Annotated in this window: 52 protein-coding genes (1 of these 52 running past the window's edge); 19 read left to right on the forward strand and 33 right to left on the reverse strand. The window is 50.7% G+C overall.

Annotation, left to right across the window (positions count from 1 at the left end; genetic code table 11):
* The 4 genes from HZB62_09195 to HZB62_09210 all read left to right on the forward strand — a co-directional run.
* The coding region (locus HZB62_09195) for an IS256 family transposase (GenBank protein ID MBI5075318.1) at nt 1-1,073 on the forward strand (1,073 nt) is incomplete at its 5' end.
* A gap of 100 nt (nt 1,074-1,173) precedes the next feature.
* Nucleotides 1,174-1,572, forward strand: coding sequence for a hypothetical protein (locus HZB62_09200; protein MBI5075319.1), 399 nt, complete (start codon nt 1,174-1,176; stop codon nt 1,570-1,572).
* Nucleotides 1,573-1,778: 206 nt separating this feature from the next.
* Complete coding sequence (locus HZB62_09205) at nt 1,779-2,210, forward strand: DUF4279 domain-containing protein (GenBank protein MBI5075320.1); 432 nt, start codon at nt 1,779-1,781, stop codon at nt 2,208-2,210.
* Nucleotides 2,211-2,389: 179 nt separating this feature from the next.
* Complete coding sequence (locus tag HZB62_09210; GenBank protein ID MBI5075321.1) at nt 2,390-2,728, forward strand: TraR/DksA family transcriptional regulator; 339 nt, start codon at nt 2,390-2,392, stop codon at nt 2,726-2,728.
* 144 nt (nt 2,729-2,872) lie between these two features.
* On the opposite strand, the gene HZB62_09215 is transcribed toward HZB62_09210, so the two are convergent.
* The 3 genes from HZB62_09215 to corA all read right to left on the reverse strand — a co-directional run bounded on the left by HZB62_09215 (nt 2,873) and on the right by corA (nt 6,104).
* Nucleotides 2,873-4,105, reverse strand: a complete 1,233-nt coding sequence (locus HZB62_09215; GenBank protein MBI5075322.1) for a hypothetical protein — start codon at nt 4,103-4,105, stop codon at nt 2,873-2,875.
* Between the two features lie 36 nt (nt 4,106-4,141).
* The gene (locus HZB62_09220; GenBank protein MBI5075323.1) at nt 4,142-4,801 is read right to left on the reverse strand and encodes a DedA family protein; all 660 of its coding nucleotides are present in this window, start codon (nt 4,799-4,801) and stop codon (nt 4,142-4,144) included.
* 223 nt (nt 4,802-5,024) lie between these two features.
* Nucleotides 5,025-6,104, reverse strand: a complete 1,080-nt coding sequence (gene corA, locus HZB62_09225) for a magnesium/cobalt transporter CorA (protein ID MBI5075324.1) — start codon at nt 6,102-6,104, stop codon at nt 5,025-5,027.
* A gap of 228 nt (nt 6,105-6,332) precedes the next feature.
* Here corA and HZB62_09230 point away from each other — a divergent pair, with 228 nt between their 5' ends.
* The 4 genes from HZB62_09230 to HZB62_09245 are packed head-to-tail and all read left to right on the forward strand — an operon-like array spanning nt 6,333 to nt 9,433.
* The gene (locus tag HZB62_09230; protein MBI5075325.1) at nt 6,333-6,908 is read left to right on the forward strand and encodes a LemA family protein; all 576 of its coding nucleotides are present in this window, start codon (nt 6,333-6,335) and stop codon (nt 6,906-6,908) included.
* Between the two features lie 7 nt (nt 6,909-6,915).
* Nucleotides 6,916-8,664 (forward strand): DUF2207 domain-containing protein, encoded by a 1,749-nt coding sequence (locus HZB62_09235; GenBank protein ID MBI5075326.1) that lies wholly within the window; start codon nt 6,916-6,918, stop codon nt 8,662-8,664.
* A gap of 50 nt (nt 8,665-8,714) precedes the next feature.
* Entirely contained in the window at nt 8,715-8,960 is a 246-nt protein-coding gene (locus HZB62_09240; GenBank protein MBI5075327.1) for a hypothetical protein, read from the forward strand.
* Between the two features lie 35 nt (nt 8,961-8,995).
* Nucleotides 8,996-9,433, forward strand: coding sequence for a hypothetical protein (locus HZB62_09245; protein MBI5075328.1), 438 nt, complete (start codon nt 8,996-8,998; stop codon nt 9,431-9,433).
* 123 nt (nt 9,434-9,556) lie between these two features.
* On the opposite strand, the gene HZB62_09250 is transcribed toward HZB62_09245, so the two are convergent.
* The 20 genes from HZB62_09250 to HZB62_09345 all read right to left on the reverse strand — a co-directional run bounded on the left by HZB62_09250 (nt 9,557) and on the right by HZB62_09345 (nt 32,419).
* Complete coding sequence (locus HZB62_09250) at nt 9,557-11,566, reverse strand: acetyl-CoA carboxylase biotin carboxylase subunit (protein MBI5075329.1); 2,010 nt, start codon at nt 11,564-11,566, stop codon at nt 9,557-9,559.
* A 57-nt stretch (nt 11,567-11,623) separates the two neighbouring features.
* Nucleotides 11,624-13,135, reverse strand: a complete 1,512-nt coding sequence (locus tag HZB62_09255; GenBank protein MBI5075330.1) for an acyl-CoA carboxylase subunit beta — start codon at nt 13,133-13,135, stop codon at nt 11,624-11,626.
* 66 nt (nt 13,136-13,201) lie between these two features.
* Nucleotides 13,202-13,597: a methylmalonyl-CoA epimerase gene (gene mce / locus HZB62_09260; protein MBI5075331.1), complete on the reverse strand. Its 396-nt coding sequence runs from the start codon at nt 13,595-13,597 to the stop codon at nt 13,202-13,204.
* A 61-nt stretch (nt 13,598-13,658) separates the two neighbouring features.
* On the reverse strand, nt 13,659-15,299 hold the full coding sequence (locus tag HZB62_09265) for a methylmalonyl-CoA mutase family protein (GenBank protein ID MBI5075332.1): 1,641 nt from the start codon (nt 15,297-15,299) through the stop codon (nt 13,659-13,661).
* 140 nt (nt 15,300-15,439) lie between these two features.
* Nucleotides 15,440-16,387: a methylmalonyl Co-A mutase-associated GTPase MeaB gene (meaB, locus tag HZB62_09270; protein ID MBI5075333.1), complete on the reverse strand. Its 948-nt coding sequence runs from the start codon at nt 16,385-16,387 to the stop codon at nt 15,440-15,442.
* Nucleotides 16,388-16,415: 28 nt separating this feature from the next.
* Complete coding sequence (locus tag HZB62_09275) at nt 16,416-16,838, reverse strand: cobalamin B12-binding domain-containing protein (GenBank protein ID MBI5075334.1); 423 nt, start codon at nt 16,836-16,838, stop codon at nt 16,416-16,418.
* Nucleotides 16,839-16,865: 27 nt separating this feature from the next.
* The gene (gene sucD / locus HZB62_09280; protein ID MBI5075335.1) at nt 16,866-17,735 is read right to left on the reverse strand and encodes a succinate--CoA ligase subunit alpha; all 870 of its coding nucleotides are present in this window, start codon (nt 17,733-17,735) and stop codon (nt 16,866-16,868) included.
* Between the two features lie 173 nt (nt 17,736-17,908).
* A complete protein-coding gene (sucC, locus tag HZB62_09285; GenBank protein ID MBI5075336.1) occupies nt 17,909-19,072 on the reverse strand; it encodes an ADP-forming succinate--CoA ligase subunit beta in 1,164 nt (387 codons plus the stop codon).
* 222 nt (nt 19,073-19,294) lie between these two features.
* Nucleotides 19,295-19,705 (reverse strand): PIN domain-containing protein, encoded by a 411-nt coding sequence (locus tag HZB62_09290; protein ID MBI5075337.1) that lies wholly within the window; start codon nt 19,703-19,705, stop codon nt 19,295-19,297.
* The gene (locus HZB62_09295) at nt 19,695-19,889 is read right to left on the reverse strand and encodes a type II toxin-antitoxin system VapB family antitoxin (protein MBI5075338.1); all 195 of its coding nucleotides are present in this window, start codon (nt 19,887-19,889) and stop codon (nt 19,695-19,697) included. The genes HZB62_09290 and HZB62_09295 overlap by 11 nt, the downstream gene beginning before the upstream one ends.
* A 158-nt stretch (nt 19,890-20,047) precedes the next feature.
* Entirely contained in the window at nt 20,048-20,875 is an 828-nt protein-coding gene (gene fabD, locus HZB62_09300; protein MBI5075339.1) for an ACP S-malonyltransferase, read from the reverse strand.
* 209 nt (nt 20,876-21,084) lie between these two features.
* A complete protein-coding gene (locus tag HZB62_09305; GenBank protein ID MBI5075340.1) occupies nt 21,085-22,269 on the reverse strand; it encodes a 4Fe-4S binding protein in 1,185 nt (394 codons plus the stop codon).
* On the reverse strand, nt 22,260-23,042 hold the full coding sequence (locus HZB62_09310; protein ID MBI5075341.1) for an electron transfer flavoprotein subunit beta/FixA family protein: 783 nt from the start codon (nt 23,040-23,042) through the stop codon (nt 22,260-22,262). The genes HZB62_09305 and HZB62_09310 overlap by 10 nt, the downstream gene beginning before the upstream one ends.
* A gap of 236 nt (nt 23,043-23,278) precedes the next feature.
* A complete protein-coding gene (locus HZB62_09315; protein ID MBI5075342.1) occupies nt 23,279-25,162 on the reverse strand; it encodes a response regulator in 1,884 nt (627 codons plus the stop codon).
* A complete protein-coding gene (locus HZB62_09320) occupies nt 25,159-25,614 on the reverse strand; it encodes a response regulator (GenBank protein MBI5075343.1) in 456 nt (151 codons plus the stop codon). The genes HZB62_09315 and HZB62_09320 overlap by 4 nt, the downstream gene beginning before the upstream one ends.
* An 18-nt stretch (nt 25,615-25,632) precedes the next feature.
* Entirely contained in the window at nt 25,633-26,739 is a 1,107-nt protein-coding gene (locus HZB62_09325; GenBank protein MBI5075344.1) for a PAS domain S-box protein, read from the reverse strand.
* Nucleotides 26,740-28,703: 1,964 nt separating this feature from the next.
* Entirely contained in the window at nt 28,704-29,966 is a 1,263-nt protein-coding gene (locus HZB62_09330; protein MBI5075345.1) for a cytochrome-c peroxidase, read from the reverse strand.
* A gap of 17 nt (nt 29,967-29,983) precedes the next feature.
* A complete protein-coding gene (locus tag HZB62_09335) occupies nt 29,984-30,841 on the reverse strand; it encodes a FixH family protein (GenBank protein MBI5075346.1) in 858 nt (285 codons plus the stop codon).
* Between the two features lie 121 nt (nt 30,842-30,962).
* A complete protein-coding gene (locus tag HZB62_09340) occupies nt 30,963-31,439 on the reverse strand; it encodes a hypothetical protein (protein MBI5075347.1) in 477 nt (158 codons plus the stop codon).
* A gap of 14 nt (nt 31,440-31,453) precedes the next feature.
* The gene (locus tag HZB62_09345) at nt 31,454-32,419 is read right to left on the reverse strand and encodes a transporter (GenBank protein MBI5075348.1); all 966 of its coding nucleotides are present in this window, start codon (nt 32,417-32,419) and stop codon (nt 31,454-31,456) included.
* A 121-nt stretch (nt 32,420-32,540) separates the two neighbouring features.
* Here HZB62_09345 and HZB62_09350 point away from each other — a divergent pair, with 121 nt between their 5' ends.
* From HZB62_09350 to HZB62_09375, 6 genes are all read left to right on the forward strand, one after another.
* Nucleotides 32,541-33,683 (forward strand): hypothetical protein, encoded by a 1,143-nt coding sequence (locus tag HZB62_09350; protein ID MBI5075349.1) that lies wholly within the window; start codon nt 32,541-32,543, stop codon nt 33,681-33,683.
* A gap of 64 nt (nt 33,684-33,747) precedes the next feature.
* A complete protein-coding gene (locus HZB62_09355; protein MBI5075350.1) occupies nt 33,748-34,338 on the forward strand; it encodes a sigma-70 family RNA polymerase sigma factor in 591 nt (196 codons plus the stop codon).
* On the forward strand, nt 34,339-35,349 hold the full coding sequence (locus HZB62_09360; GenBank protein ID MBI5075351.1) for a hypothetical protein: 1,011 nt from the start codon (nt 34,339-34,341) through the stop codon (nt 35,347-35,349).
* A gap of 205 nt (nt 35,350-35,554) precedes the next feature.
* Nucleotides 35,555-36,280: a 4Fe-4S binding protein gene (locus HZB62_09365; GenBank protein ID MBI5075352.1), complete on the forward strand. Its 726-nt coding sequence runs from the start codon at nt 35,555-35,557 to the stop codon at nt 36,278-36,280.
* Between the two features lie 274 nt (nt 36,281-36,554).
* Nucleotides 36,555-37,004 carry a hypothetical protein gene (locus HZB62_09370; protein MBI5075353.1) on the forward strand — a complete coding sequence of 150 codons (450 nt, stop codon included), beginning with the start codon at nt 36,555-36,557 and terminating at the stop codon, nt 37,002-37,004.
* A gap of 245 nt (nt 37,005-37,249) precedes the next feature.
* Nucleotides 37,250-38,698 (forward strand): DUF4139 domain-containing protein, encoded by a 1,449-nt coding sequence (locus HZB62_09375; GenBank protein ID MBI5075354.1) that lies wholly within the window; start codon nt 37,250-37,252, stop codon nt 38,696-38,698.
* Between the two features lie 105 nt (nt 38,699-38,803).
* On the opposite strand, the gene HZB62_09380 is transcribed toward HZB62_09375, so the two are convergent.
* Together HZB62_09380 and HZB62_09385 are read right to left on the reverse strand one after the other, a co-directional pair.
* Nucleotides 38,804-39,556, reverse strand: a complete 753-nt coding sequence (locus HZB62_09380) for a c-type cytochrome (protein ID MBI5075355.1) — start codon at nt 39,554-39,556, stop codon at nt 38,804-38,806.
* A 102-nt stretch (nt 39,557-39,658) separates the two neighbouring features.
* Nucleotides 39,659-40,009, reverse strand: coding sequence for a hypothetical protein (locus HZB62_09385; protein ID MBI5075356.1), 351 nt, complete (start codon nt 40,007-40,009; stop codon nt 39,659-39,661).
* A gap of 158 nt (nt 40,010-40,167) precedes the next feature.
* Between HZB62_09385 and HZB62_09390 the strand changes: the two genes are divergently transcribed.
* From HZB62_09390 to HZB62_09410, 5 genes are all read left to right on the forward strand, one after another.
* The gene (locus tag HZB62_09390; protein MBI5075357.1) at nt 40,168-40,659 is read left to right on the forward strand and encodes a ferritin family protein; all 492 of its coding nucleotides are present in this window, start codon (nt 40,168-40,170) and stop codon (nt 40,657-40,659) included.
* Nucleotides 40,660-40,771: 112 nt separating this feature from the next.
* Nucleotides 40,772-41,986: an FprA family A-type flavoprotein gene (locus HZB62_09395; protein MBI5075358.1), complete on the forward strand. Its 1,215-nt coding sequence runs from the start codon at nt 40,772-40,774 to the stop codon at nt 41,984-41,986.
* 20 nt (nt 41,987-42,006) lie between these two features.
* A complete protein-coding gene (locus tag HZB62_09400; protein MBI5075359.1) occupies nt 42,007-43,554 on the forward strand; it encodes a hydroxylamine oxidase in 1,548 nt (515 codons plus the stop codon).
* A gap of 10 nt (nt 43,555-43,564) precedes the next feature.
* Nucleotides 43,565-44,554, forward strand: coding sequence for a radical SAM protein (locus tag HZB62_09405; protein MBI5075360.1), 990 nt, complete (start codon nt 43,565-43,567; stop codon nt 44,552-44,554).
* A gap of 303 nt (nt 44,555-44,857) precedes the next feature.
* Nucleotides 44,858-48,388, forward strand: a complete 3,531-nt coding sequence (locus HZB62_09410; GenBank protein MBI5075361.1) for a CxxxxCH/CxxCH domain-containing protein — start codon at nt 44,858-44,860, stop codon at nt 48,386-48,388.
* A gap of 19 nt (nt 48,389-48,407) precedes the next feature.
* Here HZB62_09410 and HZB62_09415 read toward each other — a convergent pair whose 3' ends face one another.
* The 8 genes from HZB62_09415 to HZB62_09450 all read right to left on the reverse strand — a co-directional run.
* Nucleotides 48,408-49,295 carry a lysophospholipid acyltransferase family protein gene (locus tag HZB62_09415; protein ID MBI5075362.1) on the reverse strand — a complete coding sequence of 296 codons (888 nt, stop codon included), beginning with the start codon at nt 49,293-49,295 and terminating at the stop codon, nt 48,408-48,410.
* On the reverse strand, nt 49,292-51,721 hold the full coding sequence (locus HZB62_09420; GenBank protein MBI5075363.1) for an AAA family ATPase: 2,430 nt from the start codon (nt 51,719-51,721) through the stop codon (nt 49,292-49,294). Before HZB62_09420 ends, HZB62_09415 begins: the two co-directional genes overlap by 4 nt.
* A gap of 104 nt (nt 51,722-51,825) precedes the next feature.
* Entirely contained in the window at nt 51,826-53,328 is a 1,503-nt protein-coding gene (locus HZB62_09425; protein ID MBI5075364.1) for a 2-isopropylmalate synthase, read from the reverse strand.
* The gene (gene pssA / locus HZB62_09430) at nt 53,328-54,107 is read right to left on the reverse strand and encodes a CDP-diacylglycerol--serine O-phosphatidyltransferase (protein MBI5075365.1); all 780 of its coding nucleotides are present in this window, start codon (nt 54,105-54,107) and stop codon (nt 53,328-53,330) included. Before pssA ends, HZB62_09425 begins: the two co-directional genes overlap by 1 nt.
* Before the next feature lie 4 nt (nt 54,108-54,111).
* Nucleotides 54,112-54,744, reverse strand: a complete 633-nt coding sequence (locus HZB62_09435) for a phosphatidylserine decarboxylase family protein (GenBank protein ID MBI5075366.1) — start codon at nt 54,742-54,744, stop codon at nt 54,112-54,114.
* Between the two features lie 69 nt (nt 54,745-54,813).
* Nucleotides 54,814-55,827, reverse strand: a complete 1,014-nt coding sequence (gene ilvC, locus HZB62_09440) for a ketol-acid reductoisomerase (GenBank protein MBI5075367.1) — start codon at nt 55,825-55,827, stop codon at nt 54,814-54,816.
* A gap of 72 nt (nt 55,828-55,899) precedes the next feature.
* A complete protein-coding gene (gene folK, locus HZB62_09445) occupies nt 55,900-56,370 on the reverse strand; it encodes a 2-amino-4-hydroxy-6-hydroxymethyldihydropteridine diphosphokinase (GenBank protein MBI5075368.1) in 471 nt (156 codons plus the stop codon).
* A 215-nt stretch (nt 56,371-56,585) separates the two neighbouring features.
* A protein-coding gene (locus tag HZB62_09450; protein ID MBI5075369.1) for an LL-diaminopimelate aminotransferase crosses the window boundary here: on the reverse strand, nt 56,586-57,671 show its 3' portion. 78 nt of this gene lie beyond the right edge of the window; 1,086 of the gene's 1,164 nt are visible here — the last part of the coding sequence; its start codon lies beyond the right edge, outside the window; the stop codon is at nt 56,586-56,588.

The raw sequence follows: 57,671 nt of genomic DNA on the forward strand, positions 1-57,671 counted from the left end.
GTTATCGCAACGGCTACGGGAAACCAAAGAACATTGCACTTATGAGCGGAACCATCAGCGTGCAGCGGCCTCGTGTTCGAGGCACAGAAGAGCGGTTTGAAAGCAAGGTGATACCATTTTTCAAGCGCAGGTCGAAAGAGTTGGGGGATATGCTTCCAGAGCTGTATCTTCACGGATTGTCCAAGGGAGACTTTGAACTTGCACTTCGGGGATTGCTGGGAGATGGGGCGCCGCTATCGGCCTCGTCCATCGAACGGCTAAAGGCGAAATGGCAGATTGAATATGAGCAGTGGAAGCAGCAGGACCTTTCGTCTATGGAAGTAGTCTATCAGTGGGCAGACGGGATATATGTCAAGGCAGGGCTTGAGAAGGACAAGGCAGCACTGTTGATCATCATCGGAGCCCTTACCAACGGAAGGAAAGTCTTCCTTGCCTGCGAAAGCGGCTACAGGGAAAGCAAAGAGTCCTGGGCAGCAGTGCTGAGGGATCTGAGAGCCCGAGGACTCAGACTTGGCACATTGACGATTGCTGATGGTCATTTGGGAATCTGGTCGGCACTGGCAGAGTTACATCCAACGGGCAGGGAGCAGCGGTGCTGGAACCATAAGATCAGAAACGTCCTCGACTGTTTCCCTAAGAGGATACGCTTTGAGGCTGCCCAACAGCTCAAGCAACTGCCATATGCCAAGACACTGAAGGAGTGCACGAATCTCAGAGATGCTTTTGTGAACCGGTATCAGAAAGAGTATCTCAAGGCAACGCAGAAGCTGACAACTGACTGGGAGCGCATGACGACGTTCTACTCGTTTCCCAAGGAACACTGGACGCATCTCAGGACAACAAATGTCGTAGAGTCTCCTTTTAGCTCGGTTAGGCTGAGGACCGATGCTGCAAGACGGTTCAAAAAAGTCCAGAATGCAACGGCCATGATCTGGAAACTGCTGCAAGTTGCAGAGAAGAGCTTCCGAGCATTGAAGGGTTATGGGTTATTGCAGAATGTTTACGAAGAAAAACAGTTTGTCGACGGGATTATGAAATGCGAATCGAAGGTGCTTGAAAGGATGGCCGCCTGATGGCTTTTTACACACCTATTGACAAGACCTCCTGGCCGACTTCGACAAAGCGGTAGCACTTAAAGAGAAGGATGCAACTAATTTGTCGTGGAGAGGTGAGATGCATAGACGGCTATGTAATTACGACAACGCTATGAAGGATCTATCCGCTGCAATTCAATTAGCGGAAGCGAACGATAATTTTGCTCTGTCAAGGCGAGCGGCAGTATATATTGCTATCGGCGATATTGTTGCAGCAAGAGCTGATTTGGCCCGTGTCAAAGAAGTTAGGTCAGAGAACGTTGCCGTCCTTTACAACCAGGCAGTCGCTTTCTCTCTGGAGGATCAACCATCTGAGGCAATTGATCTACTGAGGCGAGCAATTAAGATAAGCGCAGAAGCACGACATTATGCTGTTAATGATGATCTTTTCGACCCGCTAAGGAATATGCCAGAATTTCACGAATTAATAAACGTGCATAGACAAGCTGAGATAGACGACATTGGTGGACGCCCTTGACATTGGACACTGATGACTTGTCCCAACCATACATTCAACCGGTCAAGCCGATTAATTCTGTGTTCTCCGCTCGCTTCGCGAGCGCAGAATGCGGCAGTTGAGCGGACGAACTTCTGGTTCCCGCTCGCTAACGCTCGGGAGAACCAGGAGTTCGAGCCAGACCCCCTTCGGGGCCGCTCAACTGCCGCATTACACATAATGAGTAAATGAAATACGACGATAAATATACATCTTGCAAACGCACCTATGCCAGCCTGTGTATCTATCCTGGTGAAATCCTGCCCGAAGAAATAACAAAACGGCTAAAGACCGAACCAACGGAAATTGTCCACAAAGGCGATCTTGATTACAAAGGCAGAAAGAGAAAGCTTCACGGCTGGTTTTTAAGGACTCAGGGCGTTATTAAATCTCGCGACTCTCGACGCCATATTGATTGGATAATCGAAAGAATTAAGAACAGGAAAACTGAAATCAAAAAGCTCCAATCCCAGGGGGCAGAAATGTATATCACATGCTTATGGCTTCCTCGGGGGTACGGAGGTGGTCCAACTATCAGTCCCCCTCAGATGGCAGAGCTATCAAAACTAAACATTGAGGTCTGGTGGGATATCTATTGCGCCTTGGAAAACAATGAATAATAAAAAACGTGTAAAACCAGCATCAACACCGACCGGGATGAAACGTGGTTTGGTTTTATGAAAATGCTGGTTGCCCCGGCGGGTCAGCCATGTCGTTATGCTCCCAATATATATTGATAAATAATACGCAAATTGGCTTGCTTTGGCGGCAAGTCTATCCGAAAGAGATATTATGACAAATGAACAAAACAGAGATTGAACAATTCAAACACAAGCTGCTCAGTCTTCGATCCGAACTCCAGGACCTTGAAAAAGCTTCGATAGAAGCGGCAAAGCCGGTGGAATTGGATCAAGCCGGCATGGGCCGCCTTTCCCTCATGAGTGCCATGATAGCGCAGCGAAGGTCAGAGGAAGGCTCAAGGCTTCCGCAGCGTCAACTCCTGAAAATTGAAGGAGCTTTGCGTCGCATCGAATCCGGTGAATACGGTAAATGCTTTATGTGCGAGGAAGACATTGAGGCCCAGAGGCTTTCCGTAGATCCGACAGACACACGCTGCATGAAATGTATCGAGGAATAGTTTATCCGTTACAGAATATGTATTATCATAAAAGAGGTCCGGAATAATCCGGACCTCTTTCTGTCTTTCGATTAGCTATCGCTCAAACGATCTCACTTACGCTGCATACGCCATAGCTGCCGTTACCAGACTGCCGGGACTGGATCAGAAACCGAGGATACCCCTCATAAGTCCGCCCTTGCCTTTGCGCGGTCTCTCATCGTTTCTTTCCGTATCAGCAGGCTGTTCGTCCTGCTCCTGCTGCCTGCCTCTTGTGCGGCGTTCTTCCCTGCCGCCCTCCATTCCAAGCGGCAGCATTCCGGTCGATTTGTTCCGCAATTTCATGGACCATATATACTCATGAGGGACTTTCGGGTCTTTCGGCTTTGGCGGCCAGGCTATATTTAACTCATCACCATAGCCGATGAACTGCACTGCAGCACCCTTTGCCTCTTTAAATATTCCCTGCGGAATTGAACAGCTCGTCACTTCAGGCCCCATCACTGCCTTCTCCTTGATAAACCTGTTCACATCAGCAGGGGAAAGATAGTTCATCAGCCCATATCCCGGATCCTGAGGTTCGCTCGATGACCATATGACCATCTCTCCGGTCTTCTCATTATGAGCCATTGCCATGGCAAAATAACCAAGGGCCGTCGGTATCTTCTTCCACTGAAATTTAATGCTGTCTGCAAGTCCGCCCTTCACTGATGAAAACTCGACCGGAGCCATGAAGTCATGTTTTTCATCAACAGAGAACTTGATGTCAGGAGAATAATTGCCATGCACAAAGTGCTGTCCTTCCAGAGAGCTTCCTTTCGGAATTTCCTTCCGGTCAATCCTGTTCGGCCATTCAGCATATGCCCAGCCTGTTCTCTGCGATGGCGGATACTGGGCAGACCCTCGCTTGCCTGACATTGCCTTGCCAAAGTCGATCATGCTCATCTTCTCCGTATCCAGGACCTTTGGCTGGCCCGGCCGAACAGTCTCGCTGCATCCCCAGTACATGAGCATGCGCATCTTCGGTTTTTCGTATTTTGTCTCCTCGCCCTCTTCCTCTTTCACCGATTTTGTCCTCTCCGGAATGATCAGCGGAAGCGTGCTGCCCATCTTCTGGCCCGGAGGTATGTCATGGGTCGCCTCAGGAGCGGCAGGTACTGCTTTGGGCGAATTGAGCTGGAGCATAAGGCTTCGCCCTGGACCCATGCCTGCGGACCTGCCCATCATCATGCCTTCGAGTCCGCCCATCTCCTCAGATGACATGCCCGGAATGGTCATATTCTGCGTTGATACGTTCATCCAGTATTGGGTGATCGGGGGCTTCTTTTCTTCTGCCGTTGCAAGGCAAGAAAAGCTGAGCAACAGTGCTGCGGTCAGGATGCAACCTGTTTTTTTCATACATCGTATCTTCATAGTGTCCTCCAGATTATTTTTTTAAACAGCATCATCTTCACAAACCTTGCGATAACGGTGACGGAGATACTCGATGACCCCGGGCAGGATCGAGAGAATGATTATCGCCATGATCACCAGCGTAAAGTTCTTCTTCACGACAGGAATATTGCCGAAGTAATAGCCGCCAAAAATAAAGGCCGCTATCCAGGCAATGCCTCCAACAACGTTGAAGCCAATAAAATGCAGATAGGTCATCCTGCCGATACCGGCCACGAAGGGTGCAAAGGTACGGATGATCGGCATGAACCGCGCAATAATGATCGTTTTGCCTCCATGCTTTTCATAGAACCGGTGCGTCCTGTCCAGATATTCGCGGTTCAGAAACCGAACCTTCTCCTTATGAAAGATCTTCGGACCCACATAACTGCCGACCCAGTAATTGACCGTATCTCCGGCTATAGCAGCAACGGTAAGCAGCACAAAAAGCCAGATCACGTCAAAGGCACCGAGCGCTGCAAAGGCGCCGGCAGCAAACAGCAGCGAGTCACCGGGGAGGATCGGTGTGATCACAAGCCCTGTTTCGCAGAAGATGATCAGGAAAAGGACGAGATAGGTCCAGAGCCCGTATGCCTGGATCAAAGAACCGAGATGTTTATCCAGATGCATGAAAATATCTATAAAGGTCTTTATCAGCTCCATTTATTTTCCTTGGTCATTTATTTTTAACTGTTACGAACGCCATCACTTATTGAGGCATTACTATAAGTGCATAGGTTCTTATCACTCACAAAAAATCTCCCCTCACCCCTCTTTGCCAAAGAGGGGCTTGATACCTCCCTTTAGCAAAGGGAGGATAGGAGGGATTTAATAATTGAATGTCTTCATACTTATGAACTTCTTAATCATGTATCTTCGCATATCCCTACAGCCACTTCTTCTTCCTGAAAAAGATCAGCATCCAGACGGCAATCGCGATCATGATACCCCAGATCATGTAATACCCGTAGGGCCATTCAAGCTCCGGCATATGTTTGAAATTCATGCCGTACACACCTGCTATAAAGGTGAGCGGCATAAAGATCGTGGCGATGATCGTCAGTACCTTCATCACGGCATTCAGCCTGTTGGATACGCTCGAAAGGTAGATATCAAGCATGCCGGAAACCATGTCGCGGTATGACTCGACCGTGTCGATCACCTGTATGGTGTGATCATAGACATCCCGCAGATAAAGCCGTGTCGATTCCTGCACGATATCAGAATCGGTCCGGCTGAAAATACTTATCACCTCACGCAATGGCCAGACCGCTTTTCTGAGATAGATCATCTCGCGCTTCAGGTAATGAATATCATGCAGCGTAGTCGTTGTCGGATTCGAAACAAGTCTTTCCTCAAGCAGTTCTATCTTTTCACCCAGTTTCTCAAGGATGGAGAAATAGTTATCTACAATAGCATCGATGAGCGAGTACGCAAGATAATCAGCGCCGAACTTGCGCGCCCGTCCCTTCTCATTTCTGAGCCGCTCGCGCAGATGACCAAAGACATCGCCCTCAAGACCCTCCTGGAACGAAATGACATAATTTTGGCCTATGATAAGGCTGACCTGTTCTGTCGAAACCGCGTTTGCCGCTTCATCGAAATAGAGCATCTTCAGAACAATGTAAAGGTAATCCGTGTAGCTCTCGATCTTGGGACGCTGCTCGGAGTTCTGAATGTCCTCAAGTACCAGGGGGTGAAGATTATAACATGCACCGATCTTCTCGATGATCTCTGCCTGGTGAATGCCGTCAATATTGATCCAGGTAACGGTCGGTTTGTCCCTGAAAGCAAAGCAGGCCTCTATGGCGTCAAAACTCTGCTCGATAAACTGCGCTTCATCGTAATCAATGACTGTTATCTTTGCCTTCTCGGCACGCTGTCTGCCGATATGAACGAGCGAGCCGGGCGGAAGTCCCGCCTTCTGTGATCGCTTTCGTAGAGTTCTTTTCGTATGATCGGGCATGGAATAAGAGAATAATACCATGAAAAAGCCGCAGAAATCAGGCTGCTGCGATCCGGGTCTGCATGAGGCAAGACCTGCAGATCTGCGCAGGAAGTGATCGAGGGAAAGATATTACGGTACAGGCCATATTCTCATGCCGACATGTTCCGGGAATGCAAATTATTTTTTTGTTGGTAACACCATAAAACTTCTGCTATAGTCTAATAAAATCACCTTTCCGGAGGGACTATGGTCGCGATTGCTGGATTATTATTAATGCTGTTCCTTGGTATTGCCGTGCTGATCGTCGTTGCCGTGATCGTCATCTACAACAGGCTTGTACGTCTCAGGACAACCGTGAAGTCTTCCTGGTCTGATATCGATGTAAACCTGAAGAAGCGCTATGATCTTGTGCCGAATCTTGTCGAAACGGTCAAGGGTTACGCCGGTCATGAAAGAGCGGTCTTCGAAAATGTAGCTCTGGCGCGTTCAGCAGCCATGAAGGCAACATCCCCGGGTGACAAGGCAAAATCGGAGAACATGTTCACCGAAACCCTGAAGAGCCTTTTTGCCGTTGTTGAGGCCTATCCTCAGCTTCAGGCAAACACAAACTTCTTGCAGCTTCAGCAGCAGTTAAAGGAGCTTGAGGACAATATTGAATATTCCCGCCGCTATTTCAACGCTGTGGTCCGGGACTATAACATCATGACCGAGACCTTCCCGTCCAATATCATCGCCGGCCAGTTCAAGTTTGAGAAGTCCGAGTTCTTCGAACTGGAAGAGGCAGCAATAGAGAGAAAACCGACAAAAGTAAGTTTTTCCTGAGGTATAGGTGAAGAGGCCGGGTAGTCTTCCCCTTCTCTTTTTCTGTCTTGTTCTCTGTCTGGGCCTCTTTCTTTCTTCTGCCTCTTCTGCGCAGGACTTCACCATCAATGATTTTGACGTCTTCATCGCCATAAAGGAAGACTCCTCCTTTATGGTCAGGGAGACCCTTACCGCAGAGTTTCACAGTCCGCGCCACGGCATCTACCGGGATATTCCCTACATCTACACAGACAGCACCGGCGGGACCATGAAGACGCCGATCGATATCCTTTCGGTCACGGACGGAAGCGGCTCGGATATTTCATACCGTCTGATCAGGCAGGGAAATACGATCAGGGTCCGGATCGGCGATGCAAAGAAGTATGTCACCGGCATACGGAAATACGAGATCACTTACAGCGTTGAAAATGCCGTCCTCTTCTTTGACGATCATGACGAGCTTTATTGGAATGTGACCGGAAACGAATGGAACGCCGCTATTACAAGGTCCCGCTGCATGGTATCGCTCGCAGGGGGAAGAACAAAGGAACACTGGGCATCGTGCTACACGGGCAGAAAAGGTTCCCGTGATTCCGCATGCAGGAGCATTCCCGGAGATAATGTTATTGAATTCATCACGGATGGTCCGCTTCAGGCAGGAGAGGGACTCACCATAGCATACGGCTGGGACAAGGGCATTGTTTCACCTCCCTCCTCTTTCAGAAAATTTATCTGGCTTATGAACCTGAAACAGAACTGGGTATTCATCCTGCCGGTTCTCTCTTTCGTCTTCATGCTGTTCATCTGGATGCAGACAGGCAGGGACCCGCGCGTAAGAGAATCCATTACGGTTATGTACGGCCCGCCCGAGTATTTCAAGATACCGCTCACACCTGCAGAGGTCGGCACCATGGTCGATGAAAAGCTCGATCCCCGCGACATAACAGCAACCATTATCGGGCTGGCTGTGAAAGGGTACATAAAGATCGAGGAAACGATAGAGGAAGGTCTCATATTCGACAAAAAAGACTACTATCTGAAAAAGGTAAAAGATGCGGATGCATTGCTCACCCTGTTCGAGAAACAGGTTATGCTGGATATTTTCGGCGTCATGCCGGGCAAAATGATCTCAGAGCTGAAGAACACCTTTTACAAGAACATCCCTTCCCTGAAAAGTTCTCTCTACAAGGAGCTTGTGAAAAAGAATTACTTTAATACGAACCCGGAGCACGTGCGGGTCACATACAGTGTTATAGCCGCAGCACTGGGTTTCGGCATCGCCTTTGGACTCACCACGCTTTTCGGAGATGCTGCCGGGGAGGTCAGAACAATATCTGCAGGGGTCCTGACAGGGCTATCCGTGCTCGGCTTTGCCAAATTCATGCCCGCAAAGACGCGGGAAGGGTCTGCTGTATACATGCAGATCCTGGGCTTTCAGGAGTTCATGAACAGGGCAGAAAAGGACCAGCTTGACCGGATGAAAGACCAGAACCTTTTTTCGAAGTTCTTTCCGTATGCGCTGGCCCTCGATGTGGCTGACAACTGGGCCAGGGCGTTTGAGGGCATCTATCAGGAACCGCCGGACTGGTACGTCTCGCCTGGCGGCATACGAGCATTCGATCCGATCAGCTTCAATCACTCCATGAATTCAGCCATGTCAAACCTGTCATCGGCCATGTATTCTGCGCCGCGGGGAAGTGGGGCAGGAGGCGGAGGGAGTTTTGGCGGAGGCTCTTCAGGCGGCGGTTTTGGCGGAGGCGGAGGCGGGAGCTGGTAGGCGGATGAGCGGTATCTTGTCATCTCCGGAGAGTGTGATAAACTGTGATCATGGATATGACAGAGATCCGGGAACTGGCAGGCAGATTCACTCCTGAACAGATCGAGGGCTGTATAACCCAGCAGCTTCAGATCGGCGAGAATGTCTGCGTAAGTGACGCATCCACGGAAAAGGTCGTCAATGAACTTTCCAAGGCACAGTTCATACGTGAACTGATTGGTAAGGGTTACACAATGTCTGATGCGATCCGGGAGCTTGCCCGGCGCATACGCAGAGTCCAGAGAGGATTTGAATAGGCGGTTTCGCAAATCGTTCCTGATCGGAGGATGATATGAAAAAGTATTCGGTTCTATTTCTTCTGTTGTCACTCATGCTTGCAGGCTGCGCCCAGACCGTAACAACGTACGGCGTGGGCAGTATTGACACCGTTCCAAAAACAACGTATACGCTTTATGAATACAGCTCTGGTCCGGCGGGCCTCAACCGGGTTATACTGCTCAAACATCCTGAAAGCACTGTTGAGGTCGTACCCTATTCAGCACAGATATCGACCCTGCAGGGGACCCCGGCTGACGCCATGCATTTCATGGACAGAGGCAGGTATTACAAGCATATGCCGGTACTCGGGGTAAGTCATAACGGCAAGACCGTCGGATATCTCCTGGGACCCGTGCAGCATATCTTTTCACGGGATTCGATAGAGGTCAATCTCTTTGAGCGCGAGGGGAAGATCTACTTCTCGGTCTTTGAACGGACGTACAACGATTGATCTCAGGGCTGTGCAGGGAAACAGCCGGTGAGGATGCCATAATTGCACCGGAGTGAGAAGCAGACTTCGGGTTCTATCCTCTCACCCCGGACTGCCGTGGCTTATAGTAAATTGACAGATCGATCAGATCGTAAACGTAATAAGGACCTCATCGGTCTCTACAGCTTTGCCGATAGCAGCTGCCACATGCTCCACAACCCCGTCGCAGGGTGAGGAAACACCGCTTTCCATTTTCATGGATTCGATCACCACAAGGTCCTGGCCGCGGTACACACGATCGCCTTTCTTTACCAGGATACCGACTACCATACCGGGAAGCGGTGAGAGGAGCACATTTTCGTGGACGCTTTTTTTCTCCTTCGGCATGTACTGGGCCAGCTCCCACTCCTTGAGCGTGTATATTTCAAAAATACGGGAGTTGCCGCAATAAGCGGCCCATATGAAGTTCTGCCGGTACTGAAGTCTGAAGTATTGATCTACGCCGTTTATCTTCAGTTTCAACCTTCGCCGGTAAAACTCAAAAAAAGGTGCAACGACAGTATATTCTGCGCCGTTTATCCTGAAACTCCAGTCTGCGGATGTGAGCCCTTCATGCAATTCAACTTCAAAGATATCCTTATTGCCTTTGACGACATAATAGTGCCGCTGATCCGGCTTGTGAGAAAGTCCGACCTTTGCCGCCATCGGTTTTAACGATTCACGGACCAGATTCCTGCGGTTGTGATAAACGATGGTCGAGGCAATGACCATAGCCTCAAGCTGCCCTGCCGGCGGGTCAATTTTGGCCTCGCCCTCCTCAAAATATTCATCAATGAACCCGGTTGAAAGGTCCCCCCTGATAAAGGCAGGGTGGTTGAGAATGGAGTTTGCAAAGTTCAGGTTGGTGGTCACGCCCTCGACGTGGTATCGATTCAGGGCATTGATCAGCGTAGTTCGGGCTTCTTCCCGCGTCTCACCCCAGCTGATCACCTTGGAGAGAAGCGAGTCGTAATATACGCTTACGAAACTGCCGGCCTCGACACCGCTGTCAAGCCTGATATTCCTGCCCTTGAGATTAGAATACCGGGTGATCAGTCCGGTGGACGGCAGAAAATTACGTCCGGAATCCTCAGCGCAGATCCTGGTCTCTATGGACCAGCCCTTGATCGAGACATCCTCCTGCGAAATCGGCAGCGCTTCGCCAGATGCTACCCTCAGTTGCAGTTCGACCAGGTCAAGGGAAGTGACCATCTCGGTGACCGGATGCTCCACCTGCAGCCTTGTATTCATCTCCATGAAGAAAAAGTTCCTGTGACTATCCATGATGAATTCCACGGTCCCGGCATTGGAGTACCCTGCCTCCCGGGCAAGGGCACAGGCCATTTCACCCATGCGGGACCTGAGGGCTGCATCAACCGCCAGGGAGGGAGACTCTTCGATCACCTTCTGGTAGCGCCGCTGGATAGAGCATTCCCGTTCTCCGAGAGAGACGACTTTCCCATGCTGGTCAGCAATGATCTGGATCTCGATATGGCGGGGACTGCTCACAAATCGTTCCAGAAAGATCCTGTTGTCGCCAAAGGCCTTGCGGGTCTCTTCCTGCGCAGACTGGAGGGCGGATTCAAGCTCAGAAGGCGTGGCAACCATGCGCATACCCCGGCCGCCGCCTCCTGCAGCCGGCTTGAGCAGGATCGGATACCCGATCTCGGCAGCGATCGCCTTGATCTCTTCAAGGTCAACAATAGGAAGGTTGTGACCGAGCACCACGGGCACCCCTGCTTTCATCGCAATATTCTTGGCGGAAATTTTATCTCCCAGTGCAGCGATCACCTCAGATGAGGGCCCTACATAGGTCAACCCGGCCCTGACCACGGCTGCGGCAAATTCCGAATTCTCCGAAAGGAACCCATATCCCGGATGAATGGCCTGGCAGCCCTGGGTGAGCGCAGCCTTGATAATTTTGTCATGCACAAGATAGGAGGAAGGTGAAGGCGACGGACCGATATGCACCGCCTCGTCAGCCTCCCGGACATGGAGTGAACGTGCATCAATATCCGAATACACGGCAACCGTCTTTACCTTCAGCTTTCTGCAGGTCCGGATTATTCGGATAGCGATCTCACCGCGATTGGCTATAAGGATCTTTTCAAACATGGCAACCCCTTAAATGTAATATCAGTATTCTCTGCAGAACGTATCTCAACGCTTGGCTCACAATGGAATATTCCCATGTTTCCTCTGCGGCCGGACAGTCCGCTTGTTCTCCAGAAACTGGAGACATCGGATCAGCCGGTGCCTGGTATCACGCGGATTAATGACATCGTCAATGAATCCTCTCTTGGCAGCCATGAAGGGATTGGCATATGTCTGCCGGTATTCATCCGTCTTCCGGGCGAGCATCTCCTCCGGGTCTGCAGCCTCGTCGATCTCCTTGCGGTAAATGATCTGCGCTGCACCTTTGGGTCCGAGCACGGCAATCTCCGCTGCAGGCCAGGCAAGATTCATATCACAGCCGATATGTTTGGAATTCATGACCACGTACGCGCCGCCGTATGCTTTGCGAATAATGACCGTGATACGAGGCACGGTTGCTTCTGAAAAGGCATAGAGCAGTTTTGCCCCGTGGCGGATGATGCCGCCATGCTCCTGTTCCGGACCGGGCATGAATCCCGGGACATCTTCAAGACAGACAAGCGGAATATTGAAGGCATCGCAGAAACGGACAAAGCGGGCCGCCTTTTCCGAGGCCTGGACATCAAGGACGCCGGCCAGCACTGCAGGCTGGTTGGCGATGAGGCCGATGGTCTGTCCGCCGAGACGGCCGAAGCCCACGATGATATTCCGTGCAAAATGAGGATGGATCTCCAGAAACTCAGCCCCGTCCAGAATACTGGTGATCAGGATCTTCATGTCATAGGTCTGATTCGGATTGGCCGGGACCAGATAATCCAGAGCCGGGTCCGTGCGTTCAGCAGGGTCCCTCAGATCAAGGAGCGGCGCCTGCTGACGATTGTTTGAAGGCAGATAACTGATCAGCCGTCTCACCTCCCGCAGACAGAGGATATCATTGGGGAAGGCGAAATGGGCCACACCGCTTTTTTTGCTGTGTACCATGGCCCCGCCCAGTTCTTCTGCCGTAATGTCCTGGTGCGTAACGGTCTTGACCACATTGGGGCCCGTGACAAACATATATGAGGTGTTTTCGACCATGAAGGTGAAATCCGTTATGGCAGGGCTGTACACCGCACCGCCGGCGCAGGGGCCCATGATGCAGGATATCTGAGGCACCACACCGCTTGCCTGGACATTGCGGTGGAAAATTTCTCCATACGCTGCCAGCGATTCAACTCCCTCCTGAATACGCGCGCCGCCCGAATCGTTCAGACCGATGATAGGTGCGCCGACCTGTACGGCATGGTCCATGACCTTGCAGATCTTCTGGGCATGTGCCTCACCGAGCGCGCCGCCCATGATGGTGAAATCCTGGCTGAATACAAAGACCTCGCGGCCGTCAATGGTGCCGTGGCCGGTGATCACCCCGTCTCCGGGAAACTCACCGATGCCGGTATTCTGGCCGGCCCTGCCGGTCATCAGCAGATCAAATTCCTCAAATGAACCCTCGTCGAGAAGCAGCTCAATACGCTCCCGCGCGGTGAGCTTGCCCTTGCGGTGCTGGGCCTCGATCCTTTTAGCCCCTCCGCCGAGAAAGGCCTCTTCTTTCATGGATTCAAGTTTTCTCAGATTATCCTGGCCTGGCTGCTGCACGATCACACCCCCTCAGAATAGGTCTTATTCACAGAACTCGGTGAGCACGCCGAATGTGCTCTTCGGGTGCAGAAACGCCACCTGCTTGCCTCCGGCGCCCGCTACCGGAGTCTCATTGATCAATCTGCATCCATGCTCCCGGGCGGTTCCCAGCTGACCGTCGATATCATCGGTATGATACGCAATATGATGGAAGCCCTCGCCCTTTTTTTCCAGAAATCCGGCAATAGGGCTGTCATCAGAAGTAGGCTCCAGCAGCTCGATATGGATATCGCCTACCGTAAAAAAAGCGGTCCGCACCTTTTGCGAGGCCACCACCTCTTCCTTTTCACAGACAAGCCCCAGCACTTCTTCGTAAAATTTGCGCGACGCATCAATGGACCTTACCGCGATCCCCAGATGATCAATTTTCTCTATCATGGTATCAATCTCTCCAACATGGTTTTCTTCATTATACCGGCCTCCTCAGCCGCGGAACGGATCATCCTCTGTACTCACCGAACACTCCGCGCAGTACCTGGCAGATCTCACCCAGTGTAGCATATGTTTTGACTGCCGCAAGTATCCCGGGCATCAGGTTCGATGAACTCCTGGCGCATGCCGACAGATCCGCAAGCGCTTCCTCGACCTTTTTATTGTCACGCCTTTGACGCAGTTCCTTCAGGCACTGGACCTGGGCATTCTCTACCTCAGGATCAACACGCAGCAGAGGAGGCTTTGTATTCTCATCGATCCGAAACTCGTTGACCCCGACGATTATGCGCTCGCCTTTTTCGATCTCCTGCTGGTAATCATAGGCGCTGTTCTCGATCTGGCGTTGGATAAAACCATCTTCGATCGCAGCCACCACACCGCCGGCCTTTTCGATCTTCGCAATGAGCTCAGAGGCCTCTGCCTCTATGCGGTCAGTGAGCTCTTCAATGAAATAAGATCCTGCCAGCGGATCGACGGTATTAGCCACTCCTGATTCATGGGCTATCACCTGCTGCGTACGAAGTGCCGTGCGTACGGAATCCTCAGTAGGCAGGGACAGCGCTTCATCCCGTGAATTGGTATGCAGGGACTGAGTGCCGCCAAGGACCGCGGACAGGGCCTGAATGGCGACTCTGACGATATTATTGTCTATCTGCTGGGCAGTAAGTGTGTAACCTGCAGTCTGCGTATGGAAGCGCAGCATCAGACTTGCAGGCTTCTTTGCATGAAAACGATCCTTCATGATACGTGCCCAGAGCCTTCTGGCAGCACGGAATTTTGAAACCTCTTCGAGAAGATCAGAGGATGCATTGAAGAAGAACGAAAGTCTGGGTGCAAAATTATCGAGCTCAAGCCCGGCATCAAGTGCGGCCTGCACATAGGTTATGCCATTGGCCAGGGTGAACGCCACCTCCTGGACTGCGGTGGACCCGGCCTCCCGGATATGATAGCCGGAGATCGAAATGGTATTAAAGTCCGGGGTATGTTCTGTGCACCATTTGAAAATATCGGTGATCAGCCGCAGACTCGGCTTGGGCGGAAAGATATACGTGCCGCGGGCTACGTATTCCTTCAGGATATCGTTCTGGATCGTTCCTTTGATCTGGCCGATCGCCACGCCCTGCTTTTCAGCCACAGCCGCATACATGGCAAGGAGTATGGCAGCAGGTGCGTTGATTGTCATGGAGGTTGAGACCTTATCCAGGGGGATCTGGTCAAAAAGGAGTTCCATGTCAGCTAATGAGTCAATCGCCACCCCGACCTTACCCACCTCGCCTGCAGCCATCGGATGATCAGAGTCATACCCGATCTGGGTCGGCAGATCAAATGCTATTGAAAGACCGGTCGTGCCCTGCTCCAGAAGATACCGGTAACGCCGGTTCGATTCCGATGCGGTCGAGAAACCGGCATACTGGCGCATGGTCCAGAGCCGTCCGCGGTACATGGTGGGCTGTACTCCGCGCGTATAGGGATAGCTTCCGGGAAAGCCTATTTTTTCGAGATAGGCATCATCGATACTATCCGGCACTGCAAGACGGGTAATTTCCTCGCCGCCATGATTGGTGAACTTCTCTCGCCTCTCCGGATAGCGGCCCAGGCTTTCGGCCAGCTTCTTTTCCCAGTCAATATGTTCAGGATGTTTTGCCATAATAATTATCCAATTCAGCTCAGGATTACCTTCGGTTCACCGAAGGCTTTCGAAAATAGCGTTTTTTGCTCATTCGTACAAATCCCCCCACGCTCCCTTTTTGTAAAGGGAGGTTAGGAGGGATTTTGGATTAAATATGTTCATGAACCTTTCTGATCCCTGGCTCGCAAAGATTCCCGTTCGAGCAGTTTTGCAGCCTGCAGACGGGGTGCCCCTTTCCGGTCATGCTCCCATCTCTCTATCTTCTCGATTATCGAAGGCTTTATCATCTCAAGTGCCCAGTCCAATACTTCAAGGTCATAGGCCTTTTCCCTTCGCCTCCTGCGCTCACCAGTCCCCCGGTGCGAAGCGTCAACAGTTTCGATCGAAGCAAGCAGCCCGTCTATTCCTTTATCTTCCGAAGCCACGGTCATGCAGACTTTTGTCTCTTCTTTTCCCTTGCGGACACCCTCCCGAGCAATAGCCTCCATATCCATGGCAAGGGTCTCTGCGCCCGCGCAGTCCGCCTTGTTCACGATCAGGATGTCAGCCACCTCCAGAAGCCCTGCCTTCATTGCCTGAATATCGTCGCCAAGGCCTGGAGCAAGCACCAGTGCTGTGATGTCTGCAAGCCTGACGATATCCATTTCGGACTGTCCGACGCCAACAGTCTCAATGATAATTACGGAGCAGCCGCTGCCGGCAAGTATTCTCACTGCAGCTCCCGCTGCGGCGCATAATCCTCCCAGCCTGCCCCGTGTGGCCATGGAACGTACAACCACGTCCTTATCCAGTGCATGGCCCATCATCCGGATCCGGTCACCGAGGATCGCACCGCCGGAAATGGGTGAAGAAGGATCTACTGCAATAACCCCTACCCTTTTTCCCTGAGCGCGGTATTTTGAGATGATCCGGTCTGTTAATGTCGATTTTCCGGCCCCGGGAGGACCGGTTATACCTAATACCGTTGCCTCATCAACAAGAGAATCATCAATGGATGAGAGTATTTCATCCGACAGAGGATCGTTTTCTTCAACAAGGGAGATGGCCCGGGCAATTCCCCTTGGATCCCGCTCTCTCAATCCCCTCAGTATCTTTTCACTCAGCATCAGTGAAATTCCTCCGACATTCGTTAAATCAGGTTCTGCGAGCTTCATGTGCCTCGCAGGCACTGCGAAAAGCGGCAATGATCTTGTCTACAGGGGTCCCCGGGGTGTACACAGCATTGATCCCGGCATCTTTGAGCAGCACGATGTCCTCATCAGGGATTATACCGCCGCCCAGCACAGGAATATCTCCAGCCCCTGCATTCGTCAGTGCACGCACCACTGCAGGGAAGAGGCTCATGTGCGCCCCGGAAAGCAATGACAAACCGACCGCTGAAACATCTTCCTGAACAGCGGCAGAGGCGATCTCTTCGGGCGTCCTTCGGATGCCGGTATAGACCACCTCAAAGCCGGCATCACGAAGTGCGCGGGCAATGAATTTGGCGCCCCGATCATGGCCGTCAAGGCCCGGTTTTCCGATTAAAACTCTATGTGTTCTCTTTTGTTCAGGCATTAAATACCCCGCGTCGTAAATAGCGTTCTAAAAAATGTCGGCACAGAAATCACCGAACCTGCCGAGATTATCGCATACATGAATACCAACTTCCTTCATGACAGCGATCTTTGACTGGGCAGTGCCGCTGCTGCCATTAACTATGGCCCCTGCATGCCCCATCCGTCTGCCCGGAGGAGCGCTCAAGCCCGCCACAAACCCGACTACCGGCTTGCTGACCTTTTCCCTGATATAGGCAGCAGCCTCTTCTTCTGCAGTGCCGCCGATCTCGCCCACAAGCACAATGCCCTTTGTCTCAGGATCTGCTTCAAAGGCCTTGAGGCAATCGATAAAATTCGTTCCATTTACCGGGTCGCCTCCGATGCCGAGGCAGGTTGTCTGTCCGATCCCCTTGGTGGTCAGCTGATGCACCACCTCATAGGTAAGGGTGCCGGAACGCGACACAACGCCAATGGGTCCGCCCGGCTTGTGGATAAAGCCCGGCATAATACCGATCTTGCACTGGCCCGGCGTTATGATCCCGGGGCAGTTCGGTCCGATGAGCCTTGCTTTTTTACCGTTCAGATAATTCTTTATCCGCATCATGTCGAGCACAGGAATGCCTTCTGTGATAGCCACAATGAGATCGATATCAGCGTCGATCGCCTCCATGACCGCCTTTGCGGCAAAGGCCGGAGGCACAAAGATCATGCTGCAGTTCGCTTTGGTTTCACTGACAGCTTCCCGGACAGAATTGAAGACCGGCACATTGTCCATGGTCTGTCCGCCTTTTCCGGGTGTCACACCACCGACTACACGAGTGCCGTATTCGATACACTGCCGGGTATGGAACATGCCTTCTTTCCCGGTAATTCCCTGGACTAGCAGTCTGGTCTCTTTATTTACGAAAATTGACATAATCTATTATCGTGTCCCTTCAGTTACGGGGTTTAAAAGTCCTCCCCTTTCCAAGGGGAGGTGCGGTGGGGTATCGGAATATCTACCATAACCTCCCCAACCCCTCCTTGCTAAGGCGGGGCTAAGACCTGGAACTGAAACGTTACCCTCTGTCATATCTTCTTCAGTTCTCGTCATTTTCCGACAATCTCAGCGATCCTGCCCGCTGCATCGTTCAGGTCCTCTGCTGTAATAAGATTCAGCCCGGATGCAGCGAGGATCTCCCTGCCCTTTTCGACATTCGTCCCCTGCATGCGGATCACAACCGGCACACGTATACCGGTCTTTCTGGCCGCCTGCACAACCCCTTCGGCAAGAACGTCGCACCGGAGAATACCGCCGAAGATATTGATCAGGATCGCTTTTACATTGCTGTCGCTCAAAATGATCCGGAAACCGTTCTCGACCATCTCCGCATTCGCCCCGCCGCCCACATCCAGAAAGTTCGCAGGCGAAGCACCGGCACTCTTGATAAGGTCCATGGTAGCCATGGCCAGTCCGGCGCCGTTCACCATATTGCCAACATTCCCATCCAGGTTGATGTAATTGAGATTGAATTTCGATGCCTCTAATTCCAGAGGGTCCTCTTCATTCGTATCCCGGTATTTCAGGATCTCCTTCTGACGGAACAGGGCGTTATCATCAATGTCGATCTTGGCATCAAGTGCGATCAGGTCCTCCTGGGCAGTGATCACCAGAGGATTGATCTCAAGCAAAGAACAGTCGGTTTCGATGAAAAGTGCGTATAGATTCTCGATCAGTGCAGAGAATTTTTGGGTAAGTGCTTCATTCAGATCGAGACCGGCTGCGATCTGGCTGCAGTGGCCAGGCTCGATCCCGGTGAGCGGATTGATTAACACCCTGATGATCTTTTCAGGGCTTTTTGCTGCAACTTCCTCGATATCCATTCCGCCGGCCCGGCTTGCGATGATCATGATCTTTGCCGTGGAGCGGTCCGGGATGATCGAGAGATAGAGTTCCTGACTGATATCGAGCCCCTGCTCCACCAGGAGCTTCCCGACCTTCTTCCCCTCGGGACCGGTCTGTGGCGTCACCAGCGGCCTTCCCAGTATGGTCGCAGCAACGCTCCTTACCTCGTCAAGGCTTCGGGCAAGTTTGACACCGCCGCCCTTGCCGCGGCCGCCCGCATGGATCTGTGCCTTGACTACAACGGGGAATTTGCCGAGCTTTTCGGCTGATGCAGCAGCCTCATCAGGACTTGTAGCAAGATAGCCCTCAGGAACAGAAATGTGATGCTGACGAAACAGTTCCTTTGCCTGATATTCGTGGATCTTCATTCAACCGCCTCTTCCCCTAACATTCCTACAAATTGAAAACTATATTTTTGTTTAATATTAGCAGAGCAAACCCCAAGTCGGCAATACATTTATAAGACAATCTTATAATGACCGGAGGCAACCGTGTCTTTTCCCAGCGCACAAAGGCCTTTAGGCGGTCGAATCATCTGTAAAGGTCTGTGTTTACGGGACGTTACCAATTCAAACAACATACTCCTCTGATCACCAGAGTACCAGACGAAAATCCTTATATTCCTTTATAAGTTCGAAATCTGCCCTGTTCGAGGTAACGACTGCAGCTCCATAGGTCCTGGCTGTCAGGGCAATCAGAACATCAAAATGCAAATCCCTCAGCTTTTCAGGCAAAAAACCTTTGCGCTTATTCATTTTCAGAAGTATTTCACCAGAATCAATCCAGTTTTGTGCCGTAGGCGTCAGGATGGGATGATTTTTCGCCAGCAGATTAACAAACGTACGCTCTGCATCTTTCGTAGCACCGCGAAGAAGCTCTGCAAGCACAACAGAAGAGTTCCGCACAAGCGCATTAAGATTCTGAAATTGCCGGCTATACTTATTGGCTCTCAGGTGATCTATGAAAATCGAGGTATCGAAAATAACGGCGTTATCTTCCATGGGCCTCAAACTGCAATTTACCTCCTTGTTTCAAAACAAGAGCCTTAAACCTCTTAAGGGCAACAACTTCTTTAAGGGCCATGTGCACTGCTTCAGTCCTCGATTTCGCCCCCAACACCTTCAGCGCATCGTCTGCAAGTTTAGTATCAAGCCTTATTGATGTCATCCTGACCGATGATTTCATGTCCGTCTCCTTCTCTTCTTCTATATATACAATGCTAAAGTTATGTATATATGTTTGTCAATGAGCTGCAATGGCCTCTGCCTGACAAGAAAAATACAATACGGGCATATTTTATTTGGCCGACGTTTATGATCAGCAAACTTATTTATTATATTTTTTTATGCAATCTGGCGGGCAAGGCCGGCCAAAACAGTTCCCGGGCCGACCTCGATAAACGTGTCAGCGCCCTGCGCACGAAGGCTTGTCACTGTCTCAACCCACTTCACACTGCTATAGATCTGCTTAACCAGATTCGAGGCGATCGAATCATCCGTATATGGCTGGGCACTGCAGTTGGCAATGCAGGGAATCTGCAGGCTGTTGAAACTGAATTCCGTTAGAAATGCCTCGAACTCTTCTGCCGCCGGTTTCATGTAACGACTATGAAACGCGCCGCTGACCGGGAGGATAACCGCCCTCTTGGCTCCCTTTTCCTTCATCTGCGGCGCAAAGATCTCTATGTCAGCCTTGGGACCGCAGATCACTGTCTGGCCCGGGGAATTGAAATTGGCCACATCAATGCTGACTGCGCCGAGTTCAGCCAGGGCCGCGGCGACAGCATCACCCGTCATGCCTAATATGGCTGCCATGCCTCCGCCAGTGGCTGCGTTCATCAGTGTGCCGCGCTTCTGGACCAGCCTGAGGCCAATGCCAAAATCAAAGGCCCCTGCAGCATACAGGGCTGCATACTCTCCCAGGCTGTGGCCGATCACAAAATCCGGCCTAAGCTCCTCAACCTCGACCTTGGCCAGATAGCTCAGGATATCGACGACGTACAGCGCCGGCTGTGTGTAGTCCGTCTGCCTGAGCTTATCGTCAGGATTCGCAAGGCAGAGCTCCTTGATCGAGTAACCGAGAATTACATCCGCCTCTGCGACCAGATCAGGATAACGATCGAAAAGATCAGCGCCCATACCAACAGCCTGGGAACCCTGACCGGGGAACATGAATACCGTTGTCACAAAACACCTCCAAAAGTTCAGAATAACTGCATTGGTACAGCTGTGACGACGAACCAGCAGTTATGAAAACGGGCTTGGATCCCCTCCTTACCAAGGAGGGGCATGGGGAGGTTTTGATGCATCTTCCAATACCCCACCCGACCTCCCCTTGTAAAGGAGAGGAGAAACACCACTCGCCGCTGAAGCCTTACTTATTACCCTTTTATCTCTTTGATCTTTCTGGTCAGCATCGGCACGATCTCATTTGCGTCACCGACTATGCCGTAGGTGGCAACATTGAAGATCGGGGCATCAGGGTTCTTATTGATCGCAATGATTACGTCGGAGGACTGCATACCGACCAGGTGCTGCACTGCGCCTGAAATACCGCAGGCAATATAGAGCTTCGGGCTGACGGTCTTGCCGGTCTGCCCGACCTGGTTGCGATAGGGGATCCAGCCTTCATCAACAGCAGCTCTTGACGCTGCCACTGACGCGCCCAGCACATCCGCAAGTTCATACAGGAGCTGAAAGCCCTTTTCTCCGGCCATGCCCCTTCCGCCTGCAATAATGACATTCGCATCCTGAAGATTGACCGCGAGTTCAGAGACCTCCTTTACGGTCTCGATCACTTTAGTGCGGGAGGATATGCCCTTTGCGCTGACCTTAATGAGCTCGCCTGTCTTCGCCTCACTATACTCTCCCTTTTTCATGACGCGCGGTCTGACCGTCGCCATCTGCGGCCGTGCATGGGGGCAGAAGATCGTTGCCATAATATTGCCGCCGAATGCAGGCCTGACCTGAAGCAGGTTCTTTGTCTCTGCATCGATCTCAAGAGAGGTGCAGTCTGCGGTGAGCCCTGCTCTCAGTTTTGCGGCGACCCTCGGGAAGAACGATCTTCCAATCGGCGTGGCGCCGGTCAGCACGATCTCGGGCTTCTGCTCAGTGATCAGCTTCGACAGAAGCGCTGCATACGGCTCGTCATTAAACGCGCTCATGAGCGGGTCGTCGCAATGGAACACCTTGTCAGCGCCCCAGCGCATAAGCTCCTTTGCATCCTGCTCTGTGCCGCCGAAGAGGACTGCGGAGAGGTCTGTACCCAATTTTTCGGCAAGCCCTCTGCCGGCGCCCAGAAGTTCAAGAGAAACGCCGGCGATCTTGCCGTCGCGCTGCTCTGCAAAGACCCAAACCCCCTTGCCCTGAGCTGTCTCCTTTGTATCTGATGCCTCTTTCACCTCAGAGATGGCGCCTTCAGGGCATACGCTCATGCAGGCCCTGCAGAGCTGACAGAGCTCAGTGATCCCGGCCTTTCCGTCCTTTATCACGATAGCATCATACGGGCATGACTGGACGCATGCCTCACAACCTGTGCATAGCTCTCTGTTGACCTTTATATACATTTGCTCTCCACCAGTTCCTTTACCAGAGTATCGATCTGCTCTTCAGCTGTGCCTTCGAGCATCTTCCTGTCCTTCTTCGCCTCAGGGGCAAAGATGTTCTTCACCTGCGTGGGAGAACCTTTCAGCCCAAGATCGCTCTCCTCGACCTTGAGGTCTGCAGCGGTCATCTTTCTGATCTCCGCCTTCTTTGCAGCCATCTTGCCCTTGAGCGACGGCAGCCGCGGCGTGTTCAGCTCCTTCACCACAGTAAGCAGCACAGGCAGCGACGTCTCGACAACATCATACCCGTCATCCATCAGCCTCTGCAGCACAAGTCTGTCAGGAGTGACCTCATCGACCTTGCGGATATAGGAAATATGCGGGATATCCATGAACTCTGCGATCTCAGGCCCGACCTGCGCCGTGTCTCCGTCAATGGCCTGCTTGCCGCAGAGGATCACATCAGCGCCGATCTGTTCTATGGCCTTTGAAAGGGCATAAGCAGTGGCCCAGGTGTCGGAGCCTGCAAAGGCCCTGTCTGTCAGGAGCACCCCTTCGTCGGCACCCATCGCAATAGTCTCGCGGAGCGCTGTCTCTGCCTGGGGCGGGCCCATGGTGAGCACAATCACTTTGCCTCCTGCCTGTTCCCTGATCTGAAGGCCTGCTTCGAGGGCATGCAGGTCATAGGGGTTTATTATGGTGGGCACACCGTCCCTGATGAGCGTGTTCGTCTCCGGATTGATCCTGACCTCTGCGCTGTCAGGCACCTGTTTAATGCATACAACTATCCTCATATGTTTGGTCCTTTCGATTTACGCGGAAATTACGATGAGATACATCTATTTTTGTGAGCTGAATTTTATCACAGCAGGTTTTAGAGCGTCAACGCATAGCAGTGAAATACCGTTTACTAAGGAGGCCATAGGTATCGCCCCACAGGTTGTCATTCCCGCCTGTCGGGAATCCTTCTGTGAAGAGGAATTGCGGACAAGACGCAATGACAGACAAAGAGAACTTACTTACGATTTCCTTAGTGACTGTCCAGCACCTCCCGCACCTTCCTGAGCAGATCGTCGGGTTTTACCGGTTTCGAGATAAAGACTACTCCCTTATCCGGAATGCCTCCATGGGTAAAGATCTCCTCGGCATAACCACTCATAAAAATGGCCTTCATGTCAGGTCCGATCCTGTGTATCTCATCATACACCTCTCTGCCGTTCTTCTTTGGCATGATACCATCAAGGATGACCAGCCCTATCTTTTCACGATTATCGATAAATTTTCGCAATGCATCCTCGCCGTCGACTGCTTCGATCACGGTGTACCCGGCATTTCTCATGACAACTGAAGAAAGTCTTCTCAACGGCGCGTCATCTTCCGCGATCAGTATCGTCTCTGTGCCGACCGTAATACCGGCGACAGGCTTTTCCTCAGTCTCTTCCTCTGCATACTTTGTCAGCGGCAGAAAGATCTTGAAGACCGTGCCATTTCCAACCTCGCTGTATACATTGATAAAACCATTATGTTGTTTCACCAAGCCATGCACTACAGCAAGACCCAGTCCTGTGCCCTTGCCCACTTCCTTTGTTGTGAAGAAAGGCTCGAATATGCGGGACAGGGTATCAGCGTCCATGCCGCAGCCGGTATCTGACACCCTAAGAAGAGCATATTCACCGGCTTTACCATAACCATGCATCACAACATAATCATCATGCATGACAAAGAACTCTGTAGAAATATTCAGCCTGCCGCCAGACGGCATGGCGTCACGGGCATTGGTCGCAAGGTTGATCAGTATCTGGTCTATCTGACTCGCATCAGCCAGAACAATCAGGTCTTTGCCAAAAAGGCTTATCTCAATGCTTATATCCTCCCGAACAAGCCTGTGCAGCATTTTCTCTATACCCTTGATGATCTCATTCAGGTTTGCAGGCTTCATGTCGAGCACCTGCTTCCGGCTGAACGCAAGGATCTGCTGCGTAAGTGCTGCACCACGCATGCCGGCAGAAGCGATCTCGTCCACATATTTCCGGAGAGGGTCGGCGGCATCCATCTGCATCTGGAGCAAACCGGCATAACCAACTACCGCATTAAGCACATTATTGAAATCGTGCGCGATCCCTCCTGCAAGCTGTCCGATCCCCTCAAGTTTCTGGGCGTGGCGAAGCTGGTTTTCAAGACTTCTGCGTTCAGTAATGTCGCGTGCCGTGGCATAGGTAATTCCATCATCTTTATTATAGATCGCCCGCCACGACAGCCACCGCAACGAACCATCCTTATGAACATACCGGTTTTCAAAATTGAGCGAATAGCCTATTCGCAGCTGTCTGGCCATTTCATCAAGGGTTGCCTGTTTGTCATCGGGATGAACAAATTCGATGAACGGCTTTGACACAAGCTCTGCCTCGGTATACCCGAGCGTTTCCGAACAGGAAGGGTTTGTCTTTATGAAAGACCCATTTGGATCAGCGATGCACATTAGGTCAGTAGAGGTTTGAAAGAATTTAAAATACTGTTCCCGCTCAAATTCAAGCTTGGCACGTTCAATTGCGTGTTTTATTGCCCGCGAAAGCAGCTTATGGTCTATCTGTCCTTTGATTAAATAATCCTGCGCGCCGTCTTTAACTGCCTGGGTCCCTATCGTTTCATCTGCAAGTCCGGTAAGCACGATAATCGGCGCTTTCGGTCCGTTTTTATTCAATTTCGTAAGCGTTTCTAACCCCTGGCTGTCCGGAAGGCCGAGATCCAGTAAAATTACAGAATAATCTTCCGATTGAATCTGTTCAATTCCATCAGATAAACGGTCGACACGCGTAAGCTCAAAACTGACCTTGGCAGCGGTCAGCATCTCCTCTATGAGGTCTGTATCTCCCGGATTGTCCTCGATCAGCAGTATCTTGAACCCTTCGGTCATTTTCTGGCTCCGTTGGGAAGAGACACTATACAGAGCCAGAACTCCTCAATGGACTGGACCACATGCAGAAACTGTTTCATGTCGATCGGTTTTGTGATGTAGCAGTTGGCATGCAGGTTATAGGTCTTGAGGATGTCCTCCTCTGCGCGCGAGGTCGTAAGAATGACGACCGGAATGCGTTTGAGCTCCGCGTCATTCTTAATTTCTGCAAGCACCTGGCGGCCGTCTTTTTTGGGCAGATTCAGATCTAAGATAATAAGGTCAGGCCGTGGTGCATTGACATATTTTCCTGTTTTCAAAAGAAAGCTCATAGCCGCAACACCGTCCTGCACAACATGCAGCGTATTATGCAGTTTGCCCATACCTAAGGCCTCCCGAGCCAAATCAACATCACCCGGATTGTCCTCAACCAGAAGAATATCAATCGGCCGTACTAACGCCTTGCACTCCATAGAATGTTACCTCCTTTCCTATTTGGGAATAGTAAAATAGAACGTCGTCCCTTTTCCAGGCTCTGACTCAAACCATATCCGGCCGCCATGGCGTTCAACTATTTTCTTGCAGATGGCAAGACCGATTCCGCTGCCGGGATACTCTTCCTTAGTATGAAGCCGCTGAAAAATGACAAATACCTTGTCAGCATACTGTTGCTCCATGCCAATGCCATTGTCATTAACGGAAAAAAGCCATTCCACACCTTCGTCCCTTGCGGAAATTTGAATTTTAGGGTCATCCGTCCCGCGGAATTTTACTGCATTGCCTATCAGGTTCTGAAATACCTGCACCAGTTGGGACGCATCGGCCCGCACTTCGGGGAGCACGTCATTCGTGATGATTGCCTTCGCCTCATCAATATTCATCTTCATATTATTTTTTGCCTCTTCCAGCACTGCGTACGCTTCAACCGGCTCAGGAGGTCTTCCCCTCGTTCCTATGCGGGAAAAGACCAGGAGATCATTTATCAGCAGCTGCATGCGGACCGCACCATCCACAGCATAGTGGATAAACTTTTTGGCTTTGTCATCGAGCTGATTTTCATACCGTTCTGCAAGCAGCTGCGTGTAGCTCGCAACCATGCGCAAAGGCTCCTGCAGGTCGTGAGAAGCCACGTAGGCGAATTGTTCCAGCTCTTTATTGGAGCGTTGAAGATCAGTCAGGGTCTCATTAAGCCGGTCCTCAGCACGCTTGCGTTCGGTGACATCGCGGGTTATCTTGGCAAATCCCCTCAGCAACCCATCCTTGTCATAGAGCGCGGTAATAACAACATCAGCCCAGAACCGGGCGCCGTCTTTACGCACCCGCCATCCCTCGCCCTCGAACCGTCCTTTCGCAACTGCCTCTTTTAATTCCTGCACGGGTTTGTCCTGTTCAATATATTCCTGAGGATAGAAACAGGAGAAGTTCCTGCCAATTATTTCTTCTTCACTGTACCCGTTAATTCGCTCTGCACCAGGATTCCAGCTCATCACATTGCCATTGGGGTCCAGCATAATTATTGCGTGGTCTTTTACTCCTTCTATTAATAAGCCGAGTCTCTCACGGCTTTCATTCAGCGCCTCAGTCGTCTCACATTTCATCCGGTAAAATTGCGTGAGCTGCTGCCGCCAAACCATACCAAAGGCTGCTCCTGCGCCTATAAGCAGGGTTAAGACAAGAACTATGGTCATCCATAGTATTTCCCTCATCGGCCCATATACTTCGGAAATGTCCATCCGGGAGACCAAAAACCAGGGAGAATCGGCAACAGGCCTCAGATCGGCGATCACGCGCACTCCCCTATAGTCTCTGCCCTCCATGATTCCCTTCCTGCCAAGAACGGCCTGGGCAGCAGGTAATTCATTTTGAGCAAGCGGTCTGCGCAGATTGAGTGCTGCATTCTTCTGGAATCTGAGTTCGTTCAGAAAAAGGGCTTCATCTCCTTCACGCCGGACAAGCAGTGTTTCGGCTGTCTTACTTGGCGTCGGCCAGCGGTTAATAAATGGATACAGATATTTCTCAGGATCAATACGCAGGACAAGTGTCCCCACCGCAGGTTTACGGTCACGTTCATCGAAAATGGGAATCAGTATTGCCAGATAGACTAGTCCGTCATATTCATTGCGATAGAAATCTGCAAAGGTCAGTTTTTTCGTTCGCAGGACTTCTTCAGCGCCCTGTATCAGATACCTGGAAATCGGCTGAGCCTCAGATGCTGACATCCGTTCCCTTCCTGAAGCATCAAGCAGAAAGACCCGGTCATATTCATGTCCTGACTGAACATGCTGCAGCCAAGTTCCGAGTCTTGCTGCAACCTCGGTGTCATCAGGCCTTTGCATGTAGTTACGCACCAATCCGAAAAAGTTCGGATTCTTAAAAAAAAGCTCAGCATCCATCAACCGCTCTTTTCTCCAATGAACGAGTTCGTCACCCTTCAATTCAGCAATGGCCGAAAGCTGCCGTTCGATCTCTGTCCGATGGCGTGATTCATAGTTCCGGAAATACATAAACCCCGCAATCACGATACCCAACGCGAGTACGACGAAAACCATGAAAAACAAATATGAGGCTCGTCTGGTAGATTCAAGATTCTGAAGGGACTGCCTGGCGCGAGGCGCTGACAGCGCAAGCAGTGCAGTTCCAAGAGCAATGAACGCCATACTGGTCAGCGCGGCCGGAGGAATGAAGGCAGTGCCATAAAGAATCGGACTTCCATAGAGATACGCAAGAACAAGAGTTGACCCGGTAACGATAACGCTGCAGGCAACCCAAAAGGCAATATTGGCCGGCTGGCGCCGTTTACTCGAGGACAGGAGAGACAATAGATAGGAAATTGACGACAGCAGAAAACTGAACGCAGTGACCGGCGACATGTAACCCACCTGCAGTTCACCCGGTTTATTCACCACAGTAAAGCCAAGGTGTTCGGCCTCCAACCGTATGCCAAGCAGCGACAATACGAACAGCACCGCAGCGATCAGCGCTCCTGCCGCAATGAGAAACAGGCCCGCCCGATATGATACCTGACTGTTCGGGAGATAGGTGCGAAGTAAAATCGCTCCGCTATACAGCACGAACATCAGCGCCGTGTCAGGGGCCACCGGTATCTTGCCCGAGCCAAGGCTTGCAAGAACTGGCAGGTCAAGAGCCCATCCGAGGATAGCGACAACACCGACAGCAGCGACAAACGTGGCGCAAATGCTGATCAGAATGCGGAAACGCCCTGCCCCCCGGTCGTCTGGCAGAGGTCCGGAAGTGGCGTTATCCTCCGTCTCCCTCACTTCATCAGCCACAACGACCCCCATGTTTTGCTCATATCCGCGTCATAATCGGATCGTCAAGAGGTAAAAACGTTTTTGTTCTGTCTGGTTGAGTGGCAGCAAAGAAAAGATACTCTCGAAGGAATGCAGACTGTTCGATTTTCGGCCCACCATTATCGCGCCCCTTTGTAATGATCAAAACGCTATCCTACAGGCAAGATATCAGAAATTAAGGGGACTGTCAAACATCCAGGGGGCATCGGGGGCATCCCTGGCCGGCTTCCGGCAGTTTAGATTAAGGGGGGCTACGGATAGCCTAACGGGGAACTCAATGTTTTCAGGAAAGCTTCAATCTTTAACAGTTCTGCATTGGTAAGTGCCTGATGCCCGAGCTCCCTGCTTGAACTGCGCTGGTAGAAACTCAGGACTTCGGACAGGGTCTTCAGTTGGCCGGCATGCATATATGGCGGTCTCTCTGCGACATTCCGCAAGGTAGGCGTCTTGAACGCACCAACGTATTTAGTCTTGTTCGTGTCTATGAATCTCAGCTCCGAACATTCATCCGGTTTTGCATCACTGTATTTACCGAAACAGTTGAACTCGTCCGTCATAACCTTGATGATGCCGTCAGCCCTGCCTTTGTCCTTAACATTGCCAATGCCGATATCATGGAAACTGCTGTTCGTAAAGAGTGGGCCCGTGTGGCAGTTCGTGCATTTTGCCTTGCCGATGAAAAGCCTCAAACCTTCAACCGCATCTTTCTTCATGAGCTTATCTGCCGTTTCAAGTTCGTTCTTCACTACTGCATCAACGTATTTATCAAAGGGCGCTGACTGGGGCAGGATCTGGGCCACAAAGGCAGCAATGGCCTTGCCGATATTCGCATAGATCCTGTTGACACTGTCCCTGTCCTGAGGTTTCATTGCCTGCCAGGCCTTCAGGGCAACGGGATTTCCTGTACCCGGGCTTGCCTTTGGCGGGCAGGTCTTATGATCTATTCGGGGGAGCTTGCCGAATATTTCTTCATATTCTTTTTTATACCTGTCTGCTATCAGATGCGCGCACATTGAACGGGTGAAGCCGTGCTCCACAGAGCTCTCGATAGGCCCGATCGCCTGTGACCAGAGGCTGTCCTTTCTGCCATCCCAGAAGAACCATGCATTGTATGCATTACCGATCAGAGGCATGGTCCGTCTCGTGGTCGTGCCCATGCCTTTGGCAAGAGGAAGTTTATCAGTAAAGCTGTCCTCAGGAATATGACAGATTGCGCAGGAGACCTTGCCGTTAGCGCTGAACTTTTTATCAAAGAAGAGTTTTTTGCCGAGCGCTATTGCCCTGGGATCGTCAGCATGCTTATTGGATGGGTCTTTTGGGATCGGCGGAAGGGAAGAAAGTGAAAGGGAGCGGAGAATTCTTAACTCTTCTCCGCTCCATGCATGAATCTCTTTCAGATCTTTATCTTCTGCTGATGCATTTGACGGAATGCCGAACATCAGCAAAAACCCGGCGGCCAGCAATACACCGCAACAAATAGCCCTGAAAAAAGAGATATCAGATATCCTTTTCACAGGCATTATCCGATGATCTATTTCAGCTGGAGATTAAAGGTAACGATATCGGTCTTTCCGCCTGCCTTGACCGTGAATGTCATGGTCCACCAGCCGGTCATGCTGAACTTGATGCCTTCAACAACATACGTGCCGTCGTTGTTATTCTTCACCTTGGGCTGTGTAGGCAACCCGTGACCATGCTCCGGCATATCGCCGGCTACCGTGATCTCAGCATCCTTCACTGCCTTTCCGTCAGCAGTCTCCACATTCAGCTTCCAGCTCATGAGCTTGTTCACAGGAACTGCATCAGACTCACTCGTATAGGAGGCCTTGAATGTTCCACTTTTTGACAGCATGGTCCTGGCATAGTCAGCATCTGCAGTCGGCGCTTTCACATCATCTGAAGCTGCGCCGGCAGCGGCGTCGGTCTTATAGTTGCAGCCTTTTCCGTGCTTTCCGTGTCTGGCTTTCATATTCTTGTGATCTGCATCACAGTGTCCGCAGTTACAGCCGTCTTTGCCGCCACCCTTGCAGGAGCATGTGCCCTTACCACTCTTGCAGTGGTCACACTGACAGTTCTTACCGCACTGGCACCCGCCTTTGCTACCACCCTTGCAAAAGCATCCCTTTGCTCCGGCCTTGCACTGACACTCTCCCTTACCAGTCTTGCAATGTTCGCACTGGCAATCTTTTCCGCAGCTGCATCCGGTCTTACCGTCAGTCCTGCATGCGCAGTCGCCCTTGCCGGTCTTGCAGTGGTCACACTGGCAGTCCTTGCCGCACCCGCATTTCGCCGCGTTCTCCGCTGCTTGAACAGAATCAAAAACAGGCGCCCACGCCATGGATCCGAGAAATGCTACTGCGAGAAGAATTACTCCAATCTTTTTGATCATATGCTCTCTCCTTATAATATTTATACAAATAAATACATTAAATTTAAACGCATCTTAGAAGTCTCTATATTTTTGCCATGCATGGATGGTTATGGGCCCGAGGCCGACAACGTCAGCGCTCCTATTTTTTCCCCTTTATCGAATCAGGATCATACTTCCCTGCCTGCAACCTGTTGTTCAACACCTCAGGGAAGGTAAATACCACCCCATCTTCTATCTTCTTCTTTTTTACTGAGATGCTCAGTTTCCAGGTCCCCTCCTTAGGGAGTCCGGAATTCGGTACAAGATATAAGCCGCCGCCCTTTTCCTTCACCTTCAGCGGCTCGGCAATACCCGTTATCGTCACCGCGACCTTTGCATCCTCAACATCCTCGTCATGGCTGTCATGGACAACGATACCGACCATGTCCTTGCCGATCTTATACTCCTTTTCATCAAGCAGCACCTCAATACTCACCTGCCCCTTTTCTGATATGGCAAAAAGCGTGTTGTTAAAATGCTTCGTAAATGAAGCACCCTTCTCATTGCTTCCCGCGTGCGCAGAGGCGACTACGAAAAAAGCAATAACCGCAATGCTCGCAACAACGATCCTTTTCATGATATCCCCTTTCATCATAAGCTGAAGCTGGCACCGAAGAGCGCCTTGTATTTTGTGTCATCCTGGATACCGTTCATGTCCTGAAGAAGCGGAATACCTATAGAAAGATAAGTGGAGAAGTTCTTGCCAAAGACAAGCCGCATCCCCGGAGAAAGAAATAATGTATTACCGCCGCTGTTTGGATCTTTTTCTCCCCTGATCCTCTGTTTCCCTTTCCATTCCCCGTTTGCCTCGAGAATAAGATCCCATGCAATTGTCCCGCTCACTACGCGGTAGGAAAGCGCCGCATTATAATCGAACATATCCCCGAGATTGGTAAACTGCGTGCCGCGCGTAGCGAACGTATACTGGAGATTTCCGTCCAGAGAAACCTTGCCATATCTTTTCGTTGCCGCTATGCCGAGGATCGGATTCCATGATCCGGTGCCCGGCAGGAACTCAGCCTCAAATGTCTCACCTTGTATATCCCGATCGTTCGTCTTACCCGTCGGGATCTTGAGACCAAGGAACAGGGCAGATTCCAGATTATCAGGCGTCTTCAGAAAGCGGTACTGTCCCATCAGGGTAAGATCGCCGATCCCCTTTGCATTACCATGGAGATGGATCTCTCCCGGCTCATCGCCGTGAGCCTCGCGAATATTGTCGATCTTTTCGTAAGACACCTTCATACTGACGGAAAGGTTGTCCGTTATCCCATACCCCATGCTCACGGTACTGTGAAACACCGATTCCGCAGTATGGGCATCCTTTCCCTGCATCGCAAATCCGAGCAGTTGGCTGTCAGAGAAACCATCAAGGTCAATGAACTCTGCCTGCGCAGCAAAGGACAACTTCCCCTGCGGCAGGGTTGTCGCTGATACCGTCCTGATCGGCCCTGTCTGGCCCAGGCCGGCTCCTCCCGAAGGATGATGAGCAAAGGCAGTCCCGGAAACCAGTACTATAATAACGACAGCAAAGATCAACAGTTTACGAATATGCATAGAGGCCCCCTTTATCTATAATTTTGTTAGTTTACCATACTTGAGCTGCCTGCGGAAAAACTGCAGCGTATAGTGTTCTGGCTCATACGTATGCCGCCCTGTTTCTGGTAGAATATAAAAAATGCTGAACATACCTGTTCCTTATGAAAAACTTCTGCAGTTTCAGGAGAAGCTCGGTCTCAGCAATGAAGCACTCCTGAAGCTCAAGCCGTATCAGAAACTTTTCGCATCAAAAAAAGAGGAGTTCGCTGTTTATTTCAATGATGTTTTTCAGAGTCTCCCCGATGCTAAATTGGTCCTGGACTATCAGCAGAGCCCGGGCCATATGCTCAAGGTATGGGCCTTCTGGTTCGGAAAGGTCTTCAGCTCATCGCTCGATGCAGATCTCCTAGCCTATCTCTGGAAGATCGGTCTCCGCCATGTTGAGGTGAACCTTGACCAGAGGTTCTCAAACCTTGGGTTTTCTATCATCCGTCAGTTCTGCCACAAAACTCTGCTTTCCGACAGAAATGATGAGAACAGGACAGACATTCTGAAACTTATCGATATGATCATTGACTTCTGCCTTCTGGTCGAGACAAGCGCCTATATCGATGCAACCACCCGCTGTGACATAGAGATCATCAAAGGCATAGCGGACCGCGTCAGGAACCCGGTGACCGTCATAGGCGGCAGTATCAGGAGACTTCAAAAGACGGTCGAAACAGGCAGTCCTGTATACGGTGTTTATGACTCGGTGCTTCAGGAGAATAAGCGCCTCGAACATATGGTCTCTGACATCAAAATGTATTTTGAGATGTTCCAGCAAGACCCCGTATTCAGGACCCTCAGTATCAATGATATCATCAGCAAAACGATCGAAGAGCTGCAGATGCCCGGATCCCGGATCAAAACTGATCTTTCTCCTGACGCAGTACTGATCCATGCTGATGCAAAGGACATTGGCTCTGCCTTCTATCACATTCTGCAGAACAGCTTTGAGGCGGCAGACCCCGATCATCCGGAGATAAGAATATCCTCCAGGCTGGTCAGCGAACCTCATCTCGCCGTAGAGATCCGCATATTCAATTCAGGGCAGCCTTTTAATGTAAGCGACGAGGAAAAACTGTCAACACCCTTCTATTCGACAAAACCGACAGGCACCGGGTTCGGCATACCGATCATCCGGCTCGCCATGAGAAAAAATCAGGGCAAGGCAACATTTGAGCCGGTGCAGGAAGACGGGACAAAGGTCACGTTGCTGCTGCCGCCGGCCGGCCCCTGATCAAAACGGGTCCGGAACAAATCTGATCGATCGCCTGTCTCAAGATATGACGGAAACTAACCCGATGCACGAAGACAAGGACCGGGAGCTTGTTGCCCTCTGCCGAAAGGGCGATATTGACGCATTTGAAATACTGGTGAGGAATTATCAGAAGAAAATGTTCAACATGGCATTCCGTATAACAGGCAGCATGGAAGATGCCTCTGAAGTCGTTCAGGACGCTTTTGTCTCTGCGTATCGAAATCTTAAGCGCTTTGAAGAGCGGTCGCAGTTTTCGACCTGGATTTATGCCATAACCGTGAACACCGCAAGGAACAGACTGACTCAGGCCAGGACAAGAAGCCGGCATGAGACTGATTCTCTTGATGACCCTTCATCTGCCGGTGAGGATATGAAAAAGTTCGAGCCTGCGTCAGGCGAGCCATCCGCTCTTGACCTGCTGAGCCGGAAAGAGCAGCAGCTGAAGGTCCAGGAATGTCTGAACAGGCTGGATCATGATTTCCGGGAAGTGATCGTTCTGAGGGATGTACAAGGTTTTTCTTATGATGAGATCAGCGCCATACTCAGTATTGCGGCCGGCACGGTCAAGTCACGTATATTCAGGGCACGTGAGTCTGTAAAAGAATGCCTGAAGAAGATGTTGGGAGACTGGTAGATGGACTGCAGAGACATCCGAAAAAAACTTTCTGACAGCAGTGGCGGACCTGTTCCACCTGATGACAGGGTGCTCATTGACGAGCATATCCGGAATTGCGGTGAGTGCGCGGAATATGCTGCTGAAATGAAAAGAACGATCAGGAGACTGAGAACGCTTGAAGAGGTCGAACCTCCTGCCGGGCTGACCGTAAAGGTGATGAATAAAATCCGGTCAGAGGCAAGGCCAATAAGGGGATGGAAAGAATGGCTCTTCTACCCGCTGCATATCAAGCTGCCGCTTGAGGCTTTTGCTGCAATTCTGATAACCGTGGCAGCCGTCTTTATCTATAAGAATATGGGGCCTGAGCTTCAGAAGATGGAGGTTCAGCCTCAGGCTCCGGCTATCAGGAGCATGCCTGCTGCGCCTGAAAAAGAGCTGCAGAAGCCAGAGATACAGAAAAAAAGTATACAGCCGCAGCGTCTTCAGGAAGCAGCGAAACATAAAGACAGTGCCGCTAAAACTGAGACGCGTGAGATCTTGACGCAAAAAAATGAAATACCTGTTGAACAGCCAGCTCCAGCCGCTGCTCCCACAATGCCTGCGCCCTCCTCCTCATTTGCGCCGTCTCCTGCCCTTTCAGCTGCAGCGCGGCATGCCGAAACAGGCAAGGCTGCAGGTATGGCAGCCCGGGATGAGACGATGCAAAGGGCTGCGCCTGCAGCACCGCGTTCTGAACTCCCGGCAGAAAAAAAAGCAGCCGGGCTTACCACCATTACCCTAACGGTCAGAGAGTTGGATGCTGCTAAAAAAGAGATCGAGGCATACATTGCCAAAAGCCATGGAGAATTGAAGATTAGCGAAGAGTCCGAGTCCCGTATCATCCTTACAACAAAGCTCGATCCTTCAAAAATCCCAAACTTTCTTGAACACCTGGGCAGCCTTGGCAGAATAAAAGAAGACCTCAGGGTATTATCGCTGCAAAGTGGCTTGTTCAAACTGATCATTGAAAAACCATCACCAGGGAGATAATTCCCTCAGTAATGAGAAGCCTTTTGAGATGCCATTGCCTTCGGCTCGTACTTTTGATAGTATTCTTAATCATGAATACCTTCGGTTCTCGTACAGGGGACTTGCACCCCATAAGTTCACGCCCATGCCGGGCGTACACCCACAGGTGAACCGAACGCAGCAAAACGGCGCACCACGCCGGCACCATTGTGTTGAAAGAAAGAACATGAGACAAAAAATCCGGAACGGTATCATTTTAATCACTTTTTTTCTCTTCCCGGCAATTTTCTATTATCTGTCTCCTGTGCTCATTATTCAGTCAAGCTCACAGGGCGTAATCAATGGAAGTTTCGTAATTTTTTTCCTATTATTTTTCAGTTCTCTTTTCTTGGGCAGAGGATATTGTGGCTGGGTTTGTCCTGCCGCTGGTTGTCAGGAGGCTATTTTTCTTGCAAGGGATAAAAAAGTAACTTCGGGCAATCGCATTAAATGGTTCATCTGGATACCATGGATAAGCACGATTTTCATTTTGGCAATCAAGTCTGGAGGATATCGCCAAACCAACTTTTTCTATATGACGACACACGGTCTTTCCGTCGTAGACGTCCAGAGCCATATTACCTACCTCATCGTTCTATTTCTCCTTATCGTCTTACCGGCGTTTATTTTTGGCAAGCGATCCTTTTGCCATCATTTATGCTGGATGGCTCCTTTTATGATCGCAGGCAGAAAGATTAGAAATTATTTCCATTGGAACTCATTACAGTTAAGGCCAAAACCAGAAACGTGTAAACATTGTCACTCCTGCAACGAACATTGTCCAATGAGCCTCTCCGTAGAAGAAATGGTTCATCAAGAAAACATGGAAAATGCCGAGTGCATTCTCTGCGGCAACTGTGTTGATAGTTGCAAGCATGGTGCAATTGAATTTGATTGGAATAGATCAAAATAGAATTACTGCTTGAAACCGGAGAACTCAGCACCTCGCACGAGACAGAAGTAAATAACGATGATTCAACCAGGCAGAAGCACCGGCCTAAAACCGCCGGTGTTCTCCCGAGCCGTTGGGTGCGAGCTGTTCGCTTCCAACCGCTCGGCAAGCCTGAAATGAAGGAGCGGATTCATATATATCGTCTGAGGCCGGAGGACTACCGGAAGGATATAAACATTTTTCGCACCTCGGTAGAGTTCGTGAGCAAATTACAAACCACGAAAAGGGGGAAGAAATGACAATAAACGGCGTAGTGAAGATTTTGGTAGCTGGTCTCGTTGGCGGCTTTATTGGTAACGGGGTGATGGGTGCCTTATTTTCCAGCCCTCCAGTCCAGTCGATACTCTACAACCCCGAATGGCAAAGTCAGCTTTTTATGGAGATCGCCCCGAAACGAAACATACCGGTCTCGGTCGCTGGTCTTGTTATATTGAGCATAATACACGCATGGCTTTTCAACGTTCTCATGCCCTCGATACCCGGAAAGACATGGATGAAAAAAGGACTATTCTGGGGGCTAACGATTTGGTTGATGTACTGGTTGTTTCAGGAATGGTTTATCTATAACACGTTGCTTGGTGAGCCTCTGCTACTGAATGTTCTCGAACTCATTATTTTGATGCTGGGTTCCCTGATTGAAGGAATTGTCATTGCGTTTTTTCTGGCGCGTAAGAACGGGGCATAGCGAGGAATGGAAGGAAACCCCCGGCTGGAGCAGGCTGCTGAAGCTCATCGGAGAGTAGAAACTGAGCAGAGATTGGGACTATTGTAATTTCTATCTGAAAGTCATGAGGGCTACTCATTCTTCTTTATCCTAATCCAATAGCTGCCGGACATTTCCATGATACAATGGAAACGTCCGGGAACTTTTTCATATGCTCCCATGTCTAAAGCAGCAAGATCGCAAAATTAAAACAGAGGAGGAGCACCATGAAGAAAAAACTTATTTCGATTGCAGCCAGTCTGCTCTGTCTCATCACCACAGGATTGCCGGCGGCAGCCGAAAAAGAAGCTGCGAAACCCGTGCTGTCAACCGGGGTCGGGGACCAGACAGGGATCGCCATCACCATTTACAACGTCAACCTCGGGCTCGTAAAGGACACAAGGCAGCTGAAGATTCTGAAAGGAAGCAGTGAGCTGAAGTTCATGGATGTCGCATCGCAGATCATCCCGGCAAGTGTTCATATCAAGTCACTGGTAAGCAGCGACAGCCTGTCGGTAATTGAGCAGAATTATGAATACGACCTTCTGAATCCCCAGAGGCTCCTGGATAAATATGTTGGCAAAGAGGTGAAGCTCTATCAGAAAAACCCGTACACGGAGAGGGAAGAGGTCATCACAGCCACCCTGCTCTCGAACAACGGCGGCCCTATCTTCAGGATCAACAATGAGATAACCTTCGGCCATCCCGGTCGAATCATTTTTCCGGAAGTGCCTGAGAATCTGATCTCGAAACCGACCCTGGTCTGGCTGCTCGAAAACAGCCTTTCATCCATGCAGAAGGTTGAGGCATCCTATCTCACTAACGGCATCACCTGGCGCGCGGACTATGTCGTAACGCTCAATGCAAAAGACAATAAAGCCGACCTGTCCGGATGGGTGACGATCGACAACAAAAGCGGCGCAACATACAGAGATGCAAAACTGAAGCTTGTTGCCGGAGATATCAACAGGGTGAAGGACGAGCAGGACTATAAATACAAGATGATGCGTGTTGCTGAAGCCGCAATGGCCAAGCCGGCCCCACAGTTTAAAGAGGAGGAGTTCTTTGAATACCACATCTACACGCTTGAACGTCCATCTACGATCAGGGACAACCAGACCAAGCAGATCAGTCTGGTCAGCGCTGATTCGATACCAGTAAAAAAAGAACTCGTTTTCAAAGGCGCCAATTACTACTACACCTCGAGGTACGGCGATGCCATCACAAACCAGAAGGTGACTGTCCTTGTGGAGATCCAGAACAAGAAAGACCATAACCTCGGCATGCCCCTTCCAAAAGGCACGGTAAGGGTGTATAAGCATGACGCAGAGGGCAGCCTGCAGTTCGTGGGAGAGGATTCGATCGATCATACGCCCAAAGACGAAAAGATCCGGATCAAATTAGGCGATGCCTTTGATGTTGTGGGCACGCGCAAACAGATGGACTGGAAGAAGATCGCGTCAGACACGTATGAGGCAAGCTTCGAGATATCGCTCAGAAACCACAAGAAAGAAGATATCGTAGTAAAGGTCGTGGAACCGATCCCTGGCGACTGGACCATGCTCAGTTCATCTCATGAATATACAAAGGCCGCAGCCTTCACTGCTGAATTCAATATCCCTGTGCCGAAGGACAAGGAAGTTAAGCTCACGTACCGGGTGAAGATGAGGTATTAAGAACATTTGCCATAACCTCCCCTCACCCCTCCTTGATAAGGAGGGGATTAAAGCCCGGATCGGCAATCACTTGATGGATGAGGTAAATTTCTGCTTTTCTTCTGATCAGAGGGTATTGAGATATGCGATTATGTGCAAGACCTCTTCATCAGACAGGTAGGAAAATGACGGCATGTCCTTAAACGGGCTTCTGAGCTGCGCAGCGATATTGTCGGGTATAGCAGGCTTTCCGCTCACCGGAAGCCGGGGATTTTTCAGAATTCCTTTATGACCGGGACCGGTTAACGTCTTGTTGGTAAGAGGGTCATGGCAGAAGGTGCATTTGTCTTCATACAGTTCTTTTCCCTTCGTGATGCTTTCAGGATCAGTCCTGGCGATCATCCCTGCCTGCTCGGCTCCAGCTGCCTTTTTCTGGTCAGATGATCCAACAGCCGGGATCTCTTTCCCGAGTTTTGTGATCAGGAGGTAATATCCAGCCGACGTCGCGATCATGCAGAGGCTGAACAGTGCCAGAATAAGGCCTGCGGTCTGAAGCTTTGCATAGAACTGCCGGTATATAGTTGTAACCAGGATCTTGAAAGAAAGAAGAAGCAGTACAGAAACGGCAAACAGCGCATGGAACGTCACCCTGACAGACGGCTCGGCCTTGGTCCGTACCAGAAATCCAAAGCAAAGATAGGTCAGACCGAGACAGAGAACAAGATACAAAATGCCATTCGCCCGATGAATTTTTCTGAGAGTGTCGCGGTTGAACTTCTGCTCGGCCCTGCCGAAGATCTCAAAGGCAGTAAATATCCCAGTGAGCGCAGATGCGAGCACAGCCAGTGAGAAAAGAGATTTCAGAAGAAAAATCGGCATACATCTCCTTTTCTGAAATAACAGAGGTAAAGGGAGGGGAAGGACGCAGGCAGAATACCCGCCCTATACCTATCCCCTGCCTTTACCTGCAGTTTCTATTCTTTAGTAACCGCTTGTTGCCTTCTTCAAAGACTTGATGTACGCAACCATATCCTGCATCTGTGCAGACTTAACATCAATTGCCTTGCCCTTGTTGGCGCCCTCAATACATACGTTAACAGCTTCTTCGAGGCTCTTCTGGGTCTTGCCCATGATCTTGAACTCTTTCTTGTCAGCTGCCTTTTCCATACCCTTGCCGTTGGCATGACAATCGTTGCACGACTTGGATCCTCCGGCAAATTTCTTGTCATTGAACAGAGCCTTGCCCTTTGCTGCATCACCAGCTGCAAAAGCAGCCGTAAAGACCAGTCCAAGCACGATCAGCGAAAACATAACGATCTTTACTATCTTCATTCTTTCTTCACCTCCCTTCAGAATAACGATTACCGTTATTTTACTGTTCAGAGACACGGGGCGCAACAGTTTTCAGGCAGACATCAGCGCTGTTTATTGATTACCCGTTCTTTTGATATAATGTTCATATACTTCTAAACTGTTCAGAGGGGGAAAACATGATATCAGAAGCAGTTGCAACAGCGATCAAGATGGAGACCGATGCCATTGCATTTTATGAGGAATCCGCAAACAAGGCTCATCACGCCTTTGGCAGGGAAATGTTCAAGGGTTTCGTAAAAGACGAGAGGCGGCATCTCGCAATGCTTCAGAACCTTTTCAAGGGCATGGGGCTGAAGGAGGATTTCGCCAGCCCAAGGGCAGAGATCAAGACCGTTTTCAGCATGCTTAAGGACCAGATGATGCAGAGGGCCGAGGCTGTTCAGAGCGAACTGGATGCGATCAAGATCGCGCTCGACATGGAAAAGGCGGGTTTTGATTTTTATACAATAGCTGCGGCAAACGCCCCGACGCCGGAAGAAAAGAAGCTCTTCGAGCGTCTTGTGATCGAAGAGAACGATCATTTTTCGATACTCAACGAAACCTATACGTTTCTCGAGAACACCGGCCAGTGGTTCATGTACGAAGAGAGAGGGATCGTCGAAGGATAACCTGAATATGCCTGGCCGGGACAAGGGGCAGGGGTTATGAACTCCTGACCTGACCGTCACACCGGTATCCCGGAACATGCGCCATCGACATATTTTTTAAGGAGGAATCATAATGAAAGCTGTACAAATAAAGCCTGATATCTATTGGGTAGGGGCTATTGACTGGGGGGTCCGTGACTTCCACGGATATATAACCCCGAATGGAACCACATACAATAACTACCTGATCGTCGACAAGGACATCACCCTTGTCGACACCGTAAAGCATGACTTCTCCGAGATCACGATCGACAATATCATGAGCATTTGCGATCCTTCGCAGATCAGGAATGTCGTTATAAACCATATCGAACCTGACCACGTGAGCAGCATCGACAAGATCATGGATCTCTGCCCCAGCGCGATGATCTATATCACGGACAAGGGGAAAAAGGGCCTTGACCGTCATTTTGATACGTCCAGGTGGCAATTTACGATCGTCAAGACAGGTGATACGCTGAGTACGGGCAAATATACGATCCAGTTTCTCGAAACCCCGATGCTCCACTGGCCTGACTCGATGATGAGTTTCATAAAGGAGGCAAAACTCCTCTTGTCCCAGGACGCATTCGGCCAGCATCTTGCAACTGCTGCGCGTTTTGATGACGAGTTCGTGGAGTGCGCCTCCCACTCCGAACTTGACGAGGCAGTGGTCGAATATTATGCGAACATTCTCATGCCCTTTGGACAGCTCATCAAGAACAAGATCGCAGAGGTGCAGAAACTGGGACTTGATTTTGACATGATCGCCCCTGACCACGGTATCATCTGGCGGGGAGCACCCAACAAGGTCATCCAGGACTATCTCAATATGGCAAACGGCAAGGCCGCACTCAGGGTCGCCGTCATCTATGACACCATGTGGCACAGCACCGAACATATGACCTACCCGCTCATGCGCGGCATTCAGGATGCCGGCGTTGACTGCAAGATCATAAAGCTCAGGGCAACACCGATGAGCGTTGCGATCAAGGAGTTCTGGAAATCACGCGGATGCCTCATCGGCACGCCGACACTGAACAACATCATGTTCCCGTCTGTGGCTGAATTTCTTACCCATCTGCGCGGCCTCAGGCCGAAGAACCGCATCTGCGGTGCATTCGGCAGCTTTGGATGGGGAGGCGGTGCAGTAAAAGATGCGTATGAGGATTTCAAACGCATGGGCCTTGAGATCGTTGAGCCGGGCGTTCAGGTGCAGTACCGCCCGTCCGCTGCTGATGACGAGGCATGTTATGCGTTCGGCAAGGCATTTGCCGAGAAGGTAAAGGAATATCACAGCAAGTTCTGATGGTATAAAAGGGGGCTGCAATGGGCTCACGGAAGATACTCTCAGCCTGTCTGATGCTGGTTTCTGCTCTCTGTTCAGACGGCATCGGCAGCGCTGATGATAAGGGAACAAGATCCGGGATCAGACTCAGCCCCCAGACGCAGGCCTGTGTAGGGTGTCACAGCAAGGTCACCCCCGGCATTGTGGAAGACTGGCTTTCCAGCAGACACTCGTTTACAACGCCTGAAGCGGCATTAAAGAAACCTGCGCTTGAGCGGAGGATCTCAGTTGCAACTCTGCCCGATGACCTCATGGCATTCGCAGTCGGCTGCTACGAATGCCACAGCAGAAATCCGGAAAAGCACGCGGATAATTTTCAGCACATGGGATACCGGATAAATGTCGTTGTCTCCCCACATGACTGCAGCACCTGCCATCCTGTGGAGGTGCTGCAGTATTCGGGAAGCAAAAAAGCACATGCATGGAAAAACATCATGTCAAACCCGGTCTATCATTCCCTCGTTTCAAGTATTGACGGTCTCAAAACCGTGGAAAATGGAAAGATAGTCGCGCTGCCGCCATCACCCCAAACCCTCCAGGAAACCTGTCTCGGCTGCCACGGCACAAAGGTAGAAGTCAACGGCATGAAGAAGGTCTACAGCAACAGCGTGTGGGGAGAGATAGAAGTGCCGAATTTAACGAACTGGCCGAGTCAGGGAGTTGGCCGCGAAAACCCTGACGGGAGCATCGGTTCCTGCACATCATGCCATTCGCGTCATGCTTTCTCGATCAAAGAGGCACGCAAACCTTACAGCTGCGGCCAATGTCATCTCGACCCTGATGTTCCGGCTTTCAATGTATATAAAGAAAGCAAGCATGGGTCCAGATACGACAGTCATGAAAATGAATGGAACTTTACCAATGTTCCCTGGGTGCTCGGCAGGGACTTTCAGGCCCCTACCTGTGCAACGTGTCACAACAGCCTGATCACCTCTCCTGACGGGACGGTCATCGCGGAACGGACGCATGACTTCGGCGCCCGCCTCTGGGTGCGGCTCTTTGGACTCATATATTCCCACCCGCAGCCCAAGGACGGCAATACCACGATCATCAGGAACAAGGACGGTCTTCCGCTGCCGACCACGTTTCTCAATGAGCCTGCGTCAGACTTTCTCATTAATAAGGCGGAACAGGAAAAACGATACGACACCATGAAAAATATCTGCAGGGGCTGCCACAGCACCCGATGGACCAATGACCACTTCGCAAAAATGGACAATACGATCAGGGAGACGAATGAGATGACGCTGTCAGCGACTAAACTCATGTCCGAGGCATGGGACAAAGGCATTGAAGACAGATCAAATCCCTTTGATGAACAGATCGAAAAACTCTGGATCAGACAGTGGCTTTTTTATTCGAACTCTGTCAGGTATGCCTCTGCCATGACCGGCGCACCGGATTATGCAGCCTTCAAAAATGGATGGTGGGAGCTTTCCGAAAATCTCCAGAAGATGAGGGATATGATCGATCTTAAGGCCCGCCTGAAAACGATGCATTCGCTCCCTCAGCCGCAAAAAACTGATTAGGAGGGAAGGGATGACCTTCCCTCACCCGCGATTTCTCCAGCTTTATCCCACGACTCGCTGCAACCAGAGCTGCTCCTTCTGCTTTAACGGTCCGGTCGGCCATCCCGGGGACCTGTCCCCTGAACATGCGCTGAACCTTCTCGATATCATGCCGGGTCTCGGCATTTTTGACCTGGACATCATGGGCGGCGAGCCGTTCCTGCTGCCATGGATGCCGTCGTTCATTCACGCTGCGATCAAAGAAGGGATCATGGTAAATATCAGTACCAATGGGAGCTTCCCCGAGGTCATGGAAGCGTTCAGGGGATTAAACCCTGAGAAGATCAACATCGGCATTTCTCTTGAGGGAAGTTCTGCCCAAACACACCGCCGTCTTACCGATGCAGCCTATTACGAAAAGGCAGTTTCAAGCATCAGGTCACTTGTTGCGATGGGCCTGGATCCGATTGTGAAAACCGTCGTGAACAGAACTACCATGCCGGACATCCCCTTAATTGCAGAACTGCTTAGTAAACTGGGGGTCAGGCGATATTATCTTATCCATATGGATCTTCTCGCAGATGCGGTCAGCGCTCAGCATTCAGCGCTCAGCTACCCGGAATTCCTGAGCTTTTTTCAAGAGATCAAATCAGCCAACACTGGAATTGAGATTAACAGGGTAAACGCCTCATGCTTTGAAAAACAGACACTTCCAAAAGGAGTGCGCTGCGCCGGAGGAGTGAGAAAACTCTCAGTCATGCCCGATGGCTCTGTCTATCCCTGCAACCTGTTTCAGCACGTCCCGGCATTCGATCTCGGGAATATCTTTACTGATCCGTTTTCGGTAATATGGTCAAGTCCCCGTCTCGATCACTTCAGAACATTCGGAGAGAACAGCTGCGGGATAACGGCCTGCAAAAATCATGCATCCTGCACAGGCGGCTGCCCTGCTCATGGCATTCTTCATGGTCAGGGACTGCAGGGCACGGACATTCGCTGCATGGAGAGGACTAATCTTTAGCGATCTTCCACCGTCTGTGGCTCCAAAGCCAGTCTGAAGGATATTTCTTATATACTCTTCAAGCGCTTTCGAAAAATTGATCGTATCATGAAGAAGAACCGTATTGACAACGGCTGAAAAATCCAGACGGCTGAAAAATCCTTGACATCGAGGTCTAAGTATAATAAATTTTATAAGCAGGCTGATAGTTATAGATTTAGACTTTTTTTGATCAAGGCAGATGAGTGGACTGACGCAATGAATCTATAAGAAAAAGCGATAGCAAATGAGAGGGAAATCAATTAATTTGTTCAAGGAAGGGGAATGAACAAGGCAGCAGAGGTAATTATTAATCTCCTCGTCACCGTTGCATTCATTGCGTTCATATACTTCGGCTTGTATAGTCCGAGAATTACAGAAGCGGCATCGATGGGGCCGAAAAGTCCCAAAACCGCAGCAGGTGTCTGGACAAACCCAAACAATGCCTTGACGAGTGATACTGCCTACGCAACCTACAATCTCACTGAAGGGGCAAATCTAACACTTTCGAAATATGTATTTACCATTCCTGCCGCTTCAAAAATCGATGGCATTGAAGTATCCGTAAAGGGTTTTGGCAGTAATGCGGCGAACAGGACAATAGCGGTTTCCCTTACAAAAAATGGAACTGCCGCAGGTACGGCAAAGACTCAGCTGCTGACTGGTACAGATGCCACCTACACATTAGGAACAGCCTCAGATCTATGGGGAGCCACGTGGCTGAACACCGAGATAAACTCTGAGACTTTTGGTGTTATGCTTAGAGACCCCGATGCCACGGCAAGTGGTTTCAACATTGATCATGTATCTGTAACCGTTACCTATACTCCAAATGAGCCAATGATGCACAACTCTGCCAGCATTGGCTCTGGAAAGTGGGGAGCAGACGGCTGGGGTATTGCAGGCGGCAAATATGGTGAGTTTGTATGCGAGACCTGCCACACCAGGAATACGCCAAACATTAAGAGGGTGAATACATCCGTGGCTGCACCTGATCCGGCTCCTTCAAACTTCCCGGGAACCGGTCAGGCAATAGTTTTTAACATTACAAGCAATGGCGCGTCTGATTTCGGTGATGACTCTTCAGCACATGCTACCTCAACCAAAATCTGCGAGGTCTGTCATACGTATGACGCAGGCTCTGCAAATGGAGTTAAATACCACGCTTACGATATGTCAGCAGACTTAGCAGATAGGACCCATAACAACAATACGGATTGCATGACCTGCCACTGGCATGCACAGGGCTTCAAGCCATCCTGTAGAGTATGCCACGGGTTCCCTCCCATTGACTCTGAGACAATGGTATCAAACCCGTCGTCAACAGGATCTGCTACTGCAGGTGCACATGCCAAACATGCGTCATCTTCCGGGATGAGCTATTCCTGCGACACGTGTCACTTCAGCGGCATGCCGGCAACTCCCATCAACGGCAATAACAGGATACAGATCGGCTTTAATGTTTTCGGCACAGGCGGGGGCTCGTATGACGGTCAAGCCCTCATAAACGGTTTTGTCTATGAAGGGAAAAACAGCACAACCATAACCACAGGCGGATCAAAGACCTGCTCAGGTATCTACTGCCATGGCTCGACCATGACATCCAACAACGGAACTAATTTGACTCCGGTGTGGGACAACCCTGCAACGGCTGCATGCGGAACCTGCCATGGCGCTACTGCGGCAAATCCACCACTCAGGGGCAGCCACAGGACACATACGATGAATGATACCTGGTGGCATGCTCCCAATACCGACCCTCCCTTTAACAATTACATCTACGGCAGGAACATTGCATGCACGGTATGTCACAACAATTACCCGTCCAGTCATGTAAATGGAAAAACCGACTGGTCCTTCGATGTTTCAACGTATCCAATGCTTTCCGGAGCTGAATACATGGGAGGTTCAAGCGGTTCATCGAATCCTGTTCCGGTCACCTACGGCCAATGTGCCAATCTGTACTGCCACAGCATTGTCCAGACGAGCACTGGAGGGCCGCTGACAGGTCTCGCCGGGGAATATAAAGCGCCGACCTGGGGCAATCTGGATGAAGGCACATGCGGTACGTGCCATTACGCTGATGCCGGACATTCATACTGGGCAGATAAAGGCATGAGTGCTATTGAGATAAGCTCAGGAAGCCATACAAAACATCTCGATAACCTTACGTATACTGTAGGCGGGGGATCAAAGGGGCCGGGCAGGTGTGCTGCCTGCCATAACTATGTCGGATCAGACAACCTTCTGGGCTGCGCATCAGTCTGTCACAATAGCGGCAACCTTCATGTCAACTATCAGATTGATGTGAAGTTTCCGCCGACAAAGTACGGCAGCAGCGCTTCTTATACCGGCACGCCCGATCCGGGCAATGGCTATGGAAACTGCTCAAATACCTACTGCCACGGCAATGGGACATCTGTATCGACCAGCACAATCCCGGGCAGCTCTTCACCAGACTGGGGTGCTGCCGGGCCGCTCGCCTGCAACTCATGCCATGCTTACCCGCCTGCTTATTCAAATGGTTCTCCAAAGGCAAACAGCCATGTCAGGCATGGTCATATATCATGCGAAAAATGTCATTGGGCAACGACACAGGCGAGCAGTACGATAAACGACTATTCGAGGCATGTAAATCAACAGTATGATATCGGCAACAGTACAGGCACCATCACATATACTTTTAGTATGGGGGGAGGATCCTGCAGCGGGACATTCGCCTGTCATGGCAATGCGACCTGGGGAACTTCAATCACGCCGCCAAACTACGCAAACTGTCTTTCCTGCCATAAGACAGCAATGGGCAGCAGAAGGCAGATCGTCGATAGTAACGGTGACGGTTCAGGGAGCGGCGGAGATTTTAAAAAGATCTCACATCACCACTATCCGGCCAGCGGTACGATTACCAACGCCGACTGCCAGGTATGCCACGACACATCCCTTCACCCGGGTGGAAACATCCGGCTGAAGAATGCGGATACAGGAGAAGTATATATATACAGCGCGGCCAGTCCTTCAACGGCTGAGGACCACTGCCTGAGTTGCCATGACGCCGATGGGGCCGGCGGCAACATGATTCCCTTCTCTGACGGGAAGGTCCTCGGTCAAACCACCTATCGAAGCAGTATTGATATAAAGAGCAACTGGGACAAAAATTACGGACACCGGCAAAAGGGTCTTACATGCCTTGGCGATGGCACTCCGAATACAGGATGCCACGTTAGTGGACACGGCTCGGACTATAAGGGGCTCTTGAGCAAAAACCTGACTCTCCCCAATCCATCTACCGCATATTATAGTGCAGCGGACGAAGGTTCGTATGATATCTGCTTCAATTGCCATCAAAACTATCCCCGGGTGACAAAGGAAGCCATTTTAGGATACAGGCTCGGCGGTAATTATGACTTAAACGGTGAGGGTCCGCCGCCCTACAACCTTCCGAATATCCTGACATTATTCAGGGACAGGAATGGACAAGGCACCGGAAATCCCTATGACAACCCTCTTTTCTGGACGAACTTATATACCAATCTCCATTACTTTCACGTGCAAAGTGGTGGGTGGTCTTACAGGGGAGCAACAAGCTCATCCATGAACTGCATAGCCTGCCATAACGTTCATGGTTCGAATACAGCGTCAGGATGGACTTACGATGAGATGCAGTATAATCGTTATACGGGCACAGGCAGTGACCAATACGGAACTATGGACGCCGCAACCTATACGATTCTCAATAATTATCCGACTAATTGCACTTTCAACTGTCATAGCCTGCAAGGGAAAACGCATAATTGGTTTGAGCCGCCAGGGGAGTAAGTCGTGGCGTCAGCTATCATTAGACGCTCTTCCACCGTCTGTGGATCCAAAGCCAGTCTGAAGGATATTTTTTTATATACTCTTCAACCGCTTTCGAAAAATTGATCGTATCATGAAGAAGAGCCGTATCGCTGTTTTCATCCGCGACCAGGGGGATCTCCTCCTGGATCTCGATAATATGCCCTGTCTCCGTCCTCCTGATGAAAAGCGGCACAACTGCAGCTCCGGTCTTGCGCGCAATAAGGGCCGGGGTTTTCATGGCATAGGCATTCGCACCAAGAAAATGAATAATAATACCCTCGGATTTCAGCACGCTCTGATCCATAAGCATGGCAACCGCTTCCTTCTTTTTCAGTGACGACAGTATATGCCTGAGCGCACCCTGCTTATAGATGATATGATTGCCGTATTTCTCCCTCGTCCGCTCGATCAGCCTGTTGAGGTATGCATTATTCTGCTTCCGGGCGATGATGCTCGCGCCGCCAAGGGTCATGGAAAGGTACACGGCCATCAGTTCCCAGTTGCCGCAGTGACCCGTGATGCAGATGACACCATTACCCCGGCTCATTGCCTTCGCGAAGTTTTCGGCGCCTCTCAACTCCACAGTCCTGAATATACTATCTCCCATGCCGTAGTATATCTTGACAACCTCAATGACGAGTCTGCCGAGATTTCTGAAATTCCTGCGTATGACTGCTCCCGGATCTTCGGTGAGCAGTAAGGCACCGCGCTCCACGGCACCGGCAAGATTGTCAAGAGCGATATTCCTTCTGCTCCTCCAGAACATGTACAGCAGAAGACCAAGGGCATCGCCGACGCGCAGGGCAAACCTGAGCGGCAGGACTGCAAAGGGGAATGTGACCAAAACAAGCAGACTGAACAACAAGAACTGACGGAGCCTCTTCATTTCCCGTTTTCTTCTTTCTCCTTTTCTTTCTGGTCGTCCTTCTTGTCCCGCTCCTTAAAAGCTTGTGCGATCTCTTCGAACCGTTTCATGACAAGGCTGCTGAGCGTTCCCTCTGGCCACGTCCCATCATCGTTCAGTTCTCCTGTCACCATGCCGGTAAAGAGCTCAAGTCCCTCCTCCACGCGGCTGATGGCATAGATGCTGAACTTGCCGTCCTTGACTGCATCAACCACCTCTTTTTTGAGCATGAGGTTATGCATATTTTTTTGCGGCATGACCACACCATGGGTTCCGTCAAGACCACGCACTCTGCAGAGATCAAAGAAACCCTCAATCTTCTCATTAACCCCTCCGATCGGCTGCACATCGCCATGCTGGTCCATGGAACCGGTGATCGCAAGATTCTGTTTCAGCGGAACACCCGACAAGCTGCTCAGGATGACATACAGTTCGGCACAGGATGCACTGTCACCCTCGACCATATCATACAGCTGTTCAAACGTTATGGAGGCAGAAAAGCTTATCGGCTTTTTCCCGGCATAGGTGCTGTGGATATAGTTGCTGATGATCAGGATCGCCTTTTCATGGATCTTGCCGCTCATCTTTGTTTCACGCTCGATATTGACCACGCCGGCCTTGCCGGTAAAGGTCTTTGCCGTTATCCTCGAAGGTTTGCCGAACATATAGTCGCCCATGTCCAGGACAGCAAGCCCGTTGATCTGTCCGATCGTTTCTCCCTTCGTATCTACGATGATAGATCCCTCGACGATCATTTCCTGAATGCGGTCCTCGATCCTGCTGTTCCGGTACACCTTTTCCTGAAGCGCCTTCTCCACATGAGCGTTCTGAACTACCGGACTGCCTGCCTTCTTTGCCCAGTAGTTCGCTTCCCTGATAAGGTCCGTCACCTCGCTGAACTGTGATGACAGTTTCTTCTGGTGGCCCGCAAGACGGGCGCCGTACTCAACGATCTTGGAAACACCGGACCGGTCAAAAGCAAGGGTTTTTTCCTTTTTCGCTGTACTTGCAATAAAGGCAGCGTATTTCTGGACCGTCTCTGTGCTGCTGTCCATTCTGCTGTCAAAGTCTGCCTTCACCTTGAAAAGTTCCCGATATTCGTCATCTGCGTTATGAAGAAGATAATACAGATAAGGAGTCCCGACAAGGATGACCTTAACCCTGAGGGGGATAGCCTCAGGCCGCAGCGTCGTGGTTGAGATCATCCGGTACTGCTCCCAAATGTCCTCAATACGGACTTCACCATTGCGAATCGCACGCTTCAGGGCATCATAGGAGAACATGTTGCGGAGCAGATCAAGTGCATTGATCACGATATAACCGCCATTCGCCTTATGCAGAGATCCGGCCTTGATCATCGAGAAGTCCGTCGACGCAACGCCAAACTGGAACTTGTATTCAAGTCTGCCTAACAGGTTGAAATAGGTCGGATTGCTTTCATAGATACAGGGCGCACCCGTGGTCTCCGCATGGTTGACCAGCACATTTACTGCATAGCGGGTAAAGGTCGGTTCATTCTTCTGCATGCGCATGAACGGCAGAGGCGGCGCCTGCTCCTCCTGCCCCTTGAAATCATCAAGATGCTCCAGGATGTCCTCGGTCATCTCGGCCAGGTACGTGTATATCTTTTCGTGGGACTGGTATTTATGCTTCAGGTCATCGGTCAGATGACCTACGACAGAAAGCGCTGCCTCACGTTCAAGTTTGGCAAGGAGGACCTTGAGATTCTTCTCTGCGTCACGCACTTCCCGCACAACATCGTTCAATTTTTCCTGAAGTGTCTTGCCGATCTCGTCGATCTTCGTCTTGATCGATTCCTCAAGGGCTTCATATTCCTCTTCTGTTAAAGGCTCCCCGCTCTTCTTGATCGGAACGATCATGAGGCCGCTCACGCTCTTGCGGATCGAAAAACCCTTGGCCTTTGCATCTTCATCAAGCGCAGAGAAATATTCCTTCTGCTTCTGCTGAAATCCCTCTATGATCTGGGACTTCTGCTTTTCATATTCCTTGGATTCGAAGATCTTCGGGATCTCGACCCTTAGCGTCTTGACCAGCTCTTCCATATCCTTATGAAACAGGGATGCCATCCCGGGGGCAAGAGAAATGGCAAGAGGGACATCTGTATCCTTGAAGTTATATACATAGCACCAGTCAGAGGGCACAGGTTCATCAGCAGCCTTTTTGCTGAGAAAGGACTTGATGGTCGTCATCTTGCCTGTGCCGTTTTCGCCGAGCATAAAGATGTTGAACCCGCTGTTTTCAAGGTTCAGGCCGAAGTCAATCGCCCGCAGCGCCCGTTCCTGCCCGATCGTCTCAATCGCCTCAGGCAGTTCGTCCGTGGTATTGAATGCAAAAACAGAAGGGTCACAGCAATGGTAGAGTTCTTCGATGCTGAGCGGTCTTAACATGCAGTCCTCCAATGAAGAATCCTGCAATGCGTTTGCAGGCGATAGCTTTTTTTAGTATGCAGTATGCGAATAGTTTCAATGCTGCCGAAGACAGGGGAAAAAGTTTATTTTTTCCGTGAGGCGATCTTGTTCAAAGCGTTGATGTACGCCTTGGCAGCGGCAACGATAATGTCCGTGTCAGCACCCTGGCCCCGTGCATTCTTCCCGTTCTCTTCAAGGGTAACGACCACTTCTCCCAAGGCATCAGTGCCGCCGGTGATCCCCTTTACTTCGAACTTCAGAAGATTGCTCTTGGTCTTTGTCATGCCGGCGATCGCCTTGTACGTTGCATCCACTGGACCGTCGCCCCTGGCCGTCTTCTGGACAGACCTGCCCCTGATCTTCATCTTGATCGTAGACTTCGGAACCACTCCCATGCCGCTCGCCACCTTCAGGTCCATCAGCCTGAACACCGCCGGGATCTTCGAGAACTCCTCAGTCACCAGGGTTTCTATGTCCTCGTCAAAGATCTCCTTCTTCTGATCTGCCAGATGCTTGAACTTTACAAAAGCATTCTCGATCTCTTCGGGCGCCAGGTCATAGCCGAGTTCCTGAAGACGGGTTTTGAAGGCGTGACGTCCTGAATGTTTGCCGAGGATCAGTTCGGTCTCCTTGAGACCGATATCCTCAGGCCGCATGATCTCATAGGTCATCTTTTCCTTGAGCAGCCCGTCCTGATGAATGCCTGACTCATGGGCAAAGGCATTCGCGCCGACGATCGCCTTGTTCGGCTGAACATGCATGCCGGTAATCCTCGTCAGGAGTCTGCTCGTCCGGATGATCTCTTTTGTATTGATATTCGTGGTCGCCTTATAAAAATCCTTCCGTGTGGCAAGGTTCATCACCACCTCTTCCATGGAACAGTTCCCGGCACGCTCGCCGATGCCGTTGATCGTGCATTCAACCTGCCCTGCGCCGTTACGAATAGCGGCAAGCGAGTTGGCAACGGCAAGACCAAGGTCATTGTGGCAGTGGACTGCTATGACAGCACTGCTGCCGATCTTCTCCTTGATCGCCCTGATCATGGCGCCGAACTCTGAGGGCGTGGTGTACCCGACCGTATCCGGGATATTCACGGTCGAAGCACCTGCCCGGATCACTGCCTGAACAACCTCGATAAGATAGGGAAGCTCGGTGCGCGTTGCGTCCATAGGAGAAAACTCAACATCTTCTGCAAGACTCCTTGCAAACGCTACCATGGCAACGGAACGTTTAAGCGCTTCTTCGCGACTCACCCGAAACTGATATTTAAGGTGTATGTCTGAGGTCGAGTGAAACGTATGGATGCGGTGCCTTGGTGCATCTTTGATCGCTTCCCAGGCCCTTCTGATATCCTCCTCTTTTGCGCGGGCAAGCCCGGCAATTATAGTGCCATGCACTTCATTTGCAATACGTTTGACTGCTGCGAAGTCGCCGGGGGAGGCTATGGGAAACCCTGCCTCAATGACATCCACGCCGAGTTTAACCAACTGCTTTGCCATCGAAATCTTCTCATCAACATTCATCGAACAGCCGGGCGACTGCTCGCCGTCGCGCAAGGTCGTGTCGAATATCCTTATCGTTCTCATCATTGCACCCCTGTTGCTCCTGGCGGCTGTTCCTGCTGCTGTCTCTGCTTCCTGACCAGGAGTATAATATTTTCTATTATACCCCAAATAAGATATGCCATCGCAAAAACAAAAATGGCAGTGGACGGATGGATCAGCATCACAAACAGGATCATTACAAAGACAATAAGCATCCAGAAGGGCTTCTTTTCTTTGAAGTCGACTTCCTTTAACCCATGGTATCTGAGTGTGCTGACCATCAGCAGGGCAAGAAAGATCGTAAGAAAGGGGTACATAACGGATTTACCCGGTATACCTTCCCAGTGCACATAATAAAAAATGACCACGGAGGAGAGGATGGATGCAGCTCCGGGGATCGGCATTCCCTTAAAGGCCTTTGACCCTGAACTGCCGGTCTGGACATTGAAGCGTGCCAGCCGGAGCGCGCCGCAGGCAACGAACAGGAAGGCTGCCGCCCAGCCGAGCCTGCCAAAAGGCATAAGCGCCCACTTGTACATCATGACCGAAGGCGCAACGCCAAATGCAACGAGGTCTGAGAGCGAGTCCAACTCGACGCCGAATCGTGTCGTCGTATTTGTCAGACGCGCGATCCAGCCATCAAGGCCGTCAAAAATATTCGCAAGCAGTATTGCCCAGGCAGCATGGAGAAAATTGCCGTTGATTGCAGACATGATGGCATAAAAACCGCAGAACATGCCGCAGAGCGTCAGCGTGTTCGGAAGGAGATAAACTCCCTTCTTCGGCTGCTTTTCGCCATGCTGTTTGTGTCCGGCTTCCATATTCCTACCCCCCTGAGATCCGGCCCAGGACCGTCTCTCCTGCCCTGACCATATCCCCCATCCTGACCGTTATTACCGCATCCTTCGGAAGATAGATATCGACCCTTGAACTGAACTTTATCAGGCCATAGCGCTCTCCTGCCTGCAGTGCATCTCCCTCGCTTTTTCTGCAGACAGCCCTGCGGGCGACAAAACCGGCAACCTGCCTCAGCAGGAGATCTCCGTACCGCGTTTCAAATACCATGTCGATATGCTCGTTCTGCATCGAAGCCTCGTCCTTATAGGCAGCGAGAAATTTCCCCTTTACATGCCGGACGGTCTTTACCCTGCCATCGCAGGGGACGCGGTTCACATGCACATTAAACGGTGACATGAATATGCTTATCTGCCTGACATCTTTATGCAGATGCTCAGCTTCGAGAATATCCCTGATAACGATGATCTTTCCGTCAGCAGGTGCAACAAAGATATTCTTTCCTTCAGGTACCTTCCGTTCAGGATCCCTGAAGAAGTAGAACATGAACACGGTCAGCAGAAGGGAGATCAAAGCAACGCCGCCTCCCCCGATCCAGAACACGATCCCGGACAGGGCTGCAAAAAAGGTAATGAACGGATAGCCTTCGGGAGCGAATTTCATTTCATTAAAAGGCCGTGACTAAGGCTGTGGATTTCCTTTCCTCAACCTTAGCCTTGACCTGAATCTGTGTTATGCCTTGCTCTTATCGACCAGCTTACCCTTCTTGAGCCAGGGCATCATGGCGCGGAGCTTGCCGCCTACCTCTTCGATCTGGTGCTGCTCGCCTTTCCGGGTAAGGGCATTGAAGGTAGGCTTGTTCGCCTTGCATTCAAGCATCCATTCCTTTGCAAAAACGCCGTCCTGGATCTCGGTAAGGATCTTCTTCATCTCTCTCTTTGTTTCCTCAGTGACCACTCTCGGCCCCCGGGTAAGGTCGCCATACTGGGCCGTATTGCTGATCGAGTACCGCATATTGGATATGCCGCCCTCGTAGATCAGATCAACAATAAGCTTGACCTCATGCAGGCACTCAAAATATGCCATTTCAGGGGCATAGCCTGCCTCGACCAGTGTCTCAAAACCTGCCTGGATGAGAGAGGTGACACCGCCGCAGAGTACAGCCTGCTCACCGAAAAGATCTGTTTCTGTCTCTTCCTTGAAGGTCGTTTCAATGATGCCGGCCCTGCCGCCACCATTGGCTGACGCATATGCCAGAGCAATGCTCTTGGTGTTCTTGGACGGGTCCTGATGGATTGCGATGAGGCAGGGAACGCCGCTACCCCTGGAATATTCAGCCCTGACGAGATGGCCCGGCCCCTTCGGAGCAGCCATGAACACATTCACATGCGCAGGCGGCACGATCTGACCGAAGTGGATGTTGAACCCATGTGCAAAGGCAAGGTACACGCCCTTCTTCATATTCGGCGCGATTTCGCAATTATATATATCTGCCTGATATTCATCAGGAAGCAGGATCATGATCACATCAGCGATCTTTGCTGCATCTGCAGGAGTCATGACCTTGAAGCCGGCTGCCTTGGCCTTGTCCCAGCTTGAGCCCTTCCTCACGCCGATAGTCACATCCATGCCGCTTTCCTTGAGATTGTTCGCATGAGCATGCCCCTGGCTGCCATATCCCATGATCACGATCTTCTTTTTCTTCAGCACTCCCAGATTCGCATCTTTATCGTAATAAACTTTTATCATACTTCCTCCTTACGGTTGTTTTTTAGTGTGATTGAGAAGCAATATTATAGAATAAATACCCGGATTTTTCTATTTGCCGAATTGCTTTGGTATCTGTATCTTCAGTTCTGAGATCTTTTTTTTCAGGAGAGGATGAACTTTTTCGGGTGCGATCTCCCTAAGAGGTATCAGCACGAAATCTCTTTCATGCAGATGGGCATGAGGAATTTTCAGCTCAGCCGAGTCAATGATCCTGTCGTCATAAAAGAGGATATCAAGGTCAATAACGCGCGGACCCCAGTGCTCCATTGTCTCTCTGCCCATCGCTCTTTCAATATCTTTCAAAAGCAGGAGAAGTGCTTCAGGGCTGAGGTCAGTCACCGCTTCGATCGCAAGATTAATGAACTGCGGCTGGTCAGTCACTCCCCAGGGCGCAGTCTCGATCATAGATGACTGCTTCAAAACAGCGACGCCGTGCTGCTCAAGCCGTCTGATCGCCTCAAGGCAGTTTTCCTGTCTATTGCCGAGATTGGAGCCTATGCCGATATGGACCGTGGACATAAAGATAGAATTCAGGAGTCAGAATGAAAAAGACAAGAGGTAGAGGATAAAGATAGTATCCCTTCAGTTACAGGTGGTAGCCCCTCCTTAGCAAGGAGGGGTTGGGGAGGTTTTGGCAGATATTCCAATACCCCACCTAACCTCCCCTTGGAAAGGGGAGGAATTTTTAACCCTATAACTGGACTCTTATACAAAAATGCTCGATTTTCTCAATCTTACAGCGCCTTCCCTATCCTCTCGACCGCTTCCTTCATGCGAACAGAGGGGACGGTCAACGCAAATCTGATATAGCCTTCCCCGGGAGCGCCGAAGCCGTTGCCCGGCGTGCCTAACACTCCTGCCTTGTCGAGCAGGTGCGCAACAAAAGATGAGGAGTCATATCCTGCAGGAACTTTGGTCCAGAGGTAAAAGGATGCCTTGGGCTTGATAACTTCCATGCCAAAGTCCTTGAGACCGGCATAAAGCACATCTCTTCTTTCCTGATATGTGCCCCTGATCTCGGCAAGGATACTGTCATCTGTCTCGAGTGCAGCTATGGAAGCCTCCTGCACTGCCTGGAATACGCCTGAATCAAGGTTTGATTTGATCTTGCCAAGGCCCGCGATCACATCCTTATGGCCGACCGCAAAGCCAATCCTCCAACCGGTCATGTTGTAGGTCTTCGAAAGAGAATGCATCTCAATGCCGACTTCCTTTGCCCCGTCAACCTCCATAAAACTCATCGGCTTTTCATTGTCATAGTAGATCTCGCTGTATGCCGCATCATGGCAGACAATGATGTTATTGTTGCCGGCAAGTTCGATCACCTCTTCATAGAACGACTTCGGCGCACAGGCAGAGGTCGGGTTATTCGGGTAGTTGATGTACATCAGCCGAGTCCTTTTAAGGATATCCACGGGAATTGATTTGAGATCAGGCAGAAAATTGTTCTTTTCGACAAGGGGCATCATATAGCTTTCCCCGCCGGCAAAAAGGGTCCCGACAGGGTACACCGGATAGCCCGGCGACGGGACAAGCACCACATCCCCCGGCTCCACAAAGGCAAGAGGAATATGACCGATACCCTCCTTTGATCCGATCAGGGAGAGCACTTCTGTTTTTGCATCGAGGTCAACATTGAAGCGGCTTTTGTACCATGCAGCAACAGCCTGGCGAAAGGAGAGCATCCCTTCGTATGAAGGATACCGGTGATGTTCAGGATTCTCGACCGCTTTCTTCATGGCATCCACAATATGCTTTGGTGTAGGGATGTCAGGGTCGCCGATGCTGAGATCTATAAGGTCAACACCCTTAGCCCTTGC

This window comes from Nitrospirota bacterium (assembly GCA_016214855.1).
Classification (GTDB): domain Bacteria; phylum Nitrospirota; class Thermodesulfovibrionia; order Thermodesulfovibrionales; family UBA6898; genus UBA6898.

Excerpts from the sequence above, each read along its gene's own strand:
- HZB62_09200 (MBI5075319.1), top strand. The coding sequence starts at position 1,174 with ATGCATAGACGGCTATGTAATTACGACAACGCTATGAAGGATCTATCC.
- HZB62_09205 (MBI5075320.1), top strand. The coding sequence starts at position 1,779 with ATGAAATACGACGATAAATATACATCTTGCAAACGCACCTATGCCAGC.
- HZB62_09210 (MBI5075321.1), top strand. The coding sequence starts at position 2,390 with ATGAACAAAACAGAGATTGAACAATTCAAACACAAGCTGCTCAGTCTT.
- HZB62_09215 (MBI5075322.1), bottom strand. The coding sequence starts at position 4,105 with ATGAAAAAAACAGGTTGCATCCTGACCGCAGCACTGTTGCTCAGCTTT.
- HZB62_09220 (MBI5075323.1), bottom strand. The coding sequence starts at position 4,801 with ATGGAGCTGATAAAGACCTTTATAGATATTTTCATGCATCTGGATAAA.
- corA (MBI5075324.1), bottom strand. The coding sequence starts at position 6,104 with ATGCCCGATCATACGAAAAGAACTCTACGAAAGCGATCACAGAAGGCG.
- HZB62_09230 (MBI5075325.1), top strand. The coding sequence starts at position 6,333 with ATGGTCGCGATTGCTGGATTATTATTAATGCTGTTCCTTGGTATTGCC.
- HZB62_09240 (MBI5075327.1), top strand. The coding sequence starts at position 8,715 with ATGGATATGACAGAGATCCGGGAACTGGCAGGCAGATTCACTCCTGAA.
- HZB62_09245 (MBI5075328.1), top strand. The coding sequence starts at position 8,996 with ATGAAAAAGTATTCGGTTCTATTTCTTCTGTTGTCACTCATGCTTGCA.
- HZB62_09250 (MBI5075329.1), bottom strand. The coding sequence starts at position 11,566 with ATGTTTGAAAAGATCCTTATAGCCAATCGCGGTGAGATCGCTATCCGA.
- HZB62_09255 (MBI5075330.1), bottom strand. The coding sequence starts at position 13,135 with ATGAAAGAAGAGGCCTTTCTCGGCGGAGGGGCTAAAAGGATCGAGGCC.
- mce (MBI5075331.1), bottom strand. The coding sequence starts at position 13,597 with ATGATAGAGAAAATTGATCATCTGGGGATCGCGGTAAGGTCCATTGAT.
- HZB62_09265 (MBI5075332.1), bottom strand. The coding sequence starts at position 15,299 with ATGGCAAAACATCCTGAACATATTGACTGGGAAAAGAAGCTGGCCGAA.
- meaB (MBI5075333.1), bottom strand. The coding sequence starts at position 16,387 with ATGCTGAGTGAAAAGATACTGAGGGGATTGAGAGAGCGGGATCCAAGG.
- HZB62_09275 (MBI5075334.1), bottom strand. The coding sequence starts at position 16,838 with ATGCCTGAACAAAAGAGAACACATAGAGTTTTAATCGGAAAACCGGGC.
- sucD (MBI5075335.1), bottom strand. The coding sequence starts at position 17,735 with ATGTCAATTTTCGTAAATAAAGAGACCAGACTGCTAGTCCAGGGAATT.
- sucC (MBI5075336.1), bottom strand. The coding sequence starts at position 19,072 with ATGAAGATCCACGAATATCAGGCAAAGGAACTGTTTCGTCAGCATCAC.
- HZB62_09290 (MBI5075337.1), bottom strand. The coding sequence starts at position 19,705 with ATGGAAGATAACGCCGTTATTTTCGATACCTCGATTTTCATAGATCAC.
- HZB62_09295 (MBI5075338.1), bottom strand. The coding sequence starts at position 19,889 with ATGAAATCATCGGTCAGGATGACATCAATAAGGCTTGATACTAAACTT.
- fabD (MBI5075339.1), bottom strand. The coding sequence starts at position 20,875 with ATGTTCCCCGGTCAGGGTTCCCAGGCTGTTGGTATGGGCGCTGATCTT.
- HZB62_09305 (MBI5075340.1), bottom strand. The coding sequence starts at position 22,269 with ATGTATATAAAGGTCAACAGAGAGCTATGCACAGGTTGTGAGGCATGC.
- HZB62_09310 (MBI5075341.1), bottom strand. The coding sequence starts at position 23,042 with ATGAGGATAGTTGTATGCATTAAACAGGTGCCTGACAGCGCAGAGGTC.
- HZB62_09315 (MBI5075342.1), bottom strand. The coding sequence starts at position 25,162 with ATGACCGAAGGGTTCAAGATACTGCTGATCGAGGACAATCCGGGAGAT.
- HZB62_09320 (MBI5075343.1), bottom strand. The coding sequence starts at position 25,614 with ATGGAGTGCAAGGCGTTAGTACGGCCGATTGATATTCTTCTGGTTGAG.
- HZB62_09325 (MBI5075344.1), bottom strand. The coding sequence starts at position 26,739 with ATGAAATGTGAGACGACTGAGGCGCTGAATGAAAGCCGTGAGAGACTC.
- HZB62_09335 (MBI5075346.1), bottom strand. The coding sequence starts at position 30,841 with ATGATCAAAAAGATTGGAGTAATTCTTCTCGCAGTAGCATTTCTCGGA.
- HZB62_09340 (MBI5075347.1), bottom strand. The coding sequence starts at position 31,439 with ATGAAAAGGATCGTTGTTGCGAGCATTGCGGTTATTGCTTTTTTCGTA.
- HZB62_09345 (MBI5075348.1), bottom strand. The coding sequence starts at position 32,419 with ATGCATATTCGTAAACTGTTGATCTTTGCTGTCGTTATTATAGTACTG.
- HZB62_09350 (MBI5075349.1), top strand. The coding sequence starts at position 32,541 with ATGCTGAACATACCTGTTCCTTATGAAAAACTTCTGCAGTTTCAGGAG.
- HZB62_09355 (MBI5075350.1), top strand. The coding sequence starts at position 33,748 with ATGCACGAAGACAAGGACCGGGAGCTTGTTGCCCTCTGCCGAAAGGGC.
- HZB62_09360 (MBI5075351.1), top strand. The coding sequence starts at position 34,339 with ATGGACTGCAGAGACATCCGAAAAAAACTTTCTGACAGCAGTGGCGGA.
- HZB62_09365 (MBI5075352.1), top strand. The coding sequence starts at position 35,555 with ATGAGACAAAAAATCCGGAACGGTATCATTTTAATCACTTTTTTTCTC.
- HZB62_09370 (MBI5075353.1), top strand. The coding sequence starts at position 36,555 with ATGACAATAAACGGCGTAGTGAAGATTTTGGTAGCTGGTCTCGTTGGC.
- HZB62_09375 (MBI5075354.1), top strand. The coding sequence starts at position 37,250 with ATGAAGAAAAAACTTATTTCGATTGCAGCCAGTCTGCTCTGTCTCATC.
- HZB62_09380 (MBI5075355.1), bottom strand. The coding sequence starts at position 39,556 with ATGCCGATTTTTCTTCTGAAATCTCTTTTCTCACTGGCTGTGCTCGCA.
- HZB62_09385 (MBI5075356.1), bottom strand. The coding sequence starts at position 40,009 with ATGAAGATAGTAAAGATCGTTATGTTTTCGCTGATCGTGCTTGGACTG.
- HZB62_09390 (MBI5075357.1), top strand. The coding sequence starts at position 40,168 with ATGATATCAGAAGCAGTTGCAACAGCGATCAAGATGGAGACCGATGCC.
- HZB62_09395 (MBI5075358.1), top strand. The coding sequence starts at position 40,772 with ATGAAAGCTGTACAAATAAAGCCTGATATCTATTGGGTAGGGGCTATT.
- HZB62_09400 (MBI5075359.1), top strand. The coding sequence starts at position 42,007 with ATGGGCTCACGGAAGATACTCTCAGCCTGTCTGATGCTGGTTTCTGCT.
- HZB62_09405 (MBI5075360.1), top strand. The coding sequence starts at position 43,565 with ATGACCTTCCCTCACCCGCGATTTCTCCAGCTTTATCCCACGACTCGC.
- HZB62_09410 (MBI5075361.1), top strand. The coding sequence starts at position 44,858 with ATGAACAAGGCAGCAGAGGTAATTATTAATCTCCTCGTCACCGTTGCA.
- HZB62_09415 (MBI5075362.1), bottom strand. The coding sequence starts at position 49,295 with ATGAAGAGGCTCCGTCAGTTCTTGTTGTTCAGTCTGCTTGTTTTGGTC.
- HZB62_09420 (MBI5075363.1), bottom strand. The coding sequence starts at position 51,721 with ATGTTAAGACCGCTCAGCATCGAAGAACTCTACCATTGCTGTGACCCT.
- HZB62_09425 (MBI5075364.1), bottom strand. The coding sequence starts at position 53,328 with ATGAGAACGATAAGGATATTCGACACGACCTTGCGCGACGGCGAGCAG.
- pssA (MBI5075365.1), bottom strand. The coding sequence starts at position 54,107 with ATGGAAGCCGGACACAAACAGCATGGCGAAAAGCAGCCGAAGAAGGGA.
- HZB62_09435 (MBI5075366.1), bottom strand. The coding sequence starts at position 54,744 with ATGAAATTCGCTCCCGAAGGCTATCCGTTCATTACCTTTTTTGCAGCC.
- folK (MBI5075368.1), bottom strand. The coding sequence starts at position 56,370 with ATGTCCACGGTCCATATCGGCATAGGCTCCAATCTCGGCAATAGACAG.